General features: G+C 42.9%; 38 protein-coding genes and 1 other annotated feature (2 of these 39 cut by a window edge). Of the genes, 15 read left to right on the forward strand and 23 right to left on the reverse strand.

Annotation, left to right across the window (positions count from 1 at the left end; translation table 11 throughout):
• The 10 genes from mrcB to L3V25_RS13460 form a co-directional block, all read left to right on the forward strand.
• Positions 1-1,443: the 3' portion of a penicillin-binding protein 1B gene (mrcB, locus tag L3V25_RS13415; RefSeq protein WP_237296020.1), read on the forward strand. Its footprint begins 930 nt before the window's first position; the window shows 1,443 of its 2,373 coding nt (coding positions 931-2,373); its start codon lies off the left edge, out of view; the stop codon is at positions 1,441-1,443.
• Between the two features lie 99 nt (positions 1,444-1,542).
• Complete coding sequence (locus tag L3V25_RS13420) at positions 1,543-3,837, forward strand: patatin-like phospholipase family protein (RefSeq protein WP_237296021.1); 2,295 nt, start codon at positions 1,543-1,545, stop codon at positions 3,835-3,837.
• A 262-nt stretch (positions 3,838-4,099) separates the two neighbouring features.
• Positions 4,100-6,697, forward strand: coding sequence for a bifunctional aconitate hydratase 2/2-methylisocitrate dehydratase (acnB, locus tag L3V25_RS13425; protein ID WP_237296022.1), 2,598 nt, complete (start codon positions 4,100-4,102; stop codon positions 6,695-6,697).
• A gap of 147 nt (positions 6,698-6,844) precedes the next feature.
• Positions 6,845-7,219 (forward strand): YacL family protein, encoded by a 375-nt coding sequence (locus L3V25_RS13430; RefSeq protein WP_237296023.1) that lies wholly within the window; start codon positions 6,845-6,847, stop codon positions 7,217-7,219.
• 182 nt (positions 7,220-7,401) lie between these two features.
• Positions 7,402-7,740, forward strand: a complete 339-nt coding sequence (gene glnK, locus L3V25_RS13435) for a P-II family nitrogen regulator (RefSeq protein ID WP_027696300.1) — start codon at positions 7,402-7,404, stop codon at positions 7,738-7,740.
• Between the two features lie 26 nt (positions 7,741-7,766).
• Entirely contained in the window at positions 7,767-8,984 is a 1,218-nt protein-coding gene (locus tag L3V25_RS13440; RefSeq protein WP_237296024.1) for an ammonium transporter, read from the forward strand.
• A gap of 168 nt (positions 8,985-9,152) precedes the next feature.
• Complete coding sequence (locus L3V25_RS13445; RefSeq protein WP_237296025.1) at positions 9,153-10,166, forward strand: Fe(3+) ABC transporter substrate-binding protein; 1,014 nt, start codon at positions 9,153-9,155, stop codon at positions 10,164-10,166.
• An 81-nt stretch (positions 10,167-10,247) separates the two neighbouring features.
• A complete protein-coding gene (locus L3V25_RS13450; RefSeq protein ID WP_237296026.1) occupies positions 10,248-11,888 on the forward strand; it encodes an iron ABC transporter permease in 1,641 nt (546 codons plus the stop codon).
• Positions 11,889-12,968: an ABC transporter ATP-binding protein gene (locus L3V25_RS13455; protein WP_237296027.1), complete on the forward strand. Its 1,080-nt coding sequence runs from the start codon at positions 11,889-11,891 to the stop codon at positions 12,966-12,968. It begins immediately after the preceding gene.
• Positions 12,969-13,002: 34 nt separating this feature from the next.
• Positions 13,003-13,341 carry a HopJ type III effector protein gene (locus L3V25_RS13460; protein WP_237296028.1) on the forward strand — a complete coding sequence of 113 codons (339 nt, stop codon included), beginning with the start codon at positions 13,003-13,005 and terminating at the stop codon, positions 13,339-13,341.
• Between the two features lie 89 nt (positions 13,342-13,430).
• Here the strand turns inward: L3V25_RS13460 and emrD are convergent, their stop codons facing one another.
• The 15 genes from emrD to hemL form a co-directional block, all read right to left on the reverse strand.
• Entirely contained in the window at positions 13,431-14,636 is a 1,206-nt protein-coding gene (gene emrD, locus L3V25_RS13465; protein ID WP_237296029.1) for a multidrug efflux MFS transporter EmrD, read from the reverse strand.
• A gap of 243 nt (positions 14,637-14,879) precedes the next feature.
• Positions 14,880-16,292, reverse strand: a complete 1,413-nt coding sequence (locus L3V25_RS13470; protein WP_237296030.1) for a phosphoglucomutase/phosphomannomutase family protein — start codon at positions 16,290-16,292, stop codon at positions 14,880-14,882.
• A gap of 153 nt (positions 16,293-16,445) precedes the next feature.
• Positions 16,446-18,851 (reverse strand): amylo-alpha-1,6-glucosidase, encoded by a 2,406-nt coding sequence (locus L3V25_RS13475; protein ID WP_237296031.1) that lies wholly within the window; start codon positions 18,849-18,851, stop codon positions 16,446-16,448.
• 51 nt (positions 18,852-18,902) lie between these two features.
• On the reverse strand, positions 18,903-20,822 hold the full coding sequence (locus L3V25_RS13480; RefSeq protein ID WP_237296032.1) for a family 20 glycosylhydrolase: 1,920 nt from the start codon (positions 20,820-20,822) through the stop codon (positions 18,903-18,905).
• A gap of 34 nt (positions 20,823-20,856) precedes the next feature.
• The gene (locus tag L3V25_RS13485; protein WP_237296033.1) at positions 20,857-21,753 is read right to left on the reverse strand and encodes an N-acetylglucosamine kinase; all 897 of its coding nucleotides are present in this window, start codon (positions 21,751-21,753) and stop codon (positions 20,857-20,859) included.
• Entirely contained in the window at positions 21,746-23,509 is a 1,764-nt protein-coding gene (locus tag L3V25_RS13490) for a glycoside hydrolase family 9 protein (RefSeq protein ID WP_237296034.1), read from the reverse strand. Before L3V25_RS13490 ends, L3V25_RS13485 begins: the two co-directional genes overlap by 8 nt.
• Before the next feature lie 120 nt (positions 23,510-23,629).
• Positions 23,630-24,631, reverse strand: a complete 1,002-nt coding sequence (locus L3V25_RS13495; RefSeq protein ID WP_192999617.1) for an ABC transporter ATP-binding protein — start codon at positions 24,629-24,631, stop codon at positions 23,630-23,632.
• An 83-nt stretch (positions 24,632-24,714) separates the two neighbouring features.
• A complete protein-coding gene (locus L3V25_RS13500; RefSeq protein WP_089124852.1) occupies positions 24,715-25,713 on the reverse strand; it encodes an ABC transporter ATP-binding protein in 999 nt (332 codons plus the stop codon).
• A 1-nt stretch (position 25,714) separates the two neighbouring features.
• Positions 25,715-26,740, reverse strand: coding sequence for an ABC transporter permease (locus tag L3V25_RS13505; RefSeq protein ID WP_237296035.1), 1,026 nt, complete (start codon positions 26,738-26,740; stop codon positions 25,715-25,717).
• A 2-nt stretch (positions 26,741-26,742) separates the two neighbouring features.
• Positions 26,743-27,729: an ABC transporter permease gene (locus tag L3V25_RS13510; protein ID WP_237296036.1), complete on the reverse strand. Its 987-nt coding sequence runs from the start codon at positions 27,727-27,729 to the stop codon at positions 26,743-26,745.
• A 166-nt stretch (positions 27,730-27,895) separates the two neighbouring features.
• Positions 27,896-29,578 (reverse strand): ABC transporter substrate-binding protein, encoded by a 1,683-nt coding sequence (locus L3V25_RS13515; RefSeq protein ID WP_237296037.1) that lies wholly within the window; start codon positions 29,576-29,578, stop codon positions 27,896-27,898.
• An 866-nt stretch (positions 29,579-30,444) separates the two neighbouring features.
• Positions 30,445-33,828, reverse strand: a complete 3,384-nt coding sequence (locus L3V25_RS13520; RefSeq protein ID WP_237296038.1) for a response regulator — start codon at positions 33,826-33,828, stop codon at positions 30,445-30,447.
• A 303-nt stretch (positions 33,829-34,131) separates the two neighbouring features.
• Positions 34,132-35,154: a 16S rRNA (guanine(1207)-N(2))-methyltransferase RsmC gene (gene rsmC, locus L3V25_RS13525; RefSeq protein WP_237296039.1), complete on the reverse strand. Its 1,023-nt coding sequence runs from the start codon at positions 35,152-35,154 to the stop codon at positions 34,132-34,134.
• A gap of 85 nt (positions 35,155-35,239) precedes the next feature.
• A complete protein-coding gene (locus L3V25_RS13530; RefSeq protein ID WP_237296040.1) occupies positions 35,240-36,325 on the reverse strand; it encodes an AI-2E family transporter in 1,086 nt (361 codons plus the stop codon).
• Positions 36,326-36,662: 337 nt separating this feature from the next.
• Positions 36,663-37,955 (reverse strand): glutamate-1-semialdehyde 2,1-aminomutase, encoded by a 1,293-nt coding sequence (gene hemL / locus L3V25_RS13535; RefSeq protein WP_237296041.1) that lies wholly within the window; start codon positions 37,953-37,955, stop codon positions 36,663-36,665.
• Positions 37,956-38,327: 372 nt separating this feature from the next.
• Between hemL and erpA the strand changes: the two genes are divergently transcribed.
• Positions 38,328-38,669: an iron-sulfur cluster insertion protein ErpA gene (erpA, locus tag L3V25_RS13540; RefSeq protein WP_086961842.1), complete on the forward strand. Its 342-nt coding sequence runs from the start codon at positions 38,328-38,330 to the stop codon at positions 38,667-38,669.
• Between the two features lie 105 nt (positions 38,670-38,774).
• Here erpA and L3V25_RS13545 read toward each other — a convergent pair whose 3' ends face one another.
• Positions 38,775-40,064 (reverse strand): peptidoglycan DD-metalloendopeptidase family protein, encoded by a 1,290-nt coding sequence (locus L3V25_RS13545; protein ID WP_237296042.1) that lies wholly within the window; start codon positions 40,062-40,064, stop codon positions 38,775-38,777.
• A 139-nt stretch (positions 40,065-40,203) separates the two neighbouring features.
• On the opposite strand from L3V25_RS13545, the gene tyrS reads away from it, so the two are divergent.
• On the forward strand, positions 40,204-41,391 hold the full coding sequence (gene tyrS, locus L3V25_RS13550) for a tyrosine--tRNA ligase (protein WP_237296043.1): 1,188 nt from the start codon (positions 40,204-40,206) through the stop codon (positions 41,389-41,391).
• A 95-nt stretch (positions 41,392-41,486) separates the two neighbouring features.
• On the opposite strand, the gene L3V25_RS13555 is transcribed toward tyrS, so the two are convergent.
• The 6 genes from L3V25_RS13555 to gltB all read right to left on the reverse strand — a co-directional run bounded on the left by L3V25_RS13555 (position 41,487) and on the right by gltB (position 50,409).
• The gene (locus L3V25_RS13555) at positions 41,487-42,107 is read right to left on the reverse strand and encodes a TRIC cation channel family protein (protein ID WP_237296044.1); all 621 of its coding nucleotides are present in this window, start codon (positions 42,105-42,107) and stop codon (positions 41,487-41,489) included.
• 79 nt (positions 42,108-42,186) lie between these two features.
• Positions 42,187-43,029 carry a cobalamin-binding protein gene (locus L3V25_RS13560; protein ID WP_237296045.1) on the reverse strand — a complete coding sequence of 281 codons (843 nt, stop codon included), beginning with the start codon at positions 43,027-43,029 and terminating at the stop codon, positions 42,187-42,189.
• 80 nt (positions 43,030-43,109) lie between these two features.
• Positions 43,110-43,805 carry a 5'-methylthioadenosine/S-adenosylhomocysteine nucleosidase gene (gene mtnN, locus L3V25_RS13565; RefSeq protein WP_237296046.1) on the reverse strand — a complete coding sequence of 232 codons (696 nt, stop codon included), beginning with the start codon at positions 43,803-43,805 and terminating at the stop codon, positions 43,110-43,112.
• Positions 43,806-43,863: 58 nt separating this feature from the next.
• Entirely contained in the window at positions 43,864-44,301 is a 438-nt protein-coding gene (locus L3V25_RS13570; RefSeq protein ID WP_237296047.1) for a DUF1499 domain-containing protein, read from the reverse strand.
• Between the two features lie 101 nt (positions 44,302-44,402).
• The gene (locus L3V25_RS13575; RefSeq protein WP_237296048.1) at positions 44,403-45,872 is read right to left on the reverse strand and encodes a glutamate synthase subunit beta; all 1,470 of its coding nucleotides are present in this window, start codon (positions 45,870-45,872) and stop codon (positions 44,403-44,405) included.
• Positions 45,865-50,409: a glutamate synthase large subunit gene (gene gltB, locus L3V25_RS13580; RefSeq protein ID WP_237296104.1), complete on the reverse strand. Its 4,545-nt coding sequence runs from the start codon at positions 50,407-50,409 to the stop codon at positions 45,865-45,867. Before gltB ends, L3V25_RS13575 begins: the two co-directional genes overlap by 8 nt.
• Positions 50,410-51,047: 638 nt before the next feature.
• On the opposite strand from gltB, the gene L3V25_RS13585 reads away from it, so the two are divergent.
• Together L3V25_RS13585 and arcB are read left to right on the forward strand one after the other, a co-directional pair.
• Complete coding sequence (locus L3V25_RS13585) at positions 51,048-52,796, forward strand: PAS domain-containing protein (RefSeq protein ID WP_237296049.1); 1,749 nt, start codon at positions 51,048-51,050, stop codon at positions 52,794-52,796.
• The gene (arcB, locus tag L3V25_RS13590; RefSeq protein ID WP_237296050.1) at positions 52,793-55,189 is read left to right on the forward strand and encodes an aerobic respiration two-component sensor histidine kinase ArcB; all 2,397 of its coding nucleotides are present in this window, start codon (positions 52,793-52,795) and stop codon (positions 55,187-55,189) included. The genes L3V25_RS13585 and arcB overlap by 4 nt, the downstream gene beginning before the upstream one ends.
• A gap of 88 nt (positions 55,190-55,277) precedes the next feature.
• Here arcB and arcA read toward each other — a convergent pair whose 3' ends face one another.
• Positions 55,278-55,994 carry a two-component system response regulator ArcA gene (gene arcA / locus L3V25_RS13595; RefSeq protein ID WP_237296051.1) on the reverse strand — a complete coding sequence of 239 codons (717 nt, stop codon included), beginning with the start codon at positions 55,992-55,994 and terminating at the stop codon, positions 55,278-55,280.
• Between the two features lie 465 nt (positions 55,995-56,459).
• Positions 56,460-56,583: a sequence feature (Thr leader region), on the forward strand.
• A gap of 33 nt (positions 56,584-56,616) precedes the next feature.
• Here arcA and thrA point away from each other — a divergent pair.
• Positions 56,617-57,671: the start of a bifunctional aspartate kinase/homoserine dehydrogenase I gene (gene thrA / locus L3V25_RS13600; protein WP_237296052.1), read on the forward strand. 1,405 nt of this gene lie beyond the right edge of the window; 1,055 of the gene's 2,460 nt are visible here — the first part of the coding sequence; its start codon is at positions 56,617-56,619; its stop codon lies off the right edge, out of view.

Here is a 57,671-nt window from a genome sequence, read left to right on the forward strand (position 1 = left end):
TCGCGTTATTATTTTGGTCAGCCGCTACAAGAGTTACGTATCGATCAATTGGCTATGCTAGTTGGTATGGTGAAAGGACCATCTTATTACAATCCAATTCGCCACCCTGAACGAACTCAAGAGCGTCGAGACTTAGTGCTTGAGCTGATGATGACGCAAAACATCTTAACCGCGTCACAGTACAGCCAGGCGGTCAGTCGAGATCTTGATTTGCAAAACAACCCACACCTAGGTAAGCGTCAACCGGCTTATTTTGAGCAATTACAACGCGAGCTAAAAGATAAGGTCGGCGATAAATTTAAAGCCGATACTGGGTTACGTTTGTTTACGACGCTAGATCCGGTTTCACAAACCTACCTTGAACAAGCGGTGACTAAGACGCTGCCACAATTAGAGCAACGCTCTGGTAAAGGCTTACAAACTGCGGTAGTTGCCGTTGATCGCCAAACTGGTGAAATTCGCGCCATGATAGGTGGTCGTAATAGTGGCTTTGATGGCTTTAACCGTGCTTTAAGCGCCAGCCGTCAGATAGGCTCACTCGCTAAACCTTCAGTGTATTTAACCGCGTTAGAGCAACCAGAAAAATACAACCTAGGTACTACGATTGATGATAAAGCGATCACCTTAACCAATAAGCAAGGTAAGACTTGGTCGCCGAAAAACTATGACCGTAAATTCCGTGGTGAAGTGCCTTTGTATCAAGCGATGGCGCGCTCTCTTAACGTTCCTACCGTGAATCTTGGTATGCAACTAGGCATTCCTGCGGTGATGGAAACGTTGACTAAGCTCGGTATTGATAAGCAAGAAATTCGCCCTGTTCCTTCGATGTTTTTAGGTTCATTTACCTTGACGCCATATCAAGTGTCACAAATGTTCCAGACAATCACCAATTCAGGTAAACGAGCGCCATTAACCGCATTAAGAACAGTAATGGATGTGGATGGCAATGTGTTATATGAAAGCATACCGAGAGCATCGCAGCAGGTACCTCAGCAAGCGGCATGGCTGACGACTTATATTATGAAAAAGGTTGTCAGCGAAGGCACCAGTCGTTCTTTACAAGGACAGTATGGTTGGGCAACTCTCGCAGCGAAAACGGGTACCAGTAATGATAGCCGTGACAGTTGGTTTGTTGGAGTCGATGGCCGTGAAGTAGTCACGATTTGGACTGGTCGTGATGACAATAAACCGACCAAATTAACCGGCGCCAGTGGCTCATTAAGAACTTATGCTAATTATCTAGCTCAGCGTGCACCGGAACGTTTAACCTTGCCGTGGCCTAGTAAAATTGTCACCACTCATTTTGAACAAACTCAGTCTGGTGGCTATCAAGCAGATTGCGGCGGTGATATTGAATTACCCCAGTGGGATGTGAACGGTGATCTCAAAGATCAATGTAAAAACAACCCAAGCCGTTGGTTGAAGTCGTTATTTGATTTTTAATAGCGGAATTTTTATGAGGTTGTGATTTAATAGACCGCTGCTGAAACTCACTTTTGTGAATATGGATATCGGCTATTCAATATTAATAAGGATGTTTTGTTGAAAATCGCGCGTTTGTTATTTGGAATTGTCACGCTTCCACTAGTGTGTTGGTCGGTTAATGCCCAACAAGTGATGCCTGATGGCTCGACCCGACCTACTATTGCAGTCGTGTTAGCGGGCGGTGGAGCCAAAGGCGCAGCGCATATTGGGGTACTACAAGCGTTAGAAGAAATGCATATTCCGGTCGATATTGTTACTGGTACCAGCATGGGGTCTTATGTTGGTGGTCTTTACGCACTAGGGATGAGCGCTGAAGAAATCGAAGAAACCGTACAAAGTATTGATTGGAACTCTGGTTATCATGATCGAGTAGGGCGTAGTGAGCGCCGAGTTCGTGATAAAGAATACGATGACCGTTATCAGTTACATACCGATCTAGGTTTACGTTGGCTTGAAGTTAAAATGCCTAAAGGCGTGGTTCAAGGCCAAAATATGCTACAAATCTTACGCCAAAGTACAGGTAACCTCCCACCTTTTGATTCCTTTGATGAGTTACCCGTTCATTACCGTGCTGTTGCCACCGATATTGTTAATTTAAAACCTGTTGTGATGGGCGATGGTGAAATTGTTGATGCCATGATGGCAAGTATGTCAGTACCCGGTGCGCTACCTCCATATCAATATAAAGGTATGTTGCTAGTAGATGGTGGGGTGACCGACAATATGCCGGTGGAGTTGGCTCGTTCGATGGGGGCAGATGTCGTTATTGCTGTCGATATCAGTACTGATTACCAAACCGAAGACCAACTAAAAACGTTTTTAAATGTCGGTAATCAGTTGTCCAATTATCTGGTGCGGCGTAGTACTCAAGCACAAAGCGATCTGTTAACACCAAATGATGTATTGCTGCATCCTGCTGTCGGGAAAATGAGTACCACAGACTTTTCACAAATGCCCGAAGCCTACGATAAAGGCTATCAAGCGGCAGTCGAACAAAAACCGCAATTACAGAGATACTCCATTTCAGCTGATAACTATGAATCTTATCAGCTAGCTAAGCTTGCCAAGAGAAAGCAATTTAAACGTGGGCCTGAGTTAGAAATCAAACAAGTTCATGTCGAAAATAATAGTCATTACCACGAAAATGTATTGTTAAACCGTTTAGGGATTAAGCCTGGGGAACAGTACACCAGTGAAGAAATAGAACTGAAAATTCGTGATTTATATGCCCTCGATCGTTTCGAACGTGTTTCTTATAGCTACAAAGACAATAAAGATGGAACGACAGACCTTAATATTCAGGTTAATGAAAAAGAGTGGGGGCCAAACTACGTCGATTTTCGTTTCTTTATGGAAGATAACTTTAAAAGTTCCAGTAAGTATTCGATTGGTTTAACCAGTAATTTTACCGATATAGGAAGTCTTGGCGCGGAATTGCGCAGTAATGTTGAAATTGGAACCGATAAGCTTTTTGGGCTTGAGCTGTATGTTCCCTTTACTTATAACCAAAATTACTTCATTTCAGCGGCATCCACTTATAGTGACGAAAAATCTAACTTCTTTATCCCAGATGCGAATAACCCTAACCAAGACTCAGAAGGCAGTACCCAGTTAACGGATACCGAAAATTCATTACCGATTGATTATAAGAAGTGGATCGGTGATCTCTCTATTGGTTATCAACCAACGTTATGGCAAGAAATTCGTTTAGGTATTCGTTATACCAACGGCAATACTAGTCTTACAGGTTTACCTTCATTTGGTGATAGTGACTACACTCGCCAGGGGGCTTATGTTCGATATCGTCTAGACACACTGGATGACTTTAGTTTTCCGAGTAAAGGCTATTATGCTGATGTAGAGTACTTATACTCTAGCGATAAGTATGATGGTGAATCGAGTGAGATCGCATCTGAAATTAACACCAACTTTATGATTGCTAAAAGTTATCAAAAGCATTCATTAGTTGGCCGATTTGAATACAGTGTGGTGGATACAGAAAGCGAAGGTGTACCAATAGATCCTCTAGAACTTGGTGGCTTTTTGCATTTATCGGGTATTCCAAGAGACAGTTTATTAGGGCGAAATAAAGCTTATACCAGTTTAGTGTACCGTTATAAGTGGTTTGAAAATGATTTTGGTTTATTCCGTTCTCCCGTATATCTGGGAGCGTCATTAGAGTATGGCGGGGTATGGACTAATTCTGATTCTAACTGGAACAGTGACTCTATGTATGTCGCCGGATCGGCTTTTACAGGGGTTGATTCACCGATTGGCCCGATCATTTTAGCTTATGGTCAAACCGAGCAAGGTTTTAACTCAGCGTACTTGATAATAGGCTCTACTTTCTAACCCTATAGTAAAAAAGGCGGGGTTTGACTAAGTTTTTCAGCAACTTTAGTTCCAGTTTGCTAGCTTGGTCAAACTCGCAAGATTTTAATTTTTCGTTAAATTTGTTATTCTCCAACCAACACTTTGGCTCCGACCGTATTCGATTATTAAGAATCAGCCATAATACTAATTCATAATAAAACATGGGCAGGAAGCCAAATTTCCAAGGATGTTTACCCTTTATCACAAATAGAAGGGTCGACCGCAATGAGAGGAATGAGTCGTGCTTGAAGCCTACCGTAAACACGTCGAAGAGCGTGCCGCTGAAGGAATTGTCCCAAAACCTTTAGACGCAGAGCAGGTCGCTGCTTTGGTAGAACTACTGAAAAATCCACCTCAAGATGAAGAAGAGTTTATTCTTGATCTGTTTGTTAACCGTATCCCACCTGGCGTTGATGAAGCCGCTTATGTTAAAGCTGGTTTTTTAACTGCCGTCGCGAAAGGCGAAGCTGAATCTCCATTAATTTCTCGTGAAAAAGCCGCTGAATTGCTAGGTACTATGCAGGGCGGTTATAACATCGAGCCATTAGTGAGCTTTTTAGATGATGAGCTACTCGCGCCGATCGCGGTAACCGCACTTAAGCAAACATTACTGATGTTCGATGCTTTCCATGATGTGGAAGAAAAAGCCAAAGCAGGTAATGAATCTGCGAAAGAAGTGATGCAATCATGGGCGGATGCAGAATGGTTCTTAAACAAACCTAAACTTGAAGATAAAGTAACCTTAACTGTCTTTAAAGTAACAGGTGAAACCAACACTGATGATCTATCTCCGGCACCGGATGCATGGTCTCGTCCTGATATCCCGCTTCATGCTTTAGCAATGCTAAAAAATGAACGTGAAGGTATTAACCCTGATGATGCAGGTAATGTTGGTCCAATTAAACAAATTCAAGAACTAGAAGAAAAAGGTCATCCACTAGTTTATGTGGGCGATGTTGTTGGTACTGGTTCTTCTCGTAAATCGGCGACTAACTCAGTGCTTTGGTTTATGGGACACGATATACCATACGTGCCAAACAAACGCGCGGGTGGTTTCTGCCTAGGTGGTAAAATTGCGCCTATCTTCTTCAACACTATGGAAGATGCGGGTGCACTACCTATCGAGCTTGATGTATCTAAAATGAACATGGGTGATGTGATTGATATTTATCCTCATGAAGGAAAAGTATGCAAGCACGGCACTGATGAAGTGATTTCTACCTTTAAGCTAAAAACTGACGTACTTTACGATGAAGTCCGTGCTGGTGGTCGTATTCCATTGATCATCGGTCGTGGTCTAACCGATCGCGCTCGTACTTCTTTAGGTCTTGAGCCTTCAGAAGTGTTCCGTCGTCCTGTACCGGTTGCTGAATCTGACAAAGGCTTTACGCTTGCTCAGAAAATGGTAGGTAAAGCATGTGGTGTGACAGGCGTTCGTCCTGGCACTTACTGTGAGCCTAAAATGACCACAGTCGGTTCTCAAGATACGACTGGCCCAATGACGCGTGATGAGCTTAAAGATCTGGCTTGTCTAGGTTTCTCTGCAGACTTAGTGATGCAGTCTTTCTGTCATACGTCAGCTTATCCAAAACCAGTTGATGTGAATACCCACCATACGCTACCGGATTTCATTATGAACCGTGGCGGTGTATCGCTTCGTCCGGGTGATGGTATCATTCACTCATGGTTAAACCGTATGCTTCTACCTGATACCGTTGGTACTGGTGGTGACTCGCATACTCGTTTCCCTCTTGGTATTTCATTCCCAGCCGGTTCTGGTCTTGTTGCCTTTGCTGCTGCCACTGGTGTGATGCCATTGGATATGCCTGAATCTGTTTTAGTACGCTTTAAAGGCGAAATGAAACCAGGTATTACCTTGCGTGATCTTGTTCATGCGATCCCTTACTACGGTATCCAACAAGGTCTACTAACGGTTGAAAAAGCCGGTAAGATCAATGAATTCTCTGGTCGCGTACTAGAAATTGAAGGTCTTGAGCACCTAACGGTAGAGCAAGCATTTGAGCTTTCTGATGCTTCAGCGGAACGTTCTGCTGCCGGTTGTACGGTGAAACTTTCAGAAGAGTCGATTGCTGAATACCTTAATTCAAACATCGTGATGCTGAAGTGGATGATCTCTGAAGGTTATGGTGATGTTCGTACGATTGAACGTCGTATCACAGCAATGGAAGAGTGGTTAGCTAAACCTGAGCTAATGAGCGCTGATAAAGATGCTGAATATGCTCATGTGGTTGAAATTGACCTAGCAGAGATTGATCAACCAATCCTTTGTGCGCCAAACGATCCAGATGATGCTCGCCTGCTTTCTGATGTTCAAGGTACTGAAATTGATGAAGTATTCATCGGTTCTTGTATGACTAACATTGGTCACTTCCGCGCGGCTGGTAAGTTACTGGAAAAACACAAAGGTGAATTAGATACTCGCCTATGGGTAGCGCCACCAACTAAGATGGATAAAGATCAGCTAATCGAAGAAGGTTACTACGGTATCTTCGGACGTGCTGGGGTTCGTATTGAAACTCCGGGCTGTTCATTATGTATGGGTAACCAAGCACGTGTTGCTGAGAAATCGACCGTAATGTCGACTTCAACGCGTAACTTCCCGAACCGCTTGGGTAATGGTGCGAATGTATTCTTAGCGTCTGCTGAACTATCAGCAGTGGGTGCAATTCTGGGTCGTATCCCGACTAAAGAAGAGTACTTAAGCTATGCTGAGCAAATTAATGCGACAGCTGCAGATACATACCGCTATCTGAACTTCCATCAGATGAAGCATTACACCGATAAAGCTGACACAGTGATTTTCCAAGAGCCAGCATAACGGCCTTGAGTTAATTTACTTACGTTATAAAACCGCTGAGCAATCAGCGGTTTTTTTCGTTTAGAGAGAAAAGGTCGCCAAGTCGCATTTCCAATCATTACCAAGTAAACTCTCAATATCCTCCTAAAAATAAAAAAGTGCTCCGTTATGGACTTTGAATTTAAGAAAAATACCTTAGATGGTAGCTATCGTGTGGTGTTCTCTTCAGGACATGAAGCCATTGGCCATTGGTTAATTGAAGAAATCGGTACCGATACCGCTAAGCTTGATAGCGTTTTGCAACAAATTGGTGCACAGAGAAATATTAACCAAGAATGGCGATTATTAGGCCAAGATTGGAGTTTGTTTCTTGAGCAGAATGAAGTGCATATTTCTTCTAACCATTTGTTAAGTCATGAAGCCTCTATTTATGAAGAAGAGAGAGAGGATGATCTTTCTGCTTATGATGAAGAAAGTGAATCATGGTGTGGTATCGAAGACTTTGAACAAGTTTTGCATTCTTGGCGTGCATTTGTCGCCTAATCTTTCTTTTTCTCCCTCCTTGCTATTTTATTGTGAATCGCGCGCACTATTATGGTGCGCATGATTTCCCCCTTAAATTCCCACTCATTATCTATTCCCTTTAAATCAACAGCTTATAAAGTTGGCACGCAACTTGAAAGCATTGTAAATGTTAAAGGAATGCATCATGACGAGGGAATGCAATGAAATTAATTAGTGCAATAATCAAACCGTTTAAATTAGACGATGTCCGTGAAGCGTTAGCTGATGTAGGCATTGAGGGTATGACTGTTTCTGAAGTGAAAGGCTTTGGACGTCAAAAAGGCCATACAGAGCTGTATCGTGGCGCGGAATATCAAGTGGATTTCTTACCGAAAGTGAAGGTAGAAATTGCCACTCAAAGTGACAATGTGGATCGTGTGATTGAAGCGATTATGAAAGCCGCACAAACCGGTAAAATCGGCGATGGTAAAATTTTCGTCTTTGATCTGCAGCAAGCAGTTCGTATTCGTACTGGCGAAATGGACGACGAAGCACTTTAAAGGATTAAGGGACGGAGAATTAAGATATGGAAATTGTAGAAATCAAATACGCGTTAGATACGTTTTTCTTACTGATATCTGGTGCGCTAGTCATGTGGATGGCAGCAGGTTTTGCCATGTTAGAAGCGGGTTTAGTTCGTTCAAAAAATACCACAGAAATTTTAACTAAAAACTTTGTACTGTTTGGTATTGCTTGCACCATGTTCTTATTGGTCGGCTATAACATCATGTACGTTGGTAATGCAGAAGGCGGCGTGTTCCCATCATTTGGCGGCCTGATTGGCTCTCAAAGTGAAGGTGCTTCACACTCTTTAGAATCAGACTTTTTCTTCCAGGTAGTGTTTGTCGCGACAGCAATGTCAGTGGTATCTGGTGCAGTAGCAGAGCGTATGAAACTGTCTACTTTCTTGATCTTTAGTGTGGTGTTAACTGGCTTTATCTACCCAATTGAAGGTTACTGGACTTGGGGCGGTGGTTTCTTATCTGCTGCTGGTTTCAGTGATTTTGCAGGCTCAGGTATTGTTCACCTCGCGGGTGCAGCAGCGGCATTAGCGGGTGTGTTACTACTGGGCGCACGTAAAGGTAAATACGGCAAGAATGGTGAAGTTCACCCAATTCAAGGTTCAAACATGCCGCTAGCTACGCTAGGTACATTTATCCTTTGGTTTGGTTGGTTTGGCTTTAATGGTGGTTCTCAGCTAGCGTTATCTTCAGCGGCGGATGCAACAGCAATTGGTCAAGTTTACTTAAACACTAATGCGGCTGCGGCGGCTGGTGCGGTTGCTGCTTTGATTACTGTGAAACTGATTTGGGGCAAAGCTGATCTTACTATGATCCTTAATGGTGCATTAGCAGGTCTAGTTGCGATTACGGCAGACCCAGCATCACCATCTCCAGTAATGGCGTTAGTGGTTGGTGCAATTGCCGGCGTATTAGTTATCTTTAGTATCTTATTCCTAGATAAAGTGAAGATTGATGATCCAGTGGGTGCTATCTCTGTGCACGGTGTGTGTGGTGTCTTCGGTCTACTAATGGTTCCATTTAGTAATTCTGATGCAACGTTTGGCGCGCAAATTTACGGTGCGGTAGTTATCTTTGCATGGGTATTTGGTGCTAGCTTAGTAGTTTGGAGTATCTTGAAAGCTACTATGGGCATCCGTGTTAGTGAAGAAGAAGAAATGGATGGCGTTGATATGCACGATTGTGGTGTCGCAGCTTACCCAGAGTTCACTTCAACTAAGTAATTTATCGTTCGATTAAGTTACATCGTTATACTCTGTTACAAAGCCCTGCTCATTTGAGTGGGGTTTTTCATTTTTGTGAGCTACCAACGGTTGAGTTAAATCCTATTCTCCATATAATAAACGCATTGATAATTGTTATCACTTACATTTAGTTTAAGGATGAGTTTAATGAAAAAGCTGTTACTAGCCTCTGCGGTTACCGCAACGACTTTCGCCCCTATCGCTATGGCTGCAGAAGAAGTGAATGTCTATTCTTACCGTCAACCGTTTCTTGTTGAGCCAATGCTAAAAGAGTTTACTGAAGAAACTGGCATTAAAGTAAATGTGAAATTTGCTAAAGATGGTTTGGCAGAAAAACTGGTTCAAGAAGGCGAGTACAGCCCTGCTGACGTGGTACTTACTGTTGATATTAGCCGTTTAGCTGAGTTGAGTGATAAAGAAGTTGTTCAAGCTGTTAATAGCGATGTGATTAATGGCAATATCCCATCTCAATATCGTGATAAAGAAGGCGAGTGGTTTGGTGTGACAACACGTGCTCGTGCGGTTTATTCATCAAAAGATCGTGTAGGCAAGCTACCTGCTTCATTTGATTATATGGATTTAGCGAAACCTGAATATAAAGGCAAGATTTGTACTCGTCCAGGTAAGCACCCATACAACGTTTCTTTAGTATCGGCGATGATTGGTCACCATGGTGAAGCGGAAACAAAAGAATGGCTAGAAGGCGTAAAAGAGAATTTAGCACGTAAACCACAAGGTAATGACCGTGGACAGGTTCAAGCGATTAAAGAAGGCTTGTGTGATTACTCTATCGGTAATAGCTACTACCTAGGTAAAATGCTTGAAGATGATAAGCAAAAAGCATGGGCTGAAGCGGTATACATCAACTTCCCAGGTCAAGAAGCCTTTGGTACGCACGTAAACATCAGTGGCATGGCGATGGCAAAATATGCGCCGAATAAAGAGAATGCGCTCAAACTTATGGAGTTCTTATCTGGTGATGCTGCACAGAAAATGTATGCTAAAGATAACTTTGAATCTCCAGTTAAGCAGGGTGTTGAAGCTTCGGAATTAGTGGCATCTTGGGGTGACTATAAAGCGGATGATTTATCGCTAGATGAAATTGCCGCTCACCATGAAGCTGCAGTGAAATTATTGGATGAAGTAAAATTTGATCTGTAATTTTAGTCAAAGTTAAATCGAAAATGAAAGGGGGAGCTTAGGCTTCCCTTTTGTGGTTTTTATAAGCGTTAAGTGGTCGCGATGAAGGAAAAGTATTTTAAGTGGAAGTTAGGAAGTTGGGCGGTGATGGGGTTACTCATCTTGCCTATTCTCGCGATTTTTTATACGGCTATCGGTGAAAGTGACGAACTTTTTTCACATCTATTTTCCACTGTTCTACCTACCTATACTTTAAATACCTTTTTATTGGTTGCGGGCACTATGTTGCTTGCTTTGCTGTTTGGTATTCCTAGCGCTTGGCTAATGGCGATGTGCAAACTTCCTGGGGAGAAAACACTGCAATGGGCTTTAGTTCTGCCCTTAGCAATGCCGGGTTATATTGTGGGTTATGTCTATACCGATTGGTTTGATTTTGCAGGCCCGATTCAAATTTGGCTAAGAAATACCTTCGAACTTACTCCGCAACAATATTGGTTTCCTGATCTTCGTACTTTACCCGGGGCAATGACGGTTTTAGCCTTGGTTCTTTACCCTTATATTTATTTATTGTCCCGTTCAGCTTTTATGGAGCAAAGCGGTTCATTACTACAATCTGCTCGATTATTAAAATGTACTCCTACACAAAGTTTCTTTCGTGTTTCATTGCCTTTGGCTAGGCCGGCGATTGCTGTAGGGCTTTCGCTTGTGGCAATGGAAACCTTAGGTGATTTTGGAACCGTCAATTATTTTGCTGTGAGTACGCTAACCACTGCGGTTTATGATACTTGGCTGGGGTATTCCAACCTTACGGCAGCCGCAAAAATCTCTTCCATTATGTTATTGGTCGTCGTGTTACTGCTTAGCGCTGAACGTTATAGTAGGCGCAAGCAAAAGCACTTCCAAGCTCAGTTTACTAGCCATGAAGATCACCGCTACCTATTGGTAGGCTGGAAGAAATGGCTAGCACTAATATGGTGTTGGGGATTGGTGTTAGGTGGTTTTTTATTACCGATTCTTCAACTAGCTTATTACAGCCTACATTACTTTTCAGATAGCTGGACAACCGAGTTTAAAGTTTACTCCTTAAATAGTTTAAAAGTCTCATTCAGCGTCGCGTTGGTTTGCGTGGTGATTGCACTTATTGTGAACTTTTATCATCGATTATCAGGGCAAGGCGGATATGTTTCAAAATCGGCGTTAATACCAATGCGGTTATCGTCATTAGGCTATGCAGTACCGGGAACTGTACTTGCCATTGGCATTATGGTGGCGGTATTAACGCTAGATCATAGTGTTAATGATGTGGCTAAATTTATGGATTGGGGAAGACCTGGGCTGATTTTCTCAGGCACTATGTTTGCGTTAGTGTTTGCATTGAGCGTTCGTTTTTCTGCTGTTGCTATCGGAAGCGTTGAAAGCGGTTTAGCAAAGGTGACACCTAGTTTAGATATGGCTGCTCGCACTATGGGGTGTAATTCTAGTCAGATGTTGCGCAGAGTTCATATTCCTTTAGTGATGAGAGGAACATTGATTGCGGGTTTATTGGTGTTTATCGAGTCAATGAAAGAGCTTAACGCCTCAATATTATTACGCCCTTTTAATTTTGAGACCTTGGCGACTTATGTTTATAACTATGTTTCAGACCAGCAATTAGAATTGGCAGCACTACCTGCAATCTTGTTAATTTTGGTAGGTTTACTGCCTTTAATTATTGTTAATCGTTCTTTAGAAAAGGTGCATTAAATGACCTCTCAACATCAAGCTGTAAAAGCAGAGTCTTTCGCATTAAAAATTGAAGGTTTGACGTGTCATTATCCCTCGCATACTCAACCTAAAATATCGACACCCGTTTTAGAGAACCTGAATTTATCGGTACAACAAGGGGAAATTGTTTGTTTGCTTGGTGCCAGTGGTTGTGGCAAAACCACCTTACTTAAAGCGATCGCGGGGCTGTTACCATTATCATCTGGGCAAATGAAATTAAATGATAATCTGATTGATGATGGCGAACATTGGGTAGCACCAGAACAACGTAATATCGGTTTAATTTTCCAAGACTACGCACTATTTCCCCATTTGACGGTTTCTGAAAATGTGGCTTTTGGTCTGCAAGACCATTCAAAATCACAACGAAGTACAATAGTCGAAAGTATGTTGGAGTTGGTTCATTTATCTGGGTTAGGTGAGCGTTATCCTCATCAGCTTTCTGGTGGCCAACAGCAGCGCGTTGCGATTGCACGTTCATTGGCTTATCAGCCAGACCTTTTATTATTGGATGAACCGTTTTCTAATATTGATACTCAAGTGCGCCATGAATTGATTCGCGATATTCGCCGTATCTTTAAGCAACAAGGGGTGACGGCGATTTTTGTTACTCATTCCCGCGAAGAAGCTTTTGCCTTTTCAGATAAAATGGCGGTTATGAACAATGGGGTTATTGAGCAATTTGGCAGTGCTGCTCAACTGTATTACCAACCTTCGAGTAAGTTTGTGGCGAACTTTTTAGGCGGCGGTTGTTATCTACCGGCGCAAAAACTGGCACCGAACCGGTTTGACACGGTACTAGGTGAGTTACAGGTAGTCAGTGTTGATTCGATAGCAGTAGGGCAAGGTTGTGAAATTTTATTAAGGCCGCAGCAAGTATTATTGCAATTGGATGAGAGTAGCGAGAATCGAGTGATTGAACAGCAATTTATGGGCGATCATTGTCGTTATGTGGTGGATGTACAAGGAGTGAAATTACTTGGTCAATCACATCATTTGCTCGAAGTAGGACAACATGTCTCGGTGACTGTCGATTGCGATGGTGCTTTGGTATTCTAGTTTTAAATTATTTGGATTTAAGGAGAAGATGAATATGGAATTAACGGAATTTTTGCATCAAGTGACCACAGAGCCGCTATCGGTAGAATTTGAGCAGACCATCGCTACGATTGATGCGAACTATCGCTTTACTCCAAGCGCCTTTATCAATGGTGAGGTAGAGAATGAAGCAGGGCAAAACAATGGCTCTTGTAAGATCTTTGCCTTTGCTCAAATGCATAATTTAACTCAAGCGCAAACTCTGGCTTGTTTTGGTAAGTTCTACCGTGAAGATGTTTTACAGCATCCGGAAAACGATGATCATCAAAATATTCGTAATTTTATTGAGCATGGTTGGGATGGCATAAAATTCTCATCGCCGGCGCTGAATTAATTACAACGGTTAATAAAAAGATAGATAAAGTAAAGCCGCGTAAGAATTGATTTCTTGCGCGGCTTCTTCGTGTATTCAGGATTTAGTTATTAGAGCGTGCTACCCAATACATCTGGCGGCATTGGTGTTTTATTGACTCTATGTAGGCCGATGACTGCCAGTAATGACATTGCAAGCATTAACGCCCCTAGTGGAAGCTGGTTTTGTGCTGGCATCATTGCAGCTAATAATGTTGCCATTCCCGCGCCGAAATTCTGTATGCCACCTAATAATGCTCCTGCCGTTCCTGCATGATGAGGAAATGGTGAAATAGCACCAGTTGTCGCTGCTGGAAATAACACACCAGCGCCTAAGAAGTAGATGGTTGCGCCACCCACTAAACTTACCGCGTTGGTGAAGCCAAATACTCCCGGAATAAATATTACCAATGAGCCAATAGCAATCGCGACCAAGCCGAAGTTAAGCGCTCGTTTTTCTGAATGGCGAGAAGCAATCCAGCTCGACATTGCCGCACCTAGCAAGTAGCCGGGAATCGGTACAATGAATAACAAACTTACCGTGGTTGCTGCCATTTTGAGCTTACCACCAAGTAGTACACCTGCCGCCGCTTCAAATAGTGCCACGCCAGCAAACGTCGCGACTAAGCATAATAAGTAACCTTGGAATTGGCGATTGCTCATTACATAACGGTAGCTAGTTGCCACTGAATCATAGCGACGTGATTCCTTCGGTAATGTTTCCGTCATGTGAGTGAACATAATAATGGTCACGCCAATGCTAAATAGGGCTAGGAACAAGTAGCTACTGCGCCAATTAAACGCTTCCGTTAAGTAGCCACCTAATAGCGGAGCCATTAATGGTGAAAACATCAGGCACATGCTGATCAAGCTATTGACCTTATGTAAGTCTTGCCCAGAAAAGCAATCGCGACTTAATGTTCTTGCCATCGCGCCGCCACAACCAATCCCCATACCTTGGATAAAACTTGCTACCAAGAATAAATGAAAGTTATGAGAAAATAGCGCCAAAATAGAGCCGGCAACGTAGATGACTAAGCCGACTAAAATAATAGGTCGGCGACCTAAGCGATCAGATAATGGCCCATAAATAAATTGCGATAATCCATAAGGAATTAAGTAGCAGGCCATCACCGCTTGCATTGAAGCTGCGGATACATGAAATTCATGTGCCATGTAACCCATTGATGGTACATACATGGTTTGCGTCATTTGGCCAACAGCCGCCAAAATGGCGATTAAGAAGGTTAGTTTGATTAAACTAAAAGGCGCAGACATCCATCTTCTCCACAAGAATAAAGATAAGTAAGGAAAGGGTAAAAGTGACCCTGAAATTGGCGTGGATATTAGAGCTAAACACTTTATTCAGCAATAAAAATGTGAGTAGATTCACAAGAAGAAAATCAATGTGATGGATTAGTTTTTTTAATGGGAATCGAGAAACGAAAAAAGAGACCGCAGCTCTCACCACGATCTCTTGCAAACCTAGGGACTAGAAACTCGTACCTAGCAACCTAGCTCCTATAACGCTAAGAACGCTTTCATCTGAGCAACAACACCTTCAGCCGTTTCTTTATCTTCCATTTCCGAGAAAATACGCAGTAGCGGCTCTGTACCTGAGAAGCGGGCGATCACCCAACCACCATTTTTAAAGTACACTTTTGCGCCATCGTCATAGCTGACTTTTTCGACTTCGTACTCAAACTCGGGCAATAGTTTTTCAACGTAGATCTTGTTGTACAGCACTTCTTTTTGCGCGGGTTTGAATGTGCAGTCACCTTCGGCGGTGTAGGCATAACCATAGCGAGCATAGATTTCATCCAGCATTTCCGACAACTTCTTGCCCGTTACACTGATAAGCTCCACCAATAGGCTTGAGGCAAATACGCCATCTTTACCTTTGATGTGGCCACGAATGGTTAAACCACCCGAGCTTTCACCACCAATTAGTGAATCATCAGCTTCCATTTGGCTACTGATGTGTTTAAAGCCTACAGGTACCTCAAAGCTCTTTTCACCGTGATCCGCAGCGATTTTATCGAGTAGGTGAGTGGTAGCAATGTTACGTACTACCGAGCCTTTCCAACCTTTGTATTCAAGTAGGTAGTAGTACAACAGCATCAAGACTTCATTTGGGTGGATGAAGTTACCTTTTTCATCAATAATGCCTAGGCGATCCGCATCTCCATCCGTACCAATACCGATGTCGTAACCTTCTGCTGCCACTAGGTGCTTAAGGCGATATAACGTTGCCGCACTAGGGGAAGGCATTAGACCCCCAAAGGACGGGTTTTCACCATCGTTGATCACGTCCACATCACAGCGGCCATTAATCAATACGGTTTGCAGAGCATTCTTCGCCACCCCAAACATAGGATCGATCAATACGCGTAAATTGGCTTTTTTGATGGCTTCGATATCAATAAAGTTGATCACGGAATCCACAAAGTCGTTCATTGGGTTAATGATTGCAATACGGCCAGATTCAAGCGCGTCTTCAAAATCGATGCGTTTAACATCGCGATCAGTGAGTACCGCAATTTGCGCTTCGATCTTTTGGGTGATCACTTCATCCGCATCACGGCCACCTTCAATAAATACCTTGATGCCGTTGTAATCGGCAGGGTTATGTGAGGCGGTAATACAAGCTGAATAAGTACAGCCCATTTTATTGCTTTGAAACATCACGATTGGCGTGGGTACAAAGCGATTGATAAAGCTAACCGTAATGCCATTAGCGGCTAAAACTTCAGCAAACCAAAGGGCGGCTTTATCTGATAAAAAGCGGCGGTCATAACCAATCACGAAGCCATTATCAACGACACTTTCTTTTTGCATGATATTAGCGACAGCCTGAGCAACCAGTCGCACGTTGGCTTGGGTGAATTCCTCACCTATAAAGGCGCGCCAACCGCCGGTTCCAAATTTGATCATTTTGATGTCCTTATAAAAGAGCCGAAGAGAACGGATACTCGTTTCTCGTGGCTCGACTAATTTTGCTTTGAAAATTCCATTCTTTTAAGTTTCTTCGAGACCCGAGACCCGAGACCCGAGACCCGAGACCCGAGACCCGTAACCTAGGGACTTTTATCCCATCACCACCACAACTTCATTAACACTACCCGCGGCTTGAGCAGGAATCGCACCGTCAATCGTTTCACCATTTAGCGTGATAGATTTGACGCCTTTACTGACGTTGTTAGGGTTTTCTACCTTGATGTTGAAAGTGGCATCACGCCATTGACGAGTGACTTCAAAGCCCGGCCAGTTAGTTGGAATACAAGGATCAATATTCAAACCATCAAAGCCTAGACGTACACCAAGAATAAAGTTGGTGACCGCAAAGTAAGCCCAACCTGAAGTACCGGTTAACCATGGGTGGTTGGCACGTCCGTGATCTTGGTGATCGCGGCCCATCACAAATTGCACGTAGGAGTATGGTTCAGCAATGCGCTTTTCAATCATGTCGTTTTGATTGTATGGGTTTAGTGCATCATAGAATTTCATCGCTTTATCACCACGGCCTAGTTTGGCCTCTGCTACCCATGCCCAAGGATTTGGATGCGAGAAGATTGCGCCGTTTTCTTTTACCCCTTGATAAACTCGGGTGACAAAACCTATGTCATCGTTTGGCGTTGCGAATGAAGGTGAATTGAGGTGTAGGCCGTACGGAGAGTACAAATGCTCATCCACTGAGTTCATGGCAATTTCGCCACGTTCTTGTGAAACTGCGCCAGATAATACTGCTAAGGTATTGGATTCAAGATGGATCTTACCTTCGGTTTGTTGGGCTGTACCGATCTTGTCGCCATCTTTGGTTAGGCCACGGATATACCAACCGCCTTCTTCATCCCATAGGTGAGTTTCACACGCCTGACGAACACCTTCTGCCATAGTGGTGTACTTGTCGACATCTTCCATTTTGCCAAGGTATTTAGCTAGATCGATAAATTCTTGTAGTGCCCAGTAGTGCAAGAAAGACACCATTGATGATTCACCACCGCCTAAGTTTAGGCAGTCGTTCCAGTCAGCGCGTAGGCCTTTACAAATACCGGTATTACCGACGTATTCTGCGGAGAAATCGAGCGCCGCTTTCATATGATCATACACAGAAGCATTGCCGCCATCGGCGTAAGGAATTTGCTCATCAAAGAAGGATTCTTCACCAGTCTCCATGACATATTTACAAATGGTTGGAACGAGCCATAAGTGATCGTCGGAACAGGTATCTTCAATGCCGTGGATCTTATCTTCATCACTTGGCGTTGGAACAACGGTTGGTGATTTCGATGGTTTGACATCGGCTTTTTCAGGATCAAACCAGTCAGGATCAAACAGGTGCAGACCGTAACCAGCTTTGACTTGGCCACGGAGTAGATCGACTAAGCGCTTGCGAGTCATTGCTGGGTTAGAGTGAGGCACTGAAATCGCATCTTGCGCGGTATCACGGTAACCAAGACCAGTACGGCCACCGACTTCGATAAAGGAAGCAAAGCGCGACCACACCACACAGGTTTCGGCTTGGTAAAGAGTCCATGCGTTAATCATGGTATCTAAGCCTTCATTAGGTGACTTCACTTGGAACTTGGCACAACGCTCATCCCAATGCGCTTTAATACCCGCAAATGCTGCATCAACGTTAGCGATATCTTGGTATTTAGCACGCAGTTTTTCGCCATTGTCTTTACCTATACCTAGGATGAAAGCAAAACGCACTTCTTCACCTGGCTGGATAACAAATTGCTTATGTAGAGAGCCACAATGGTTATAACAAGTTTGCGCTGAGTTAGAGCATTTACCTTGTTCAACCGCGATTGGGTTCGCTTCATCACGGTATAAGCCTAAGAAGCTATCGCGTTGACCGTCGTAAGAATCAGGGTCAAAAGTAGAGGCTAGGTAGTAGAAGCCTTCAAAATCATTGGTGTTGTAGTAAAGATCGTATTCGATCACACCTTCACGGTAAGAAGTGCCTGCCGAATATAAAGACATTTGGTGGTTTTGATTATCCGATTGAATATGGCTAAATGAGAACTCAACAAACGAGAAAGCACTGATGGTACGTGGTTTATCTGAAGTGTTTTTAATTACGACATCCCACACTTCCGCATCTTCTCCTTTCGGAATAAACAGAGTTTTAGTAGCGGTGATGCCGTTGTATTCACACTTGAATTTTGAGTAAGACAAGCCGTGGCGAACTTCGTAGTTGGCTTCATCTAGGCTCTTTGCCACTGGCTGCCATGAAATTGACCAGTAATCACCGGTTTCATCATCACGTAAATAAACGTAGTGCCCTGGGCGATCAAAGCTGGCATTAGGACGGAACTTGGTCACACGGTTATATTCTGGCGAGTTATAAAAAGAGTAGCCACCAGCATTGTGAGAAATCACCGTACAGAACTTTTCAGTCCCTAGGTAGTTGGTCCATGGCGCAGGTACGTCAGGGCGAGTGATGACATATTCACGATTGTCGTTATCGAAAAAACCGTATTTCATAATGTAGTCCTTACTTAAAAAATAAACCTTGGAAATGATGTTTCGTGCGTTTTATTGCCAAGGGCGAAAACGAATACCTTGGTGTGTCAAAGTGGGTAAGTGCCCATTGAGACGCGCTAAAAAATCTTCCCAGTTGCGGTGTTTCTTGTTTGTCCAACACGCCTCTGATAAAGCAAGCAGGCGAGGGAAAAGCATGTGATCAATGCGATCTTGGCTGTCGACGATTTCGCACCAAAGGCCACATTGAATTCCAAAGATATGTTGACGACGAGGATCGTCCTCAGCTAATTCTGATAAAGGTTCGTAGCTATAAGATTTTTCTAAAGGGGTAACGCCAGCCCAGTTAACTCCGAGTTCTTCGCAGTTATAGTCTTGAACGATATCGAGGTAGGTAAACTGCGCCGGTTGTAAGATCACATCAAAGCCGGTGCCAGCACATTCAACCGCCGCTTTTTCACTTTGCCATGAGCAAACGATGGTGTTTTTGCTGACTTTATCGCCGTGTTGCACTTCTTCCCAACCAATCATTCGCTTGCCTAGTGATTGCAGTTTATCTTCTGCATGACGCAATAAATGGCCTTGTAAATCTTTAGCATTGGAGTATCCATGCTGTTGCATTAACGCTTGGCATTTAGGGCTTTCAGTCCAAACGCCTTCCGGAACTTCATCGGCACCGATATGAACTAAAGGCGCAGGGAATAGTTGCGCGACTTCTTCGAGCACGGTGTCGATAAAGGTGTAAGTGCCTTCAAGCGCCGGAGAGAGAATATTGTCGGTATAGTATTGAATACTGCGATATTGCGATTGATCATCGGGATCAACCAGCAGTTCCGGTAATGATTTAATCGCTGCGCGACAGTGACCCGGAATATCAATTTCAGGGATCACGATAATGTTACGCTCTGCCGCATATTGAACTATCTCGCGGATCTCTTGTTGCGAATAAAACCCGCCATGCTTGCCTGCTAGATTGGAATATTGCGGATCGATTGGGGTATCAATACCGCGCCATGCGCCAATGTCGGTTAATTGTGGAAAGGCTTTAATTTCAATACGCCAACCTTCATCATCGGTTAAATGCCAATGAAAAACGTTGAATTTTAATTGTGCTAATTGATTAATTAGGCGCTTAACCGTATCGACACCATGGAAGTGGCGAGCACAGTCCAGCATCATGCCGCGGTGAGAAAATCGCGGTTTATCTTCAATTAATACACAAGGTAATGATGGCTGGTTATTATGGACTTGATGACTTATCCATTGCCAAAGTGAAGCACAGCCATGCATAAATCCACTGGATGAATTGGCTTCCAAAATAATTTGCTTTGGCTGAATTTCTAACTTGTATTCGCCATCCGTTAAATTAGGCGACACCACAAAACATAAGTTACCTTGATTACTCATCTTGATGGTGGAATCTAAAATTTGGCTCAGCTCTCCCGCAAGCCATGTTAAGGCACTTTTTGCTTGATTGGTGTGCGATTGAAAGACCAAGCTTTGGCTTAAATCAAACTGACCATCCATAGGTTTTAAGCTTTGTGGCTGCGGAATGATGCCTTGATAGTTAGCGGCAATGGTTGGCAGTGACGTTCGTTGTTTACTGGCCGACTTTAAGGCGACAGGAGTGACCGCTACCGCCAAAGATTGCGGTTTATTTGAAATGTTAGTTTGGAGAAACGCATCATCAAAACCATCATCAAGCAATTGAAAAGGTGAGGTATGGCAACCAAACTCTACATAATAATGCGCATTGGCGGCTAAGGTATGATGTTGGTTTGGCACAAAGCGGCAAAAGCTACCAGTTTGACTGATGCTACCTTGCGTTAAGCTAGTCGGTTGAATATAACGACGAAAGCTGACATTTAATGCCCAGTCATGTAGATCGTTATCACTAAGGTTATGAAGCGTTAAACCAAAACGTGCGTAATTCTCTTGTTCTTCAAGAACAGCAAGGTCAATTCGATAATCCATTTTCTCACCTTTTGAGGCGTAATCGGTTGTCATTTTATTTATCAGCGAATAGCGGATTAAATAAGTTGTGTTTAGGTTGGCGAGCCATCATTAGAGCGCCTTCCATTGCATCGCTTTTGGCTGGCACTAAATACTCGGTGATTGCTGGCGAAAGCCAAGGTTGGATTCGTTCAGCAATGCCTCCCATCAAGGCAATCTGTTTTGCGCCCTTGTTTACTAGTGCGTTGAGGTACATTTCAATATCTTGCGCAGTTTGAGTGAGCAAGCTTGCGGCAAATTCATCACCTTGATTAGCACAGGTAAATATTTTCGGTGAGAACTGGCCGTAATCACATGGACGAGCGGTTTTAGACCAAGTGACGATGGCATCAATATCATGATCAAAATGACTCATAACAAGCTCTGTGATAGGGCTAGCAGGGTAGATGCCATCTTGAACCAGTAGGCTGTGTTGAATTAGCCTAAGTCCCATAATCGCGCCCCCGCCTAAATCAGAGATTGGAAATTCACGCCCACCGACCACATGTTGCTTCCCTTTAGCTAATAAAATGCCGCAAGATCCAGTGCCGGCAATCATGATTGCGCCATCTTGTCCTTGATGCGCCCCTAGGCAAGCACCATAAGCATCGGTATTGAGTACTACGCTAGCAAAAGGATGTGGCAGAGACATAAATTGCTGCCAGGCACTTTCTTGTTCAGCTGCCGCTAGAGCAAGCCCTAGATGCATGCGAGAAAAGTCTTGTTGGGATAAGCCAGCTTGTTGAGCGGCCTGATTGATCGCTTCAATGATGGCAGCCATGGCAACCTCAACACCTAACAAGATATTGGCGCTACCGCTTTTGCCTTCACCAAGTAATGCTCCATGGCTATCACGAATTCGTGCGCGACATGAGGTGCCACCACCATCAATACCGACCAATAAATCACTCATGGTTGCTCTCCGCTGCTGATCCTGTTACCGCATATTGTTGCGAGATGATCGCCAATAAATACCATGCGCCATGTGGGATCCATTGCTCACCCCAACGCCAGTTTTGCAGCATGTCATCTTTTTGTGGTTCAGGATTAAATGCGATATCGGCTTCATCATCAAAACCTGCGGTGATGCCATTGCATACGCCGCCTTTGGCATTAAAGAAGCCGAGTTCTGGTAGGTAGTCAGGGTTGTTGTGGCCGTGTCCATCAAGCATGCACATATCGTATGGGTTCAAGCCTAAAATCCAATCGAGCGCGGATTGAGCGTAGCTTTGTAATTGGTTTTTCAATTGTGGATCTTGCAGATAAGGCTGCACCAAATTAGCCATGGCAGAAAGCGAACCAAGTCGTGCATTTTCGCCTTGCCACCAATAGCCAGATTCATTGTTATGCGCAATAAAAAAGGCGTCACGTTTGTCACTATCAACCGCTTTTACATATTGGCGAGGGTAGCCAAATGGATTCGCTACTTGCTGGCTAATGGTGAGCTCAAAGCGCACCGCATTTTCAATTACCGATAAAGTGGTTTGACGTAGTGCTTGATCGTTTTCAATCGCTAAGTATTCAGTGAGAGCAATCGTCGGTAATCCGGCTTCTGCAGAATGAAAGTAAGGTCTTGAGCCGTCTTGATTGGCTGACCAAAAGTGATCGAAGTTCTCATCAGAGGTTTGACGCAACATTAATGCTTGCGACCAGCGACGTGCTTCCGATAAATAAAATGCATCTTGAGTACTACGATATAGCTCAACACTGGCGAGTAGGGCGCAATATTCATCAATAATGTTTTCAACGCCATCGTTGAGGTATTGGGTATTGTACTCAATTAAATGTTGATAACCTTTGAGCGCACAATCTAGGTAGGTTTGTTGGCTGTATTCACCGCTTTCTTCTAATTGAGATGCTGCTGCTAATGCTGCAATCGCGATGCCGCCACCTTGACGAAATCCCGCTTGGTAATCACTGCCTTTATGACCTTCTTGCGTTTCATAAGCGCAAATTTCACGTTGAGCGGTATCTTTACTCCACTTATCAAAAACAGTCATATAGAAGAAGCCTTGTTGGCTTTGCATGCGAACTAAAAAGTCTGCGCCAAATAATGCTTCTTCGATTAAACGAACTTGAGAAAATAACGCAAAGTCATCGTGATCTTTTGCAAGATGTAAGCCTTTCAGCATATTCCACACTACCATCGGAATTTGCTGTGGATTTAAATAATTAGCATAAGAAAGGTGACTTAAATATTTGCTGACATCGCCAGAGGCGTCATACCAACCGCCATGTACATCGACGGTTTGCGGTTCTGATTGATCTGAGCTCAATATTGGCGCGTTGCGATCTTGCTTATCAAACTTTCCACCGCAGCGCTGAGATTTAAAGTAGTGAAGGAGATCAGAAAAAGTACGCTGCATTAAAAGATCATTTTTGATCTCAAAGCTGTGAGATTGAATCGAGTCAATAGAAAGGCAGTAGCGGCCAGCTTTAGAAAAGCGAGAAAAGTCGATCTGAGCAAAATCGCCATGATGCCAACGATCCACTTTCCCCACAAAAGTAACTGGAAATTCTTCCTCTACTTGCTGAGTATCAATATTGATTAATTGGGCAATGAGAGGGCGAGCTGGTGTATTGGTTGCTGTATTAAAATCTGAGGCAAGTACTACCGCATTTTTGCTGCTAAAGCATGAGTAACCAATATGGTTAGTGAGAATTTGCATATCTGCTTCAAGCCTCCTGCCTATAGCCCAGAATTGTAAAGGCATAGACAACGTTCAAATAGTTTGTTGGCATACCAACCTGAGTAAAGAGGTCAGGTTGGTATGCGGGTAAATCGAGGATTAATCCTCAAATAGGTAACAGCGAACAAAGTGGTTTTCTGCTAACTGAGTGACACCAGGCATTTTCTCGCGACATTTGTCGGTCGCGTGTAAACAACGTCCGGCAAATGGGCAGCCAAGGGAATCCGGCGTCCAAAGAGGAATTTCCCCTTTATTACCTTTCAGTTTTTCATGGATCGATTTTTTAGGATCCGGAACCGCAGAAACGAGCAGTTGTGTATAAGGGTGTTGAGGATCGTGAATGATTTCATCGGTATCACCCCATTCCACCATGTGGCCGACATACATCACTGACAGATCTTCGGCAATATAACGAGCGGTGGCGATATCGTGCGTGATGTACAGAAGTGACATCTGCTTATCAAACTTCATTTCTTCCATCAGGTTAAGTACCCCTGCGCGGATAGAAACATCGAGCATAGACGTTGGCTCATCGGCTAGTACGACTTCGGCACCCACCGCGATATTACGCGCTAAGTTAACCCGTTGACGTTGACCCCCTGAAAGCTGGTGGGGGAATTTTGCCGCTGTTTCTTTTGGCGGGTTAAGACCTACTTGCTCTAGCAGTTCATAGACTCTTTCTTGCAACTCTTTCTTATTGCTGCTTTTCACTTTGTTATGAATGATCAGCGGGCGCGCAATATGGTGAAAGATATTGTGAGTTGGGTTTAATGAACCAAATGGGTCTTGCCATACCATTTGTACGCCTTCACGGTAATGCATGAGATCTTGGCGTTTAGTGATATCGAGAATATCGCGGCCTTTATATTCAATCGTACCGGCCGTTGGGGCGTACATTTTGGCAATCATTTTGGCAGTGGTGGATTTACCCGAACCGGATTCGCCCACTACGGCTAAGCCACGGCTTTTGTACATTTTGAATGATACGTCGTTAATCGCTCGCATCATTGGCTGTTTCAATGAATTACTGGTGATCGGGAAGTCTTTAACTAAGTTCTTCCCTTCAATGAGTAATTTTCCGTATTTATCTGATGAGCTCATAATTGTCTCCAGCTTCTCGCTAATTCTTGTTTTACTGGCCGTTAGTGACGACTAAACGATATGTTGATTTCTATCTCGTTTAATTAAACTTTCGCCTGAACAATCGGCTCACCATATAAATGGCAGTTTGATAATCGACCCGGTTCTATTTGACGTAACTGAGTTGGAACATGACGACAAGTGTCATGAACACGCTCACAACGCGCTTGGAAACGACAACCTTCAGGGATCTCTAACAGGTTAAGAGGGTTACCGGGAATGCCGGTTAACTTCGTCTTAGGTCCAGTTAATGGTGGGAAAGATGATCCCAACCCTTTGGTGTAAGGGTGATACGGTGATTCTAAAATTTCTTTAGAAGGCGCAACCTCAATCAATTCACCTGAGTACATAATCCCAATGCGATCTGAGAACTCAACCATCAACGATAAGTCATGGGTAATGAATAAGATCGAGAAACCAAACTCTTCTTTTAACGCATAGATTTTCTGTAAGATTTCACGTTGAACCACAACATCCAGTGCGGTTGTTGGTTCATCCATGATGATCATTTTAGGGTTAAGGGCTAATGCAATCGCAATTACGAGTCGTTGACGCATACCACCAGAGAATTGGTGAGGGTAGTCACCTAGACGATCTGGGTGAATATCAACAATTTCGAGTAGGCCGGCAGCACGCTTACGAGCTTGATCACGAGTCATATTGGTATGACGCATGATGACATCACAAAACTGCTCTTCCATTGGTAGTACAGGGTTTAATGCATTCATGGCACTTTGGAATACCATTGACATCTCACTCCAACGGAAGCTCTGAATGCGTTGTTCGCTGTACTTTAAGATGTTCTCACCGTTGAAGATCACTTCACCACCGGTAATAAATGCTGGCGGCTTATGTAGGCGCATTAGTGAGAAAGCAACGGTGGATTTACCACAGCCTGATTCTCCTGCTAGGCCAAAGACTTCACCCGGTGCGATATCAAAGCTTACGTTATTTACCGCACGGACATCGCCAGCATCAGTGATGTAGTCAACACATAAATTGCGAATCGAAATCAGCGGTTCTTGTTTATTAGTCGTTGTCATATTATTTATCTCCGCTCCAAACTGCATTTTGTGGTGGCAACTCAGGCTCACGTGCTTTTTGGTCTTGTTCTGCAATCTTCTTCCAACGCTTCATTCCCTTGTGCGAACGAAGTTGTGGGTTAGCCACTTCATCAACCGCGAAGTTAAGCATCGCTAAACCAACTGCTAAGGCAGTCAAAGCTAAACATGGGGTAATTAATTCCCACCAAGCGCCGACTAGAATGGCTGAAGAAGTTTGTACGTTATAGAGCATGATGCCCCAGCTGATAGTGCTTGGATCGCCAAGACCCAAGAATGAAATGGTGGCTTCCATCATGATGGCGTACATCACAGAACCGATGAAGCTAGCCCCTACAATGGAAATTAGGTTAGGTAGAATTTCCACGAAAATGATTCGGAATGAAGATTCACCTAATACTTCTGCTGCTTTTACAAACTCTTTTTCACGTAGTGCTAAGGTTTGAGAACGAATAACCCTTGCGCCCCAAGCCCAGGAAGTACAACCGATAATCAGTGCTATCGTCAGTGGACCAGCCTCACCGATAAAGGCCGCCAGAACGAACAGTAGTGGGTATTGTGGAATAACCAGCATGATATTCATGGCAGCAGTTAAAATGTCATCAACTTTGCCACCAAAGTAACCAGCTGAAACCCCGATAATGGTTGCAAGGAAACACACCACTAAGCCTGCGCCAAAACCCACACCTAGAGATACGCGAGCCCCGTATGCAAGTTGAGACCAAACATCACGTCCCATACGAGTTGTCCCTAGAACATGGTCTTCTTTTTTCGACATGATCATAGTGCGGCGATCATTCGCTAGGTTTTGTGCTACCCATCCATCAGGACTTTGTTTTGCCATGTGAGTGACTAAACTTGGGTATTCGTGTGGATTACCAGTACGACGGTCTGGTTCATGTTTGGTAATTAATGGAGCAAATAGAGCCATTAAGATGAAAACCGTTAGGATCACCACGCCAAACATGGCTTTTGGGTTACCTGAAAGTAATTTAATGAGAGCTTTCATGATTATTTGCCTCCCTTACGTAGGCGAGGGTCAAGTACGACATACAGCATGTCTGCGAGTAAGTTAAAGAACAGCATGAATAAGGTCATGATAAGAAGTTGCCCTTGAAGAACTTGGTAATCACGCGCATTGATAGCGTTAAATAGTACTGAACCAAGACCCGGGTAGTTAAAGATGATTTCTACGATAAGCTGACCACCAATTGCCATGCCGAGTGACATAGAAAGTGCGGTAACACTTGGTAGCATGGCGTTACGTGCTGCGTAGTTAAAGACCACGCGGTTTTCGCTTAGGCCCTTGCCTTTCGCCATGGTGATGTAGTCTTCATTAAGAAGGTTGATCATGTTGTTACGCATGTTAATTAGGAAGCCGCCAATCTGTACTACCGAGGCACAAAATAGAGGTAGAACGGCATGCCAAAGTACGTCTTTAATAAATACCCAGCTTGTCCAATCTGGAATGTTACCTGCGGTATAAGCATAACCAGTTGGGAACCAACGTAGACCGACAGCAAAAGTAAACATCGCGAGCATGGCGATAACCACTTGAGGTACCGCTTGAATAACCAGCATACCTGGAGAAATAAACGCATCGTATTTACTACCGCGTTTCCACGCTGCAAAAATGCCCAGAATCGAACCGATAGAGAATGAGAAGATAACCGCAGTACCCGCTAGAAATAATGACCAGCCAAATGCACCACCAAGTAACTTTTCAACAGAGAGAGGGTAGAATTGGATTGAGGTTCCTAAATTCCAGCTAAAAATATTTTTAATGTAGGCAAAATATTGCGCAATAATGCCGCCATCGACAAAACCTAAAAGTTCTTTCATTGCAGCAATACGCTCTGGCGTTACCTGAACAGTAGCATGTGCGAACATCATGGTTACTGGGTCGCCTGGCATGGCACGTGGAATCGCAAAATTAATCGTGGCAGCCACGACCAGCGCGATAAAATAAAATCCTAAACGTTTTAAGAAAAATCCCATAACTTACACCTTAACTTTCCCAGATTTTTTGGCCTGACTCTGGTTTCAGGCAGTCTATTTCAGACAAAGAAATCCCCTGACGCCGAGCGCCATACATTTTCGTATCAAGAGGGGAAGTTTAAAGGCGGTGCGCTGCTAGCAAATGAGCGCACCGCGGGGTTGCATGTTACTTAACAGGTTTTAGGTCCAGTACGTGAAGTAGACGCTCTGGAATACCAGCCCAAATTTGTGGACGACCTTTCGGGTTTTTCTCATTCCACCAACCAGTAAATTTCTTGGTGTTGTATTGGTACATAGCAGCACCAGATAACACTGGGATAGTTACTTGGTTTTCAGCAATGATCTTCTGAATCTTATGAGCGATAGTTAACTGCTCATTTTTATCCGCTGTTTTGTAGAAGCTGTTTAACAAGCTATCTAAGTCAGCGTTTTTAAAGAAGTGCATTGCGAAACGAGGCATACCTTCACCACTTTGTAGTGCTGAGTTATATGCTGAGTTCCAGTAAGTGTATGGATCCGCACCGTGGAAGTAGTTGGTGTAAGCTACATCGTAGTTACCTTCTAGCATTGCTTGGTTATAAACCGCAAATTCAGGCGTACGAGCTTTGGCTTTAATACCAGCATCTTGTAGTTGCTCAACTGCAAGTTGTACTGTGTTGTTAAAGTCAGTCCAACCATTTGGTGATTGAATTAATAATTCAAAAGATTTACCTGATGGAGTATCGACAAATCCGTCACCGTCTTTATCGACAAAGCCAGCTTTCTTCAATAATGCTTTCGCACCTTCAACGTTATAAGTGTTGTATTTCTTATATTCGTTGTGAACTTTCTCATCAGACCAAGCTTCAAATGTGTAACCTATACCTGAAGCGAAATCGTTTGGAGTACCTGCACCGTAGAAAGCGATATCGATGATAGTTTGACGATCAAGTGCCATCGAGAATGCACGACGGAAATCAACGTTAGTTAGCGCTTCTTTCTTCGCAGGATCTTTCTCTGCAAAGTTAACCATGAACGCTTGTGTACCTGCTGGTGGGTACCAGTAATGGTGATTAGGGCTTACAGATGCGTAAGTTTTATCGATGTCTGGTACGAATGACGATGTCCAATCAAGCTCAGAGTTAACAATTTTGCCAAGTAGCTGGTCGTTATTAGCAATTTGCGGAACACGTAGACAGTCGATATCTAGGTTATCTGCATCCCAGTAATTTGGGTTAGCACACTGAATGTAAAGTTGTGGAGTAAAGGTATCGATTTCAGTAAATGGACCAGTACCTACAGGGTTTTCGTTGGTAAAGCTTGTTGGATCTTTTACGTCTTTCCATACGTGCTCAGCAACAACCGGTACTTTAGAAATCTCATAAGGTACGTTTGAATTTGCTTCAGTTAGGTGGAAGATAACTTGATAATCACCTTTCTTCTCTACACTTTTCACCCATTTGTTAATACCAGACTGATCAAGCGCTGGGTATTTTTTCAATAGGTCATAAGAATAAACAACATCATTGGCAGAAAAGGCTTTTCCATCAGACCATTTTACGCCTTCACGAATATCAAATGTTACTGACATTAAGTCATCAGACATTTTGAAATCTTTAGCAAGACGCATTACAGGTGTATTGCCGTGCATTTCATTAAAGATAACGAGTGGTTCATAAATGAAGTCAGTGGTTGTTTTTAAGTTAGTTGCACCAAGGTATGGGTTGAAGTTTCGAACCATTGTAGGGTAGAAATCAGGCACAATAGTTAACTCACTGCGTTCTGCAGCTGTAGCAACTGAAGTAAAGCCTGTTGCAGCGACAGAAAGTACTGCTGCTGCGATTGCTGTTTTCTTGATATTGGTAAGCATAGCTGTTCCTTACTTTTGCTTTTGTTTTAGCTTAATTAAAAGGAATGTCATCAATTGATAAACACTCGCTTAAGACCTACCTCATTAATGTCACTTCCTATTTGGGTGTGATGTTCTGTTACACCCTATGCGACATTTCAGAGTGGCCTGTAGGCCTTTGGCAATACAAGAAAACACCTTAGCGTTGAAATCGTCAATTTCTATTCCCGTTAAAAACGTTAAAAGATAGGTGTTTCTCGTTAAAATCGTAAAGAACTAGGTTTTACGGTCGATATTTGAGCGGTTTGTTAATGTGATTGGTATCACTATTTGTTGGCTTTATTTGTCTTAATGTGAGTGCTCACTATCTTTATAATCTCTATGTTTGTTTGGTTGTGGTTTTTTGTGGTTATTTGTTGATAATGATCACTATTCGATTCGTCTCTTTGTTTTCGTTGAAAAAATAATATTGCCGATTTGTTGTGATTGGCTTCGCATTACCTGTAATAAAATAGAAATAATGATTTTTAAATCGACATTTAGTTGAAATAAACAGCAGTAATTATGGTTTTCAATATGGTTTATTTTAATTGAAAAATAAGTGTATGAGCTAGTGTGAATTAGAGGGATTCAGGCTGAATAGTGCGTTACTAGTATTCAATGGATAACTTCAGCTGATGTGAAATAGATAAGCACCAAGCTTCATAGAAGTGTCTATGGATAACCTAAGTAGGCTGTACTTACTCTAGAGAGATGGTAATAGTACCTATCTCTCTAGAGACTGGAATGCAATCGCGATGGGTTTTAGAAGGTGATTAATTTATAGCAAAATAAAAGCCAGCATACTGGTGCTGGCTTTCATTGTGACAAGGGTAGAGGCTATTTTGTTAAGTGGTGATAAGCGTTTGTAGCTTCTCGCGACAAGCCAATAATTGCTGTCGTTGAGGCGTTTCTGATGACGTATGCTGTAAAATATAGTCAATGGTATTCAGTACGGTACGCCAGCGAGGGGTTTTCGGTAAGGTTTCGATTCTTAGGTACTTATCTAACGTTCGAGTTTGCAAAGTACTACGGTCAAGATATACGCGCCATAAGCCACTTTGTTCCGCTAAATTAAACTTAGTTTGGCCGCTATCTGATTCCCAATAATCCAATGCGCAGTTCATCGTCTCGACTAGTATTTCACGCATTACCTGCTGTTTGTCTTCGCTTTTGTTTGACACTTTATCGGCTAGACGTGTGAATTCTCCGCCTAACTCTTTTAATTGCTGGAGTTTGTTTTTATCCCCTTCAAAGGCGTAGCTTGAAAGGGCTTCAATTGCCGTTTCTAGGTTATCAATGCGTTGAGCATTCACGCCACCGCCTACGTTGAATATGTAGATGTATTTCAAGCCAGAACCTTCGGGTAAGGTTAAAATATCGGTCTTGATATGCTCTCTCTTATCTTCAATGAAAATATCGACTTCACCGCAGAAATGCTCTTGAGCGGTCTTAAGAAATTTCGGTGCGATAATTTCATCGGCTTGAGAGCGTTTAAGTTGTTCTGGAGTTCGCCTAAATAGCTTGGCTGCTGAATCATTGGCAAAGCGCACTCGACCATCCTCTCGAACGCAAATGATGGCTTCTGGTGCTGATTCTAGTTGCTCTAGTAAGCGACCTTGAGTTTCCAGCAAGCTAGCTTCTACTTGTTCACGAATTCGTAACTCTTGTTGTAATTGAGCATTTTCAAGTCGGCGAATTTCCGCTTTACTCGCCGTTAAATGCGCACGAATACGAGCTGCCAGCTCTTGCTTGTTAAAAGGCTTGGTGAGGTAGTCGTTTGCCCCGCAATCGAAACCTTTGATCCTGTCATTGGTTTGGCTTAATGCGGTTAATAAAATAACGGGGAGTTGGCCATGATCATATTGTTGGCGGATTTCTTGGCAGGCTTCATAACCACTCATGCCCGGCATCATAATATCGAGCAACACCAATTCAGGCTTTTCTTCTTCAATTAATTGGATGGCACTCAGCCCATCACTCGCAGTACGAACTCGGTAGCCTTCTAAGCGCAAGAAGCTATCTAAAATTTGCAGGTTGACCGGTTCATCATCAGCAACGACTAATAGTGGCCCATCTGGATTTTGCGGTAAGGATGAATCATCAATATTGACAAAGTTATGCGCATCCGGCACCTGAAAGTGACTCTGTAATTCATCTTGTTGATAATGGTCAATTTGCTGCTGGTTTGCGATAGGCAAAGAGAAACTAAAGGTTGTTCCCACCATTGGCTGGCTACTGACATATAGAGTGCCACCCATAAGCTCAATTAATTGACGACTAATCGACAACCCAAGCCCCGCACCTTGGCGATAACGGCTGGCATCTTGTCCTGCTTGAATCAGTGGCTCAAAAATATGTTCTAGCTGATCGGCAGGAATGCCTTGTCCGGTATCGACGACTTGGATACGGACTTTTTGTTCTAGTACGGTTGCCGAGATGATGATCTTACCTTCGGAGGTATATTTAATGGCATTACCGACCAAGTTATACAGTACTTGCTCTAAGCGTTGAGCATCCGCTAATACTAGAGGCAACTCTTGTGGCGTTTGATTAATAATGCGAATTGGTTTGCTACCCAGCAGGTGCTTAGATAACTCTAATACCAGTTGAGTGGTGGCTGCTAAATCAACCGTAGTAGTTTGAATATCAAGATTGCCATAACGCATTTTATGGTAATCCAATAAATCATCGACCAGAGTGGCTAAGCGTTGGCCGCTATTGATGATTATTGAAAGTTGATGCTTTTGATTGGCAGGAATCGGGCCGTTGGCTCCTGAGTTTAATGCTTCAGCAATCCCGACCATGCCATGTAGAGGGGTTCGTAATTCATGTGAAGTGGTCGCCAAAAACTCATCTTTTAATTTATTGGCTAGATGTAACTCATCATTTTGTTGGCGGATGATCTTGATATTGTCTTCAAGCTTAGTGTTTTGGTCGCCGATTAATTCTATCTTATCTTTGATTGAACGCTGCATACGAGCAAAGCTAGTGGCGAGTCGGCCTATCTCATCTTTACGATCAATATTAATAATATCTTGTGATAAATCACCAGCGGAGACTCTTTCTGCCACCCAAGTTAATTTAAGCAAAGGTCGGGTAATAAAGTTCGACAGGTAGTGGGAACAGATAAACACCACAATAATGCCAATCAGCATCACAATGTAAAAAATATGCTTTAACTGTTGAACGCGTGCGTAGGCATCTTTTTCTGGTAATTCAATGACTAAAGCCCAAGTTTTACCTTGAATTTTGATTGGGGTATAAGCTGCAATAATTTCTTCATCGAGGCTGTTGGTAAAAGAGCCTACCGCTGTTTGTCCGGCTAACGCTTTTGTGACGACTTCATTACTGGCATTAATTTGCTCGGAGGTGATCCCTTGGATCTTGGCTTGCTGATCGGTGCCAACCAGTAACTTGGTCACATCCTTATTATTGTCTGCCACTGTGCTGGTTAAGGCAGTGCTTGGCAATTTAAACATCGCATAACTGTGTAAGTAGCCTTGCTGAATGATCGGCGCGCCAATCCACAGAATCTGTTCGCCATTTTGATTGGAAAAGTCAGACAAGATAATAGGGGTGTAGTCTTCGTTATTTTTACGAGACTCTTTAACGGTTGCGATCAGCTGTTGAAAGGTTGTACCTAAAGGCGAATCTTTATACTTACCTGAAATCAAGTTAGTGCCAAATTCATCGTTCTTGTTAACTGAATAAGCAACGTCACCTTCTAGATCAACCAATAAGATATCGGTGAAATCAGAGCGTTTTAGAATATCAACATAAGCCCAGTGATAACGTTTATGCAGCAATCGATAACGCTCTGTGCTGGCATAGTTAGGTGATTCTGGCAATACCGAGGTTTTTATTTGATCGCCAGAGCCAGGAATATAACGTTGTTGCGCATTTGTGCGAGCTTGCTCTGGTGTGTCGCCTAGTTTGTTAAATGCACTTATTAGGCCATAAAAGCGCCCACCGCTTGCGTAGGCTAGCTCTGAGCGCACCATACCCATCACTTCGGACTCTTTAGATTTTAAATAATCGTTAATTTGTTGTTTTTTCGTGTCGCGAACTGAGGTCAAATATGAGGTGCTTTGTTCTTGTAGGTCTTGGGTGTGAGAATGAAGGAAAAACAGACCAATAATCGTGAGAGGGGTAAGACTTAAAACCAGAAAGGCCACCATTAAAGTGTGTTGAAGTCTTTGAAATTTATGAGTCTTATTGGACTTAAACATGATGATACTGCTTGCCTGTTCTAGGTGAATAACTTAAAAAAGCTGACTAAAGTTACTTGAGCTTAGTTTAGCTTAGGTCTAATAAAGAAGACACACTGTAGATAATATGCCTTTTTACTATTTTATGCGCGAATAGTTAAGCAAACTTGATTTTCGACAGTAAAAAAGGTGATCGACCGCTATGAATACCAATAAATTGTCAAAATAATAAATGCTCAAAGTCGTGGGCTAGGTACAGATAATAAAAAACGTGATATTTGGGAGTTCAAATATCACGCTATCAGAGTCAATTGAGGTGTGAGGTTATTTCTGGGCGGAGTATATTGAGAATTTGGTATTTTTATCCAGTGTGACGCACTCGCCAAAAGCCTTTTGAATAATCGGAGGGTATTTTAGAAAGTTATTGGCCACTATGATCATTTTACCGGCATGAGATATGTAGTTCGGCGCTTGGGAAAGCAAGTTTTCTGCTGCAGAATAATTGGTATCCAGCCCTGAATGGAAAGGTGGGTTACTAATTAAGTAGTCATACTTTCCTGTGATATCGGAATAGATATCTGAGGCAAATACCGTTCCTTTTAAGCCGTTTGCTTGTAAGGTTGCTTTACTTGATTCAATCGCAAGCGCGCTGATGTCGCACATTTCCAGTGAGATGTTCGGGTTACGAGTCGCCATAACACTGCCGATTACGCCCGCACCACAACCAAAATCGAGTACTCGACCTTTTAATTTAGGTAAGGTTGCTAGTAGTAGTTCACTACCTTTATCAAATTCACCATGGCTAAATACACCCGGTAAACTTTTAATGGTTAAGGTATCTTGGCCTATGGTAATCGGGTAGCTCTTATACCATTCCGATAGAGTGAAAGGTTTCGCTGGAGTCTGGCATTGTCCCCAATAAAATGAACAACGTCTGGCTGAGTCATACTTTTTGATGATGCCATATTGGCTAAACATCTTTTCGATACTTTTCACACCAGAGCGGTTTTCACCAACGACACAGATTTCGGTATCGACACCAAGTTTGTCCATTAACATCGCTAGTAGATATTCAGCTTCGGTTTTTGCTTTTGGCCAATATAACAGCAGCATATCGGCTTTGGTTTCCGCTTCTAATTGTGCGCCAAAATAAGACTGAATATTCGCCGTTTTTTCAAATTGCTTATGGTAACCATAGTGAGTAGTAAAGATGGATACCGATTCACAGTGCTTAGCCAATTCAAGACAGAATAAATCTTCCGCTTCGCCGGCAATTAAAACATGCTTACCGTGAAAGTACTCGAGTTGACGTTGGGCGATCTGGCTTGGCGCTGTGTATGTGGACATGAATATTCTACCTAGTAATAAAACAGGCCTGATTTTCTCATAATCAGGCCTGGATACCAATCGAAACAATAATAGAGAGCGTGGCTTAGCTATTGTCTTGCATATTGAGGAAGTGCTTAAATTCTTCTTCGTACATTTTAAATAGCACCATGGTTATCGCAAAAATGAGCGGGCCGTAGATCAAACCGATCAAGCCAAATAGCTGAATACCACCTAGTAGGGCAAAGAAGATCATCAAGGTATCCATACCTGCACTACCTTGCATTAATAATGGGCGCAATAGGTTATCGATGGAACCAATCACGGCAATTCCCCATACCACAATGAAAATCGCCCAGGTGATCTCTCCGGTGAAAAACAGATAGGCTGCTGCCGGTACCCAAACTAATGCGGTTCCGACTACTGGAATGAAAGAGGCCGCCCCGATCATGGTGCCTAAAAATAGACCGGGTAGTCCAACAATCCAGAATGCCAATCCACCAACCACCCCTTGGGCTATCGCGGTTAAGAAGGAGCCAAGTACAGCAGATTTAGAAACTTGCTCAATCTCGCTTAATAGACGATCTTCTTGGCTGCGTGATAACGGCAGAATATGTCGCATACCATCTACCAATCTTTCTTGATCGCGCAGTAAAAAGAACAATACAAACAGCATCAAAAAGAAGTTCATAATAAAGTTGGTAGCATCACCCAAAATCCCGGCACTGATAGAGACTAAAGTGCTTCCGAATTGAGAGATAAATCTTGCCGCGCGCTGAGCTAATTGCTGAGGATCGATATTATCAAAAGGTAGATAATGATTAATGATACTTAAACCTTTCACCACATAAGGTTGAGCCAATGCTTCTTGAATACCGCCATGGGTCGCCCAAGCATAGACGGTTTGCGATAAGTTGGCTCCTTGCTGAACGATCGAGGCAAAAATGGCGAGCAAAGGAAGTACGATCACAAAGGTCAGTAATAAGCAGGAAAGAAAAGCGGTGCTATTCCGGTGGTTTGGCCAGCGTAAATTTAATTTATTGTGTAATGGGAACACTAACAAAGAAATAATAAATGCCATGATGATCGAGTTTAGATAAGGCGTGATCAATAAGTAGCAGGCATAAGCAGCGCAAAGTAGGGCAATGATCAGCACCCAATGTGTGGCTGTCATTCTAAATTTTGTGGGCATGGATCTTCCTTGCGTAATGGTAGTCATCAGGAGTATGTTGTTACCAAAAGATAAGCGGTAACATTATCGCTATTATAATGGCGACAATTGGTAATGTGATCAATCGAAGATTTGAGATAGCGGTGTTAATGAATACGATGGGGGTATAGTGATGGGCTGTTGTGATAATAAAAATGGCTGTAAGAGTAAATCGAAGAAGTCGATTCCATGGTTTGCGTTATTGATTTCAGTATTGGCTATTTTAGTGGTGCTTAATTGGCATTAATGAGTGGCTGGTAAATAAAAAGCGCTAGAGCAACTCTAACGCTTTTCTTCATTGACTTCTGGAACCGCGAGATTACTTATCTTCAGCCATCACAGCAAAGCAACGTTCAGCCGCTTCAATAGTCGCTTCAATTTCACGTGATGAGTGAGCCAGTGACATAAAGCTTGCTTCAAATGCTGAAGGTGCAAGGTAAATACCGTGCTCTAGCATTAAGTGGAAGAAACGTTTAAAGCGCTCAGTATCACACTTGGTCACATCTTCGTAGCAGGTAATGGTTTTTTGCTCGGTAAAGAAGAAACCAAACATGCCACCAACACGGTTAACGGTAAATGGAATACCATACTTTTCAGCCGCTTTCTTTAAGCCTTTGGTTAACTGTTTGGTTCGCTTAGCAAGGCGAGCTTCATTTTCTTCACCTTGTAACTCTTTTAAGCAAGCTAGACCCGCCGCCATTGCGATTGGGTTACCTGATAACGTACCTGCTTGGTAAACAGGGCCAGTTGGTGCGATATATTGCATAACATCTTTACGACCACCGAAAGCACCGACAGGCATACCGCCACCAATGATTTTTCCAAGGGTCGTTAAGTCAGGTTTAATATCGTAGTAATCTTGTGCGCCACCTTGAGCAACACGGAAACCTGTCATTACTTCATCAAAGATCAGTAGTGCTTTGTGCTCGTCACAAATGTCACGTAGACCTTCTAGGAAGCCTTCAACCGGTGGAATGCAGTTCATGTTGCCGGCAACAGGCTCAACAATGATACAAGCGACTTGCTCAGGATTAGCTTCAAATAAAGCGCGTACCGAGTCTAAATCATTAAAGGTTGCGGTTAAGGTGTGCTTAGCAAAATCAGCAGGAACACCTGGAGAGCTAGGTTGACCTAGCGTTAATGCGCCAGAACCCGCTTTTACTAATAAGCTATCTGCATGACCGTGATAGCAACCTTCAAATTTTAGGATTTTATCGCGACCAGTAAAGCCACGCGCTAAACGAATCGCGCTCATGGTTGCTTCAGTACCAGAGCTTACCATGCGAAGTTGTTCCATTGATGGCACCATCTCTGAAACTAACTCGGCCATTTTGATTTCAGTTTTGGTCGGAGCGCCAAAGCTTAAGCCGCGTTCTGCTGCTTTGATAACGGCATTGCGAATCGCTGAATTATTATGGCCAAGGATCATCGGGCCCCAAGAACCCACGTAATCAATATAAGCTTTGCCATCGGCATCAAAAATTAATGCACCATCAGCACGTTCAATAAATAGGGGATCACCACCCACACCGTTAAAGGCTCTTACTGGAGAGTTAACGCCGCCTGGAATGGTTTGTTGGGCTTTTTGGTATAGTTCAGCAGACTTGCTCATGCTCTATCCTTAAATAATGCTATTTCTTTGCTGCTCTATCGGCTGAAAAGTCAGAGCTCGAGCAGATGAGATAATTTCAGTCGCATTGTATCTAAGCTGACGAGTTTTGCACTTTTTTCACCGAGGTTTTTGGCTATGGTTGGGATTTTCGGAGAAAAGGTCTAGTTTTTAGTAGAAAAAAGCCAATCCTGTTTCTGTTAAGTTACTTGGGTCTAGTTTAATTTTGATTAACTCACGATGAATACTTGAACGATAAGGTCAGGTATTAGATAATCAAGCTATCTGAAATTCATTTCAATGATGAAGTGTGTTCTACCCAAATCGTCGTGCCAAGTAGATAACTTGGTAACAACGCTAATGAGAGAGGTCGTCATGAGCGATGAGCAATTACCATTATCTTTTTCTGACACTGCTGCGTCTCGCGTTAAAATGCTGATTTCTGAAGAAGAAAATCCAGATCTAAAATTGCGCGTGTATATTACTGGTGGCGGTTGTAGTGGTTTCCAATACGGCTTTACTTTTGATGAGAAGGTAAATGACGGCGATATGACTATTGTTAAGCAAGGTGTGACACTGGTGGTGGACCCTATGAGCTTACAGTACCTAATTGGTGGTGTGGTTGACTATACCGAAGGTCTTGAAGGTTCTCGCTTCTTCGTGAACAACCCAAATGCAACGACAACTTGCGGTTGTGGCGCATCATTTAGCGTTTAATCGCGAGACTTAAGCTCAAGAAATTTATAAATAGTTTCAAGTAAAATGCCCAGTTGATAATTAAATCAACTGGGCATTTTTTATTTAAGGGTATATCAGCTTTGATTATTTATCTTGAGCAATTAAACGATGATCGTACTGGTTTAACTTATCAAGTTGCTGCTTGGCAAGTTTAACAAAGCGAGTTTTCTTATCACCAGTTAATGATCTCGATTGAGGTAAATCCACCGTTCTAGGGTTCTTATGTATGCCATGAACCAAAAATTCATAGTGTAAGTGAGGGCCGGTGACGCGTCCGGTTCCCCCCAATGTCCCTATGGTATCGCCTTGCTTCACTCGTTGACCGGTTTTCACTAAGCGCTTTTTCATGTGTAAGTATTTGGTGATATAGGTATTGCTGTGGCGTAAAAACACGTAATTACCGTTAAATTGGTTATAACCGGCTTTTTCGACAATACCATCACCAGCCGCCCAGATCGGTGTGCCCACTGGAGCTGCATAGTCGGTGCCTCGGTGTGCAACTACTTTACCTGTCACTGGGTGGCGACGAGTTGGGTTGAAATTAGAGGTTACGCGACGAAAATCAATCGGTGAACGCAGAAAGGCTTTTTTCATTGCTCGACCATCTGGGCCGTAATAGTTGCCATCTTCTGGATTGAGAACCGCTTCAAATGTTGTGCCTTGGTTAGTAAACACTGCCGCCAGAATCTTTCCGCCACCAATATTTTTGCCTTCGACAAATTGCTCTTCAAATAACACTTTAAAATTATCACCGGAACGAATATCCAGTGCGAAATCGATATCCCAACCAAAGATACCAGCCAATGACATTATTTGGTTTGCCGTTAATCCAGATGTCACCGCAGCATTCCAGAAATTAGAAGTAATGGTCGCTTCCGCATGGTTAAAATGTTTGTTGATTTCTTTTTTCTCAATATGCGAGCGAAAGCCATCTTTGGTTTTTGAGATACGGAAAGATTCATAAGCTGAGATTGGTCGGATCAACTGAGTAAACTCATGGTCTTCATTAAAACCAAAAACCAGTTTATCGCCAGGGCGTAGTCGTGAAAGTTGGTTCTCAATTTCTTCATTAGAAGAGACTAATTGATAGAGTAATTGAGCCGATAACCCAATACGGTTGAACAATAATGAAGTGCTTTCACCCGGTTTTACTGTGTAAGTTTCCCAGTCTGTAAATACCTTTGGTGGGCTTTGCTGAATAAAGGTGTCTTCAGGAATAACCAGTGGGTAGTGTTTGCCGACTTTTAAGCGAGGCTCATGTTGGGTTAACTCTTCCATATCAGGTAAGGAAAACGTCACGATAACGGTTAAAGCACTGATAAACCCGATCAGTGCTTTATGAAAAATAGGTAGTTGGCTAATGAATGCGCGCATTATTAAAAAAAATTCTGTTATTAAGGCAATTAATTGCTCGGAAAAATAAGATGAGTCAGTCTAACTGGTTTCCAAAAACAGCGCTATTGCGTATTATGTTCTGATACGTATTTTTACAGAATTGTTGGAGTAAACCTAAATGTCGAGCATTGAAGCGGCACTGGCTGAAATTAAGCGTGGTGTAGAAGAGCTAATTCCAGAAGAAGAACTGATTGCCAAATTAAAAGAAGGCCGCCCATTAAGAATTAAATTGGGTGCCGATCCTACTGCGCCAGATATCCATTTAGGTCATACCGTTATTTTAAATAAGTTACGTGCCTTCCAAGAACTGGGTCACGAAGTAACATTTTTGATCGGTGACTTCACTGGTATGGTTGGTGATCCAACGGGTAAAAACACTACTCGTCCACCATTGACGCGTGAAGATGTTCTAGCCAACGCTGAAACTTATAAGCAACAAGTGTTTAAGATCCTAGATCCTGCGAAGACTAAAATTCAGTTTAACTCTGAGTGGTTATCGGAACTTGGTGCAGAAGGCATGATCCGTTTAGCGGCGAATCAAACCGTTGCTCGCATGCTTGAACGTGATGACTTTAAAAAGCGTTACTCAAATAATCAGCCAATTGCTATTCATGAATTTATGTATCCTTTACTACAAGGTTATGATTCTGTCGCGATGGAAACCGATGTTGAACTGGGTGGTACTGACCAGAAGTTTAACTTGTTGATGGGACGTGAACTGCAAAAATCTAATGGCCAGAAGCCACAGGTAGTACTGATGATGCCTTTGTTGGTTGGTTTAGACGGCGAGAAGAAAATGTCTAAATCTGCCCATAACTACATTGGTGTGAGTGAATCTCCGACTGAAATGTTCGGTAAGATCATGTCTATTTCTGATGTGTTAATGTGGAGCTACTACGAGCTTCTTTCTTTCCGTCCATTAGAAGAAATTGCGCAATTTAAAGCGGATGTGGAAGCAGGTAAAAACCCACGTGACGTGAAGATTTTGTTAGCCAAAGAAATCATTGCACGTTTCCATAGTGAAGCCGATGCAGACGCGGCGGAGCAAGAGTTCATTAACCGCTTCCAAAAAGGTGCGATGCCAGATGAAATGCCAGAGTTTGAATTTGAATCAGGTATGGCCATTGGTAACGTATTAAAAGAAGCGAGCTTAGTCGGTTCAACATCAGATGCCATGCGTATGATTCGTCAAGGCGCAGCAAAAATTGATGGCGCGAAAATTGAAGATACTAAGTTAGTACCAGAAGCCGGTACTGCGGTATACCAAGTCGGTAAACGCAAGTTTGCACGTATTACTATCAAGTAATATCGCTTAGTTATATCAATCAAAAGGGAGCCTATGAGCTCCCTTTTTTGTGTCTATTGTCTCGCCCTTGTTTATATTTTATATATCAAAGCGAATTAGCTTTTCATTGATAAGGTGGGCAGAGATAAGTGCCAACGTATAGCCGCTAAGCGAATACTGAGTGTGGTGGCTACCCCTAGTAAAAATGCTGGTTGAGACGGTAGGCCAAAATATAAAGCGAGCGTATGGGTGATCCCGCCAGCAATGCACGCGGTCGCATAGATCTCACTTCTCAGTACCATTGGGATTTCACGGGCGAGAATATCGCGAATAATACCGCCGCCACAGCCCGTTAATACTCCCATGATCACCGCGATCATCATTGAATCTTGTAGTAATAAGGTTTTTTCTACGCCAATTCCGACAAATACCGCTAAGCCAATGGCATCACAAACAGGCAGAAAATACCAAGGCAGTTGTTTGGGTTGTCTGACGAGTAATAGTGTTGCTAGGCAGGTGATAAAAATTACCCATAAATAATTGTTATCGATGATCCAAAATACTGGCGTTGCGCCTAACATCATGTCGCGAATAGAGCCGCCGCCGATGGCCGTTACACTGGCGAGTACTACCATGCCAAAAGGATCCATTTTCAATCGAGCCGCAAGTAGTACTCCTGAAATGGCAAAGATGGCAGTGCCGAATAAATCAAACAAATAGAGTAGGCTGATATCCATGAGGTATGGTCTTCGTTTGGGTCTGAGAAGGTTAAAGTTGGCGCAGATTCTACTGGGAAAAACCGTTCACGCCAAATGGTTATTTTGCGCGAGCTTTATCAAAGTAACCACACACTTGTTTTATTGCTTTTAAGCTACGCATGGTTGGGCGTGATAACCAATCTGGGTTAACCGACCAGATAAAACCATGCTCAACTGCTGGTATCTGCGGCCAGTTTTGCCATCTAGTGTCATCGCTAGTGGCGAAATGAGAATTAAAAATCACCTCAGGTTGTAAGGCGATAACCTGTTCGACGCTGATTTGCGGATAAGCAACACGGGTAGTAGTTAGTACATTTTCTCCACCACAGATCTGAAAAATATCAGTCGGCCAATTGGGGTTAGTGACAGACATCATCGGCTTTTGGCTGAGTTGATAAAAATAGCGAACCTTGGCTTGATTGTGATACAGAGAGCGTAGTTGAGTTAACACAGCTTCAAATTTAGCGGCATTATTTTGCCCCAATGATGAGTCTTCCGCCCATAGGCTGAGTTGTCTTAGATTTTTGGGAATATCGTCCAAGCTTTCAATCGATGAGTAGTAGATAGGAATGCCAAATTTTTCTAATTGATCGAGCTCACGAGAGTTTGCATTTTTTTTCCATGCAATCACGAGATCGGGTTGTAGCGCTAAAATGCGTTCTAATTTGATGCCTTGATAATTAGCCACTTGCTCAATATTTTTGGCTTCTTGTGGGTAGTCACTAGCCTGGCTTACCCCAATCAGCTTATCGCCAAGTCCTGCAGAAAAAGCGAGTTCAGTAGCATGTGGAGATAGGGTTATTACACGTTGCGCTACATGGGGGGAAAGTGGGGCGGCTAATATTTTTGAGGATAAAAATAGCGTCAGTAAAATTAGCGATGTAACTATACGAGCGTACATATTTTATAGTTTCCTCATCCTTGAGCTATATTGATACCCAAGTTATTTGAAGATAAATCACTTGGGTATCAGTCTGTCACTTACTGCATTTGAGCAAGCATATTGATCACCATTTCTGATGAACGTTTGGCTGCAAGAGGTAGAAACTCCTCGAAGCTCATTGGTGATTCTTTATCTGCTACATCAGAAATGGCACGCACGATCACGAACGGTGTGCGGAACTGATGACAAGTTTGTGCAATGGCTGAGGCTTCCATTTCTACTGCAATCACATTAGGGAAATGTTGGCGGATAAACGCTTGTTTTTCTGGCGTACAAACAAAGGCATCACCAGTACAAATTAAACCACGTACCGCGTGAGTATCTTTCATGCCTTGTAGTGCTTTTTCTACGATCTCAATTAAGGTTGGATCGGCAGTGAAAGCCGCTGGTTGACCTGCCATTTGACCGATTTCATAACCAAATGCAGTGACATCGGCATCGTGGTGACGAACTTCTGTTGAGATCACCACATCACCTAGATTTAAACTTGGATCAAATCCGCCAGCAGAACCTGTGTTAATGATGACGTCAGGTTGGAAGCATTCAATTAATAGAGTGGTACCGATACTGGCTGAGACTTTACCAATACCTGATTGCAGAAGGATAATTGTCACATTATTAATGCTGCCAGTATAAAAAGTGCAACCACCTCGAGTTGTTGTTTCACAGCCAACCAGTGATTCTTTTAGTATCGCAACTTCTTGTTCCATTGCGCCAATAATGCCAACTTTCATAATCTGTCTACTCTATATGGGTCAAAGATGGCGGGATTGTAGCATAACAGATTTAATTTTAGGGGCTTGGTTTGAGTAAATTCGCGGCAATTAATTTTTCACGTAATGCTTCTACGCGGCTTTTGTTGACGCCAAAATCAGAGTAACCAACACGAGATTTTGAGCGAACCTGAAGCAGTGAGCCTTGTTTAACAATATGAAGATCATCAACAAATCTGAAAATCAGGCTGGTGGATTCTAAATGCAAGCGTTCATCGGTTTTGTTGACTGTTTTGGTTCTCTTTAAAGTCAATGCCACTTGCTCTATTTCATCGATAGTTGTCGCTTCTGAAATGAGTTCAAATGGGGCAACTTGATAATCACTTCTTAGCTCTTGAGTGGAAACACAGTTAGGTTTCGAGCTGCATAGTAAATCGGGATTATTATCTTTCATCGCATAACTCTGAGTACAACCAGTAAGTAATATAACCATAGCTAAGGTGCTGAGTTTTCGCATCTTTAATTACCTTTTTAATTTTAATACCTTGAGCTAATCCTCGTCAGGATACGAAAAAGCCCCGAATCAACGGGGCTTTGGGGATCATATTATTGAGTTGCTTACGCAGATTTCATCAAAGAATCGGCTCTTGCTTCTAGGTGTGAGTTACCCATTAGGTAAGCATCCACAGCACGAGCACATTCACGACCTTCATTGATACAACGAACAACCAGTGATTGACCAGTACGCATATCACCTGCTGCAAACACACCTTTTTGATTGGTAGCGTACCCTTCGGCTGCGACATTGCCTCGATCATCAAGTTTGATGTCCAATTGGGCAAGTACGCCGCTTGGCTCAGGATGTAAGAAGCCCATAGCTAAGAAAGCTTTGGTACATGGAATGACTCGCTCAGAGCCTTCCACTTCTTTAAATCCTGGGCGTTCACCTGGTTTGGCGTCATCCCATACAATATCTGCAATGCGTAATTCTTTTACATTACCGTTTTCATCGCCTATAAACTCTTTAGTCAAAATATTCCAATGACGCTCACAACCTTCTTCGTGAGAAGTGGTGGTTTTCATGATCATTGGATATTGAGGCCAAGGTTGGTTAGCCGGGCGTTGCTCAGGTGGAATCGGCATGATTTCTACTTGAGTAATGCTTGCTGCACCATGACGGTTTGATGTACCTACACAGTCAGAGCCAGTATCACCACCACCGATAACCACAACATGATCATCTTTAGCGTGAATTTCTTCACCTTTTAGATCCATGTTGTTAGCGCGACGGTTGTTTTGACCTAGGAATTCCATCGCAAAATGGACGCCTTTTAGCTCGCGGCCCGGAATTGGTAAATCACGAGGAACTGTAGAACCACCGGTAAGCAGTATCACATCAAATTCTTGACGCAATTGCTGAGCATTGATGTTAACGCCAATATGAGCATTAACTTCAAATTTAACGCCAGCTTCTGCCATCAAGTCGATTTTACGGTCGATGACGTCCATGCTGAGTTTAAAGTCAGGGATACCAAAACGTAGTAGGCCACCGACTTTTTCATCACGCTCAAATACGGTCACTGAGTGGCCCGCGGCATTGAGCTGTTCTGCTGCTGATAAACCAGCAGGGCCAGAACCGACAATCGCAATGGTTTTTCCTGTACGTTTACGAGGTTTACGTGCTTTAGCAAAGCCTTCTTTATAGGCGCGTTCAGCAATGTTTTTCTCGATATTACAAATCGTAATAGGGTCTTGGTTAATACCCAGTACACAAGCGGTTTCACATGGTGCAGGACACACGCGACCAGTAAATTCTGGGAAGTTATTGGTGCTGCTTAGAATATTCCAAGCCTCTTCCCAGCTATCACGGTATACCGCATCGTTAAATTCAGGAATGATGTTCCCAATTGGGCAGCCGCTATGACAAAACGGCACACCACAATCCATACAGCGAGAAGCTTGAGTATTGATTTTTTCACCAAACTCCTCATCGAGTACGAACTCTTTATTGTCTTGTATACGAACACTCGGATCGACTTTTTTCGGTAGTTCACGTCCGTGCTCTAAAAATCCAGTAGGCTTACCCATTGACGGCCTCCAACTCTTCCTTGTTTGCGGCTTGTTTGCGCTTTTGCAATACAGCTTTGTAATCACGAGGCATAACTTTTGCCAAGCTTGCTAGGTTGTTTTCAAAATCAGCTAAGAAGTTTTGCGCCACTGTACTTCCAGTGTACTCAACATGCTTGGTCAGCATATCTTTAATGAACGCTTTATCTTCAGCTTCAATTGGATCGACATCCACTAACTCTGGGTTGAGCTTCTTATCGAAGTCACCATCTTTATCCCACACATAAGCCACACCACCACTCATACCAGCAGCAAAGTTACGGCCTGTTGAGCCAAGGATAATGGCTGAACCACCAGTCATGTACTCACAACCATGGTCACCAACGCCTTCAACAACTACGTGTGCGCCAGAGTTACGAACGCAGAAACGTTCACCAGCCATACCACGGATAAAGGATTGACCTGATGTTGCACCGTAGAAACATACGTTACCCACTACGATGTTATCTTCAGCCACCACTGTCGAACGACGATCAGGGTAGAGTACTAATGTACCGCCTGATAGACCTTTACCCCAGTAGTCATTGGCATCGCCTTCCACTTCAAACTTAACGCCTTTTGCAAGGAAAGCACCGAATGACTGACCAGCAGAACCGGTGAACTTAACGTTCATTGGTTTTGGTAGACCTTGGTCTTTATATACTTTCGAAATTTCATTCGACAGCATAGTACCCGTACTACGGTCGGTATTAATGATAGGGAAGAGGGCTTCTACTGCTTCACCTTTAGTTAAAGCAGGTTGAGCTGCTTCAATTAACTTACGATCCAATACCGCTTCTAAGCCGTGATTTTGTGGTTTCTGATTGTAGATACCATCTTCAGCACGAGGCGGTTGAATATGAAGTACAGGGCTAAGATCGAGGTTCTTATATTTCCAGTGTTGGATATCATCACGTACTTTAAGTTTGTGAGATTGACCAACCATTTCATCGATAGTACGGAAACCAAGTTCTGCCATTACTTCACGCAAACCTTCAGCCATGTATTGGAAGAAAGTCACGACATCTTCTACGCGGCCATCAAAGCGCTCACGCAAGGTTTTGTTTTGTGTTGCGATACCAACTGGGCAAGTGTTTTTGTGACACTTACGCATCATGATACAGCCTTCAACCACTAGTGCAGCGGTTGCTACGCCCCATTCTTCTGCGCCAAGTAGTGTAGCGACAGCAAGGTCACGAGGTGTTTTCATCTGACCATCAGACTGAACAACGATACGGTTACGTAGGCCGTTTTTCAGTAGGGTTTGGTGAGTTTCGGCTAGGCCAAGTTCCCACGGTAAACCAGTGTGACGGATTGAAGACATAGGTGATGCACCTGTACCACCATCAAAGCCAGCAATGAGAACGACATCCGCTTTTGCTTTTGCAACGCCTGATGCAATGGTACCTACGCCCGCTTCTGATACTAGCTTGACGTTGACACGACCGTCGCGGTTAGCATTTTTCAGATCGTAGATCAGCTGAGCTAAATCTTCGATAGAGTAAATATCGTGATGCGGTGGTGGTGAAATTAAGCCAACTCCTGGAGTCGAGTGACGAGTCGCCCCGATCCAATCATCCACTTTATCACCTGGTAGCTGACCACCTTCACCTGGTTTCGCGCCTTGAGCCATCTTGATTTGTAGCTCATCAGCGTTAGTTAGGTAGTAAGAAGTTACGCCGAAACGACCTGAAGCAACCTGTTTGATTGCCGAACGTTCCCAGTCACCATTAGCCTTTTTCTCAAAGCGAATTGGGTCTTCACCACCTTCACCAGAGTTTGACTTAGCGCCAATACGGTTCATTGCAACCGCTAGGGTTGAGTGAGCTTCGTAAGAAATAGAACCAAAACTCATTGCACCTGTGGCAAAGCGTTTCAGAATTTTTTCAATTGGCTCAACTTCCTCAAGTGGTACTGAACCTGCTGGGTTTTTGATGAAATCTAGCTGACTACGTAGTGTTGCAGCGTTATCACCTTGATCATCAACCGTTTTCGCGTATTGCTTAAACTGCGCGTAGTCTTTGTTACGTGTCGATTGTTGCAACAATGAAATCGTTTCAGGGTTAAACAGGTGTTTTTCACCACGTTGTTTCCACTGGTAAACCCCACCGACATCCAACATTTGAATTGGGATTTCACGGGTTGGGTAACCGACACGATGGCGGATCAACACTTCGCGTGCGATATCGTCAATGGTTAAACCTTGAATACGAGAAACGGTACCTGTGAAGTATTTATCAACGACAGATTTACTAATACCAAGCGCTTCAAAGATTTGTGCGCCATGGTAAGACTGTAGTGTAGAAATACCCATTTTAGAGAAAATCTTCAACAAGCCAGCATTGATGCCTTTACGGTAGTTGTTGAAGTAGTCTTCAGTTGGGACTTCAGGATCGAGTTTTTTCTTCTTCTGAAGATCAACAATCGTTTCTGTGACCAAGTATGGGTTAACCGCATTGGCACCGTAACCGACTAGAGTTGCAAAGTGGTGCGTTTCGCGAGCATCACCTGTTTCGATCACGATGTCACATTTCGCACGTAAACCTTTACGGATTAAGTGGTGATGTACTGCGCCAACCGCCAACATGGCTGGAATTGCCGCGTGGTTAGAGTTGGTTGCACGGTCGGTTAACAGAATAATCGAGTAACCATCTACCACTGCATCTTCTGCATATTGGCAAATGCGTTTTAGTGCACGCTCTAGTTTACCCGGCTCTTCGGTGGCACGGAAAACGATGTCTAATGTTTTGGCTTGCAAGTGCTCATTATCGATTGCACGTAGTTTCTCAAGCTCTGCATTAGATAAAACAGGTGACTCTAACTCTACTTTTCGACAGTGTTCAGGCGTTTCAGTTAACAGGTTATGGTCACGACCTAGGTAGGTGTTAAGTGACATAACCATGCGCTCACGAATCGGATCGATTGGTGGGTTAGTTACCTGAGCAAACAGCTGCTTGAAGTAGTGTGATAAGTGCTGAGATTGGTGTGACAATATTGCTAATGGCCAGTCTGCACCCATTGACATCAGAGGTTCATAACCCGTTTCTGCGAGCACATGAATGATGTCGTTGACTTCTTCGCTAGTAATACCAAACGCTTGTTGATGTTGTAGCAAGCGAGCAGGAGAAGGCTGGTGATGCATGTTATCGGCATCAGGCAGAGTTTTTAGAGTAAGTAGGTTGTCTTGAACCCATTGCTCATAAGGCTTAGCGGTAGCAATACTATCTTTTACTTCTTCATCAGAAATAATACGACCTTGTTCTAGATCGGCAACAAAGATACGACCTGGCTGTAAGCGGCCACGGTATTCAATGTTCTCTGGTGCAATTTCAACTGCGCCAGATTCTGATGCCATTACCAAGAAATCATCTTTGGTTACGGTATAGCGAGAAGGACGTAAACCGTTACGGTCAAGTGTTGCACCTACTTGAACACCATCGGTGAAACAAACAGAAGCCGGGCCATCCCAAGGTTCCATGATGTTGGCATGGTATTGGTAGAATGCACGACGGGCTGGATCCATGTTTTTATTTTCTTGCCATGCCTCAGGAATCAACATCATTAAAGCATGTGGCAAGCTACGGCCAGAAAGAACCAGTAGTTCTAATGCCATATCAAAGTTAGATGAATCTGAACCATTCTCAGAACAAATCGGCAGTAGCATGTCGATTTCGGCTTTTGAGAATAAGTTTGATTCTAAAATGGCTTCACGAGCTTTCATCCAGTTTAAGTTGCCGCGTACGGTGTTTATCTCACCATTGTGGGCAATGTAACGGAATGGCTGTGCAAGACGCCATCTTGGGAATGTGTTGGTTGAAAAGCGAGAATGCACAAGTGCTAACGCTGTCACCATGGTTGGGTTTTGTAGATCTAAGAAGTATTGAGGAACTTGATCTGTGGTGAGCTGGCCTTTATAAACCAAAGTCTTATAAGACAATGAGTTGATATAGAAATCATCGCCAATGTTAGATACAGACTCAAGACACACGCGAACTGTGTAGTTACGTAGCACATAAAGCTTACGCTCAAGCTCTGCTGGATCCATGCTCGGGCCACCAGAAATGAAAACGTGTTCGAATTGAGGTTCGGTGCTGAGTGGATCTTCGCCGATCATTGAATTATCGACTGGTAAAACACGGTAGCCTAAAATTTCAAGATCAAGGCGCTTAGCATTGCGTTCTAAAATATCGCGACACTGTTGGCGTTTATGCTCATCTTTAGGGAATAGAACAACACCAACACCATATTTTTCAAATGATGGGAGTTTGATACCGAGTTTGACGGCTTCTTCTAAAAGAAATTCATGAGGTTTTTGCAGTAAGATACCTGCACCATCACCACTACAAGGGTCACAACCTTGACCACCGCGGTGTTCCATGCGGGCTAGCATATCCAGCGCCTGTGTTACCACAGCGTGAGATTTACGGTTTTTTAAGTGAGCAACAAAACCGATCCCACAGGCATCATGCTCCAGCTCAGGAGTGTACAATCCTTGTGTACTTTGCTCTCTACTTACCATAGATACATCCTTCCAAGTTAAATGGCAGCTTAGCGAATCAGCGTCTATGCTTATCGACATGGCTACTTTGTCCTTTTATGTACTTATAATCTTCCTTACTGACATTGCTCGGTCTAGTAAGTGCGATTCCTTTCAATTATTCGCAGAAAACTATTTGCGAAAAAAGTTGTTTCTTAGTTCCTTTGGGAAGTGATACAAAACACTAGTGGTTTTTTATTCTTCCATTCAAGGAAATGCTAGCGATTTATTCCTAAATATTGACGTGACATCTATCACGAAAAACACAGCATCGTGCCCCCATCCTACATTTTTGTACTATGTAATTCCAACGAAAGTTACACAAAAATGATTAATTTTTTTTCGTAATTTGCATATTAAAAGACCATAGGGTCACTATCATGTGGAAAGTATGCTGTTTTTTTGAATTTTTATTTATTTTTGTTTGCTTATCGGTTCAGGGGAATTAGAGTGAAATCACTGTTATTTATAAGGGCTACCCTCATTACAGTAGAAAGAACTGTGGACACAAGTATTTTTGATTGAGGAAAGTTTTATAGTTGAAGTGTGAAACAATCCGCCACAATCAATCTATTTACTTGTAATATATGCGAGTTAATTTTGAAGCGATATGGTGGAACATGGAGTGGTTTTCGTTGTTAGAGCATACCTTTGTATTAGATGCTCTAGTTATCCTATTATTTTTAATCGTGATTTATTATTTTCATCATACTCGCCGAACCGGTTTAGTCTTTTCTATTAAAGATGCTCCTACTGCGATCTTTTTGGTGGAAGCTGATACCGGTGTGGTGGTTGATGCAAACCGTAAGGCAATGCAACAGTTATCAATCCGCCAAGTAGGGTTACGCTTTTTACTTCCAGCTCGAGTTTCCTCTCAACAATTACTCTCTATTCTGGATGCTGCGCGAATGAATCCGCATCAAGAATGGGAAGTATCGGATACCAATAAACCCTCAATTCACCTCACTCAGCACTCTGCTCGCTATCGGGGTCGTAACACTTTGGTCGTCCATGCCACTAAATCTCAATATGTCGAGCGTGATAACAATCTTCCACTGACTTTAGAAGCATTAAATTGCCTGTCTGAGCATATCTTCATTAAAGGTGTCGATGGTGAAATGCTATTTACCAATCGAGCTTATGAGAGATTTTGGTTAAATAGAGAGCAAGAGGGGGTTGCCGCTGAAGATATCAATATCATCCGTGGAACAAGTTCCTATCCGCGATGGACGACTGATCCTAATGGTGATAATTGCTTACTTGAAACCCATCTCACGCCCATAATCTCTGAAGATGGCAGCGTGAAGGCCGTCATTGGAATTAGTCATGATGTTTCCGATTGGTATTATACCCAGCAATCTTATTCAGATGAGATGGATAAACGACGCACTATAGAGCTTGATCTCGCAAGAAGTGAGACCCTATTGCAGTCTATATTACGAGCATCGCCCGATCCTATTGCGATGTTTAACCAAAACCGTATTCACGAAGCTTGTAATCAGGCATATGCAGACTCACTAGGCATTGCCAAAACTGAAGATATTATTGGTCATAGTCTTGATGAAATCTTGCCACCACAGATCGCCCAAAGGTTTTCCGCGACAGATACTAAAGTACTCGAAGAAAAACAGACGCTTCGCTTTATTGATAAAGTGAAAAACATTGATGGTAAGCCAACTTGGTATGACGTATTAAAAGCGCCTTATACCGAACCTTTCACGGGAAATACTGGCGCTTTAGTCATTGCTAGAGATGTTACCGAGCATTTTTTAGTTAAGCAGCAATTGGCTAAAGCAAACGAAGAATTACAAGAACTAAGCCATTTTGACCAAAGGTTGAAAATTTCTAACACTCGACATTTTTACAGCCAATTACAAGCCGTTTGGCGACTACAATTACGTCAACAATCACCATTAACTGTGATGATTTGTCATGTGAATATTAATCAGCGTGAGCAAACGCATGATACAGAGCAAATGGACTCTGAGCTATTGGTGACTATTGCTGAAAAATTCGAAGAAGTGATTCAAAGGGGAGCCGACTTGCTCGCGGTTGGTGAGTTTGACGGTGAGTTCTTGCTGCTATTACCGGAAACTCAAGCACCAGCCTGTCTATTGGTGGCAGATAAGATCCATCAAACGATTGCTGAATTTAATACTGAACATCAGACTTCCTTGGGATCAGAATGCTTTACGGTCAATGTTGGTGTTGCTAGTGGCATTCCGCAAAAAGATTTAAGTTCACTGTCTATTGTTGAAACGGCTCGCCAAGCGCTTGATGCGGCTAAGTTGGGCGGGAACAATCAAACTCAGCTTAAAACCTTACATTCTTCTCTACAGGCTAGATCAGGAGATCAGACTTCATCATGAATGTGTTAAAAAACCTTGCCCAATATTATGTCGATTTATTGGTTAAATTGGGAATGGTTAAATTCTCTATGTTGCTGGCGTTGGCGTTAGTGTGCTTTTCAGTATTACTGCAAGCGGTCGTCAGCCTAGTGTTGATCGGGCATATAGAGAATATTGTGATTATTCGCTCGGTATTTTTTGGTTTATTAATTACTCCTTGGGCGGTGTATTTTTTAACGGTTGTGGTCGATCAACTTGAAGAGTCTCGTCAGCGCTTAACTAAAATGGTCGATAAGCTCAAAGATATGCGTCAACGCGATCATCAATTAAATATAGAGCTGCAAAATAATATACATAAGTTGAATCAAGAAATTAATGAAAGAAAGAAAGCAGAAGAAGCTCGTTTAGAGGTTATGCAAGACCTTGAAAATGAGGTTTATCAACGTGAAAAAGCTCAAGTGGAGTTGGCAGAGCGTACCGCTTTATTGCGCTCATTTTTGGATGCTTCCCCTGATCTCATTTATTACCGCAATACCGAAGGGCTGTTCTCCGGTTGTAACCGTGCTTTCGAAGAATTAGTTGGATTAACAGAATCTGAGCTGGTGGGATTATCGATATACGATGTATATAAAGATAATTCGACTCATCAGCAAGTAGAAGAGACGGATAAAACGGTTTTTCTAGAGAACCGAGAGTTGGCCTACGATCTGTGGCTTGAATACCCAGATGGTAAAAAAGCGTACTTTGAGTTTCGCAAGTTGCCGTTCTATAACAAGTCAAACCAATTGCTGGGCTTAGTGGGCTTTGGGCGAGATATTACCGAACGCAAGGCATATCAAGACGCGCTACTTAAAGCCAGCCAAGATAAAACCAAGTTTATCTCAACCATCAGTCATGAACTAAGAACGCCTCTAAACGGTATTGTCGGGTTAAGTCGTATATTACTCGACTCAAAGCTCGATCAAGAACAACGTCAGTACATGCAGACTATCAATATCAGCGCCATTACCTTAGGCCATATATTTAATGATGTGATTGATCTTGATAAGTTTGATCGTAAAGAACTTGAGCTGCTTCCAACGGCAACAGACTTCCACAGTTTCATCACTGATGTTGAAACCATTTCCTGTTTAATGGCTGAGCAAAAAGGGCTTACGTTTGAGCTCGATCGCCTAACTGACCTTCCGCCTGCGATTATGGTGGATGCCACTCGATTGCGCCAAGTGTTGTGGAATTTAGTTAGCAATGCGATGAAATTTACCAAGCAAGGCGGCGTGACCATTAATGTTAGTGCCGATGTGGATGGGGATATTGCTAATATTGAGTTTGAAATCGAAGATACTGGTATCGGTATTCCAGAGCATGAAGTCGATAATATCTTTGGCATGTACTACCAAGTGAAGTCGGGTAAAGACAACTTACATGCCGTCGGTACTGGAATTGGTTTAGCCGTTTCGCAAGAGTTTGCTCATCGTATGGGAGGCGAAATTAGCGTCTCAAGTGAACTAGGGTTTGGTAGCACCTTTGTGGTGTCGATTCGAGTGCCTGTCACGCAAATAGAAGAAGCCATTGGTCATGTGGAATCACAACCTAGTCTGCGTATTTTTATGGTGGAAGATATTGAGCTAAATGTCACTGTGGCTCGCTCGGTATTAGAAAACTTAGGGCATAGTCTTAACGTGGCAATGTCAGGAGAAGAGGCGCTGAGATGCTTTAAACCAGAAGATTATGATTTGGTCTTTTTAGATATTCAATTGCCCGATATGACCGGCTTTGATATTGCTCAGCAGCTCCGACAAACCTATTCCCAGCTACCACCACTCGTTGCTTTGACTGCCAATGTGATGACCAATAAGCAGGAATACATTGAAAAAGGCATGGATGCTGCGATCAGTAAGCCATTATCGATTAAAGATATTAATCAGGTAGTGGGTGATTTTTTTGGAAGTAAATCTTCTGGTCATAATTCATCCGGAGCTAAATCATCAGGGGCTAAATCAGCCCCTAAAATAGCGGTAAACTCACCAAATACGGAAGGGGGAAGCCAACAAGAGGAAACTCAACTATCGGTGATTGATACTGAAATGTTGCTCTCTTATCTTGATATTGTTGGCAAGCAGCCGGTTTTAGATAGCCTACTGATGTTTGAGCAAACCATTCCTGATTATATGCAGCAACTCAATCAGTATTTAAGTGCTGGTGATGATGAGAATGTAGTTTCGGAAGCGCACAAAATAAAAGGCGCTGCGGGCTCGGTGGGTTTGCAACGCATTCAGCAACTCGCTCAACTGGCTCAAACACCTGATGCTGCGGAATGGCGAGAAAATGTCGCAGGCTGGATAGAGAAAATGAATCAATATTACCAGCAAGATATTAATACCTTGAAGCAATGGATAGAGCAATATAAGAAGTAACTTGGGTATAGCCATAAAACAAAAGGCCCCGCACTTTCTTTAATAAAGAAATGCGGGGCCTTTTAGTTAGCTAGTGTTTTAAGCTTGATTATTCGCTTAGTTCACCGCAGAAACGATAACCTTCACCGTGAATCGTTGCGATGATTTCAGGAGTATCAGCGATTGATTCAAAGTGCTTACGAATACGACGAATCGTTACGTCAACAGTACGGTCGTGTGGTTTCAATTCGCGGCCGGTCATTTTTTTCAATAGATCGGCACGAGTTTGAATTTTGCCTGGATTCTCGCAGAAGTGCAGTAATGCGCGGAATTCAGAGCGCGGTAGCTTGTAGCTTTCACCCATAGGGTTAACTAATGAGCGGCTATTGATATCAAGTACCCAACCGTTGAACTCGTATTTTTCAACCGTACGTTTGTCTTCTTGTGCATCACCACTATGCATAGAGCGTTGTAGTAAGTTGCGAGCACGAATAGTTAATTCACGAGGGTTAAATGGTTTTGTGATGTAGTCATCCGCACCGATTTCTAAGCCTAAGATTTTATCAACTTCGTTGTCGCGACCGGTTAAGAACATAAGCGCAACATTCGCTTGTTCTCTTAGTTCACGAGCCAGAAGTAGGCCATTTTTACCAGGTAGATTGATATCCATAATCACCAAGTTAATTGGGTTTTCGGACAAAATCTGGTGCATGTTATCGCCATCAATGGCCTCAAAAACAGTATATCCTTCTGCTTCAAAAATAGTCTTCAGCGTATTGCGTGTGACTTGTTCATCTTCAACGATAAGAATTTGTGGGGTATGCATAGGAGTACCTAAATCATGACTTTAAATGGTTTATTAATTCTAGATAAAAATAACATTTTGCTAGCAACTTTATTTACATCATGGGAGTCATTAGCAGTAAAACAGTTTACAAGCACAGCTTTAATATAGATAAAAATAGAAAAAGCAGCTGAGTTGTTGAGTATGTGTTTGAGTCTACAGTCTTAACAGCTTGCTAACAATAAGTGAATATAGCCTAATTCTCGGTTTGTTGATTTGCATCAATCAGTTTGAAAGGAGAATGTTAAATCTCAGTGACGGTTATTCTATTAATGATGATTTTATTCAGGGCGAGATAGGATGCTTGAATTGGTGAGAGATGAGTATTTTGTGTCTTTGGTCTGTATTTTTGAGCAAAATGAGAATAAAGGTAACTTTTCATTGACTCTTCGCCTTTAAATCGGTAAATGTAGAGATAGTTGATAACAAATAAGACATAGACTATGACGTTTTTAACCAGCACCATCATTATGACCTCAATTATGACCGACACCATTAATGTTGGGGCAGGCTGGTAAGCGAAAGTTTTCAAAAAAAGGCCTGTATCCCACCAGATACAGGCCTTTTTTTATGCAAATTTAGAAGTGAAATTTTGGAGGAAGGGATGCGAGTACTAAAATTTGGAGGGTCTTCACTGGCCGATGCTGACCGATTTTTAAGGGCAGCAGATATAATTATTAACAATGCTCAACAAGAAGATTTGGCCGTGGTGCTTTCTGCACCGGGTAAAACGACCAATAAATTGGTTGCAGTGATTGAAAATACACTAAAAAATGGTGAAGCAGAGTTATTAATTAATGACTTAGAACAATCATTTTATGATCTTTTTGAGCAAATCAAACAACAAGTCGAAGGATTGGAATACTTAGCGTTTGATACTCAAGTTAAGACCTCAATGAAGCAACTTCGTCAATATGTGCACGGTATGGCGCTATTAGGAATGTGCCCCGATCATGTCAATGCGCGCATCATCAGTAAAGGTGAGCGTATTTCCATTCAATTAATGAAAGCGGTTATCGAGGCCAAAGGTAAGCCTGCGAGCTTAATTGATCCGGTTGAGTACCTGTTTGCGAAAGGCGATCATTTAGAAGCCATGGTCGATGTGGATATTTCGACAGGCAACTTCCAGCGCAAACCTCTACCAGCGGGTCATATTAATATCATGCCTGGCTTTACTGCTGGTAATGCTAAAGGCGAATTGGTGACTTTAGGCCGTAATGGATCTGACTACTCTGCAGCGGTATTGGCAGCGTGTTTACGTGCAGATTGTTGTGAAATCTGGACAGATGTAGACGGCGTTTATAACTGTGACCCTAGATTAGTTGAAGATGCACGGTTACTGAAATCGCTAAGCTATCAAGAGGCGATGGAGCTATCTTATTTTGGCGCTTCAGTACTTCACCCTAAAACCATCGCTCCTATTGCCCAATTTCAAATCCCTTGTTTAATCAAAAATAGCTTTAATCCTCAAGGTGCTGGCACCTTAATTGGTCAAGATACTGGCGAAGATAACCTTGCGATCAAAGGAATTACCACCTTAAGCCAACTGACAATGGTCAATGTTTCTGGCCCTGGTATGAAAGGCATGGTTGGCATGGCGAGCCGTGTATTTGGCGCGATGTCGACATCGGGTGTTTCCATTGTCTTGATCACTCAATC

Origin of the sequence: Vibrio sp. CK2-1, from assembly GCF_021726515.1 — a bacterium.
GTDB lineage: Bacteria > Pseudomonadota > Gammaproteobacteria > Enterobacterales > Vibrionaceae > Vibrio.

What these genes read in the sequence shown, in the direction of transcription:
- L3V25_RS13570 (WP_237296047.1), bottom strand. Translation starts at nt 44,301, where the DNA reads ATGCGAAAACTCAGCACCTTAGCTATGGTTATATTACTTACTGGTTGT.
- mtnN (WP_237296046.1), bottom strand. Translation starts at nt 43,805, where the DNA reads ATGAAAGTTGGCATTATTGGCGCAATGGAACAAGAAGTTGCGATACTA.
- emrD (WP_237296029.1), bottom strand. Translation starts at nt 14,636, where the DNA reads ATGTCTGCGCCTTTTAGTTTAATCAAACTAACCTTCTTAATCGCCATT.
- L3V25_RS13505 (WP_237296035.1), bottom strand. Translation starts at nt 26,740, where the DNA reads ATGAAAGCTCTCATTAAATTACTTTCAGGTAACCCAAAAGCCATGTTT.
- L3V25_RS13430 (WP_237296023.1), top strand. Translation starts at nt 6,845, where the DNA reads ATGGACTTTGAATTTAAGAAAAATACCTTAGATGGTAGCTATCGTGTG.
- arcA (WP_237296051.1), bottom strand. Translation starts at nt 55,994, where the DNA reads ATGCATACCCCACAAATTCTTATCGTTGAAGATGAACAAGTCACACGC.
- L3V25_RS13500 (WP_089124852.1), bottom strand. Translation starts at nt 25,713, where the DNA reads ATGACAACGACTAATAAACAAGAACCGCTGATTTCGATTCGCAATTTA.
- L3V25_RS13555 (WP_237296044.1), bottom strand. Translation starts at nt 42,107, where the DNA reads ATGGATATCAGCCTACTCTATTTGTTTGATTTATTCGGCACTGCCATC.
- L3V25_RS13445 (WP_237296025.1), top strand. Translation starts at nt 9,153, where the DNA reads ATGAAAAAGCTGTTACTAGCCTCTGCGGTTACCGCAACGACTTTCGCC.
- L3V25_RS13495 (WP_192999617.1), bottom strand. Translation starts at nt 24,631, where the DNA reads ATGAGCTCATCAGATAAATACGGAAAATTACTCATTGAAGGGAAGAAC.
- L3V25_RS13515 (WP_237296037.1), bottom strand. Translation starts at nt 29,578, where the DNA reads ATGCTTACCAATATCAAGAAAACAGCAATCGCAGCAGCAGTACTTTCT.
- hemL (WP_237296041.1), bottom strand. Translation starts at nt 37,955, where the DNA reads ATGAGCAAGTCTGCTGAACTATACCAAAAAGCCCAACAAACCATTCCA.
- L3V25_RS13530 (WP_237296040.1), bottom strand. Translation starts at nt 36,325, where the DNA reads ATGCCCACAAAATTTAGAATGACAGCCACACATTGGGTGCTGATCATT.
- glnK (WP_027696300.1), top strand. Translation starts at nt 7,402, where the DNA reads ATGAAATTAATTAGTGCAATAATCAAACCGTTTAAATTAGACGATGTC.
- L3V25_RS13475 (WP_237296031.1), bottom strand. Translation starts at nt 18,851, where the DNA reads ATGAAATACGGTTTTTTCGATAACGACAATCGTGAATATGTCATCACT.
- L3V25_RS13560 (WP_237296045.1), bottom strand. Translation starts at nt 43,029, where the DNA reads ATGTACGCTCGTATAGTTACATCGCTAATTTTACTGACGCTATTTTTA.
- L3V25_RS13440 (WP_237296024.1), top strand. Translation starts at nt 7,767, where the DNA reads ATGGAAATTGTAGAAATCAAATACGCGTTAGATACGTTTTTCTTACTG.
- L3V25_RS13460 (WP_237296028.1), top strand. Translation starts at nt 13,003, where the DNA reads ATGGAATTAACGGAATTTTTGCATCAAGTGACCACAGAGCCGCTATCG.
- L3V25_RS13575 (WP_237296048.1), bottom strand. Translation starts at nt 45,872, where the DNA reads ATGGGTAAGCCTACTGGATTTTTAGAGCACGGACGTGAACTACCGAAA.
- arcB (WP_237296050.1), top strand. Translation starts at nt 52,793, where the DNA reads ATGAATGTGTTAAAAAACCTTGCCCAATATTATGTCGATTTATTGGTT.
- gltB (WP_237296104.1), bottom strand. Translation starts at nt 50,409, where the DNA reads ATGGTAAGTAGAGAGCAAAGTACACAAGGATTGTACACTCCTGAGCTG.
- tyrS (WP_237296043.1), top strand. Translation starts at nt 40,204, where the DNA reads ATGTCGAGCATTGAAGCGGCACTGGCTGAAATTAAGCGTGGTGTAGAA.
- L3V25_RS13470 (WP_237296030.1), bottom strand. Translation starts at nt 16,292, where the DNA reads ATGATCAAATTTGGAACCGGCGGTTGGCGCGCCTTTATAGGTGAGGAA.
- L3V25_RS13485 (WP_237296033.1), bottom strand. Translation starts at nt 21,753, where the DNA reads ATGAGTGATTTATTGGTCGGTATTGATGGTGGTGGCACCTCATGTCGC.
- rsmC (WP_237296039.1), bottom strand. Translation starts at nt 35,154, where the DNA reads ATGTCCACATACACAGCGCCAAGCCAGATCGCCCAACGTCAACTCGAG.
- L3V25_RS13545 (WP_237296042.1), bottom strand. Translation starts at nt 40,064, where the DNA reads ATGCGCGCATTCATTAGCCAACTACCTATTTTTCATAAAGCACTGATC.
- erpA (WP_086961842.1), top strand. Translation starts at nt 38,328, where the DNA reads ATGAGCGATGAGCAATTACCATTATCTTTTTCTGACACTGCTGCGTCT.
- L3V25_RS13490 (WP_237296034.1), bottom strand. Translation starts at nt 23,509, where the DNA reads ATGCAAATTCTCACTAACCATATTGGTTACTCATGCTTTAGCAGCAAA.
- L3V25_RS13480 (WP_237296032.1), bottom strand. Translation starts at nt 20,822, where the DNA reads ATGGATTATCGAATTGACCTTGCTGTTCTTGAAGAACAAGAGAATTAC.
- L3V25_RS13520 (WP_237296038.1), bottom strand. Translation starts at nt 33,828, where the DNA reads ATGTTTAAGTCCAATAAGACTCATAAATTTCAAAGACTTCAACACACT.
- L3V25_RS13585 (WP_237296049.1), top strand. Translation starts at nt 51,048, where the DNA reads ATGGAGTGGTTTTCGTTGTTAGAGCATACCTTTGTATTAGATGCTCTA.
- L3V25_RS13450 (WP_237296026.1), top strand. Translation starts at nt 10,248, where the DNA reads ATGAAGGAAAAGTATTTTAAGTGGAAGTTAGGAAGTTGGGCGGTGATG.
- L3V25_RS13455 (WP_237296027.1), top strand. Translation starts at nt 11,889, where the DNA reads ATGACCTCTCAACATCAAGCTGTAAAAGCAGAGTCTTTCGCATTAAAA.
- L3V25_RS13510 (WP_237296036.1), bottom strand. Translation starts at nt 27,729, where the DNA reads ATGGGATTTTTCTTAAAACGTTTAGGATTTTATTTTATCGCGCTGGTC.